The sequence below is a fragment of the Neolewinella maritima genome, assembly GCF_923081025.1.
Lineage (GTDB): Bacteria > Bacteroidota > Bacteroidia > Chitinophagales > Saprospiraceae > Neolewinella > Neolewinella maritima.
In genome coordinates, this window is the sequence record NZ_CAKLPZ010000007.1 from 1 (window position 1) to 53,060 (window position 53,060).

Genomic DNA, 53,060 nt, shown 5'->3' on the forward strand with positions numbered 1-53,060 from the left:
ATCCGCTCATTACCCGGTCGCTTTCACTTAGTGAAGGTGGCCGGGTTTTTAGTTTGGTGCAACTCCCTGACAGTTCGGGGATTAGGCCCAATGCGGCGTTCAAACTCGTGGTACGAAAGGTACGGTTTTTTCGGTCAAAAACTAACCCATCCGGGAAGGCCATGCGCGTAAAGTGCGATAGCTGTATCCGATTCACGCCCTGCTTGAAGATCATACCTACCCGTTGCAGGGATTGGAGTACGTTCTCCAGGATGCGCCCGTGTGCTTCGAGCATTGCTTCAGCGGCGCGTAGTTCGGCAGCTACTCCGGCCTTGCGTCCTTCCAGTAGCTTGAATTGGGCGGCACTGATTGTTCCATCGGCTAGGAGGAACAGCGCATTGGTTTCGGCTCCCTGCTGTTTTTTGAGTTCACCCCTTAGCCGCTTTACGTCGGCCTCCGCTCCGGCACGGTCGCGCTCTGATCGCTCCACGGCACGTTTACCGGCTAGGCGGGCTACGTCAGCCTGGAGGGTTAGCTCGGCCAGCATTTCATCAAAGGGCTGGTGAACCTCGGCAATGGGGATGCGGTAGTGCCGGGGCTGGGAATGGAAACAGGTGTAGTAGGGGTTGCGTCCTGACTTAGCCGGGTCACTGGTGAGCACCTTACCACACTTGGGGCAAAGTAGAGAAGGTTTCAGGTAGAACTTATGCAGCGTCTTCCCGGCACGGCTGACCGGCTTACGGCGGGCGAGTTCGCGTTGTAGGGCGTGGTAGGTGGCCTCATCGAGCACAAAAGGAACAGCTACCACTTGGCCCCGGTATCGCCCCATGATAATTTCGTTGGTCAGCAGTTCGCGGAAGCTGTCTTCGCTACCCAGCACGTCACGTCCTCCCCGGTCCTCCCAGGCAGCCTTCACCCCTACCCCACCCAGAATAAGGGCTACGGCTTGTTGAAACACGGGGAGTCGGTCAGTGGGGTCGATGACGTAGACCTTAGGTAGTCGGGTGATCCATCGGCGGCGGAAGATGCCCGGAACACGGGCAGCGCAGTAGGTGCCGTCCTTAACGTGGTAGGCGTAGCGGGTCTTACTACGCTGGCTAATGTCGTTGCTGGCCTGTTCTGCCTGTGCTAGTTCATCGCCTAGCCTCCGCTTCGAGTAGGGGTCATCAAAGTCTATCCACCGGGTCGCACAGTTGACCTCTACACCGATCTTTTGGAACTTACGGATATAGAACCACCCGGCCTCCACATTGCGGAAGTAGCGGTCCCAGGTGTCCACCATGACTAGCGTTAGGGGTTCTACTGCACCGCGATTAGAACGGGCTAACTTCGTGTGTAGCTCATCCAGTACGGCGGGATCTCTTTCGCGTCCGCTCTGAATACGGACTACGCTGTTCATGACCTTACCCGTAGGAACAGCGGCGCGGTAGACGTTTACGATGTTGTTGTCCTGGCATTCGTTGCTCCCTTGGTCCTGCTTCTTCGAGCTGACCCGGACAAGGGGCATCATGCGGTGGTGGTCGGTAATCTTGCTCACTTGGCGTTGTGTTGTTCGTCAGTCAAGGTAGCGAGTTCTTCAGCTATGGCCTTGTCGTAGGCAGCGTCTAAGATGAGATCCACCAAGCGGCTAACGTCGGGATTGACCGCTGCGGTAAGGGCTGGAGCAGGAAGGTGGCGGGCTAGGTTATCCACGTGGGTCGTATAGGGGGGCTGAGGGTAATGCTCTTGGGTAGTCCAAACAGGTGCTCTAGCATGGGCTGACAGAACATGGGTCCACCTTCGTGCATAATGAGCCGGATCGCCTCGCGGTCTTTGCGGCATAGGGGTGGGCGGCATAGTTCTGCCAGGGGCTTGTCGGGGTAGATTTGCAAGGCAGAGGCTGTGCGGCGTTCTTTAGCAGTGTTGTAGTGGGTCATAGGAGCTGCATTTGGATACCCTTAGCCATGCGCGCTTGAGCAGCAGCGTAGTAGTCGGGGTCTAGTTCGTAGCCTACGTAGTTGAAGCCCATGGATTCGGCAGCGCGAAGTGATGCGGCGGACCCTGCGAAAGGGTCAACGACAACAGGGACACCGGCAGAGAACGAGCGGTACAGGGCCTTATAAAGCAACTCTGGTTTCTCGTTCGGATGTATCATTTCGGGGCCGCTGACCCGCATGGCCTTTATAATCGACGTAGGGCGTTTGCCTTCAAACTCATAGCGTCCCTTCGTGCAATACAGGAACATTTCGTGCTTAGGTGCTGGACAGGCTTTAAGGTCGCCTAGCCCATGATTGCCTTTATCCCAGACCATTTCGTACACCACAGTGAATCCGGCCTCCTGCGCTGCGTCCTGAAACGCTTTAGCCACATCCCATCGGTAGAAAATGAATAGCCTACCCCCTGGCTTTAGTACACGGTAGGCTTCCTTTAGCCACACGGTGAAGGGTGTCTTGTCGTTAGCTATCTTTTTGAACCGTTGACTTTCAGTCCGCCAGGCGGACTGAAAGTCAATTCCGTATGGCGGATCTACCGGCATGATGTCCACGCTGTCTGACGGGAGACTAGGCAGCCCCACCTCCGGGTCCATGCAGTCAGCGTTGAGGAATAGATTGCTCATAACTCCGCTTTTAACCGCTCCAGCGTAGCACGAATAGCGGCGACCTCGGCAGCACTCATATCCTGCCGCAGCACGTTCAATTCCTTACGCACCTTGTCCAGGCTACGGCGCTTCTTTTCCAGTTCGTAGGCTGCCTGGATGCTGCACCGCTCCGTCACGTCCTGAATGGCGTACAGCAGGGAACCACCGGTAGCTTCTCGGGAGGCCACGTAGCCAATCTCTTTGAGTTCGGTGACGCGACCCGACACGGTGCCGGGGATCTCGCCTAGTAGCTCCGCGATTTGCTTGTTCGTCTTTCCGGGGTTGCGCAGGATGGTGCGGTAGACCTTGCGGCGGCTCTCAGAGCGGGGTAGCAGGCTGGCTTGTAGTTGGGCGGTGGTGCTCATGGCCGGTAGATTATTAGCATAGAGGGGAAGGGGGCGCTATTCTTAGCATCGCCAAACTTTAAGCGCCCCTTGATGAATCGTATCTCCGAGGCTACACCCAATACATGCTCGTGGAACCAGCGAACGTCCGTCCGAGAGGGAATAAGGAAGACCGTAGTTCCGCCTTCAGCAGCGGTTAGGCGGGCCTTAGCCAACCATTCGCTTATCCGGTTGCCATAGGGCGGGTTGCACCAATTGGTGGTACTCCAGGGCATCAGTAGTCCGTCGTCTTCTGCGGTGTAGTAGCGTTCACACTTGGCATTGTCGGGGCTTGCACAAACGTCCAGGTCAAACCCGAACTCTGCGTATAGCTCATCGAATAGGGCCTGTGGTGTAGCCCACATGCAGGTTTGCGAGCTAAAGACGGTGCTGTGTGGGTCAATCATAGCGCAGCGGGTTTTAGCCCCAATCGCTTACGCAGATTACGCTCCCGGCTAGCCCACCCTTTGCGACCGGCGCGGCGTTGCACTGCCTTGGGTACACGAGCAACCGCGCGGGCAGTGTGTTCGGAAAGGGACAGGATTTTAAGGTTGGCTAACTCGCAGTTCATTCGGTCACCATCGCGGAAAACGACACGGTAGCCATCTGCCACTGCACCGTAGGCTTCATGCCAGTTGTAGAGGCGCAGTTTGCACCATGCGCCCCGGTTTCCGTACAGGGGGTGGTCGGGGGATAGCTTGATGAACTTATGCTTCACGCCGTGGGCGATCCGCAAAGTGATCGTACCGACAGCAATCCCATCCCCGCGCTTCATATGGTAGAACAGCCCCAGCTTATTGGCCTTGGCAACTACACTTTTTCGCGGGCGATTCCACTGCAACGCGCAGTGCTCCGGCCCCTTGTCCGCATAGTGCTCCTTCAGGTAAGCGATCTCCTTAGCCGTGAACTTGACCGGGCGCTTCCTTCCGCCCTTGGTGGGGCCGCTGCGGCGTAAGCCCATTCGTATAGCATACGCCTTCACCGAAGAGCGACTGCGGCCTAGTGCCTCAGCGCAAGCCGTAGCGCCTTGTTCTACATAGTCGCGTTGCAATAGCTGCCGCTCCTTCAGGGACCAGGGGGTATAGGCTCTCATGCTCCCGCACTTGCACCCCACACCTTCTTACGGCGGTCATAGGGCAGTTCCTTCATCAGTTCAGCCAGCGCATTAGAGGTCACTTCCTTCTTCGTATTGGTGACCGCGCCGGGGAGGTGCCTATTGATCGCAGCAGCAGACAGGGGGCCGTGCAGGGCGATCAGATCGAGAATAGCGGTCTTGCGCTGGGCGACCTGGGCAGATTGGAGGGAGGACATAGCGTAGGCATCTGCTACTTGGAATAGTGCGCTCATTGTACTGGTGTTTTTGGTAGGCTCCACTTCGCAGACTTGAAGTGAAATACCACGAGATCGTACTTCAGCAGGTGGTTATGGAGCGCCTTGAGCACGTCACGCACCGGCAGACTGACCGCTTGGGCAATGTCTTCGGCCTTCGTGGGGCGGCGATTGATGAGGTATCCCGTGATGACCCTGGCGTACTTGGCGAGGGTTTCGGGGCTGGTTGGGGGAGCGGGGGCGTAGGTGGGCATTATGCAGGTTGGAGGTTAGTCACCCCCTTCGTGCGGGCTACGTCGTTGAGTTGGTTCTTGGGGGCTTCGATGCCGTGGATGTCGGTCAGTACGTCGATGACGGCGCAGAGGCTGTTGTACTGTTCTTCAGAGGCGTACTGAGCGTACTTCCGGGACATCTCGAAGACATTTTCGATTCGCATCAGCTCTTCTACGGTGTAGCCAGTGGCGCGCATCATAACTACTCCGGGGTGAGAATCCCCGACGCTAGGATCTAGCACTAAAGGGCCATCGCAGTCAACAACTTCAACCACTTCTATCCATGTAGATTCCCGCCCACACAGGTTACCAACTGCGCACTTGCAACTGGTCCCATGCTTCAACTCCCCATCCTCCCACGCACTAATAAGCGTAGTCAGGGTCTTTTCAAACAATTCTTTTCTATTTGGCATCTCGTGTAGTTTGATCTACGCCAAAAGTACACTATGAAGTCCGCCCCTGCAAACTTTAGCGTGTATAGTTTAAAAAAGAAGCTCCACCGGGTAGGTGAGGCTTGTAAGGGGGGTGAATGAGGCAGTTAGACCAACTCCCGGCCAGTAATAGCATGGTAGACCCGGCGTAGATCCTCCATGTCTTTCAGGTCTTTAATGAAGTTCAAATCACCGTCTACTTCATTAAATAGGTATAGGCTCCATTTACGCCGGGCGGTCATAATAATGGAGAACTGCCAGCGGTCGCAGTACTCCCCGCCGCGCTCCCTGCCAAACGTCTTTAGTGCATCGAGGGCATAGGGCGTTATTGGGGTGGTGGGGTAGTTGTGGGGATTCTCTACGATGACCAGCTCGTTGTCGAAAGCTAGTTGGCAGCCTATGTGAAAGTAGTCCCTGAACTCATCCACGAATGACCATAGCTGAAACTTGGTGTAGCCGTCTTCATCCGCCTTAGAGCGATAGTATTCAGCGTCCCGCTGCTTCCATCTGGTAATGACGTTCGCGTAAGCATTATGAACCTTCGCACGGTGCTCATAGCCTTCATCATTTAGCTTGACCTTGATGTAATCGTTTACGCTGACTTTTTTCATTGGTGGTTTATTTAAGGTGAATAACCCGACCGGCTACACGTTTGCGACCGATCGGGCTCGAATCACTTAGGTCTTGTGCTAAAATGGAAGGGGCGTGTCGTCATCCTCCGCTACCAGCTCCTCCGGTGCTTGCTTGGTCGCTTTCTTCGCCGGATCTGCCCCCACAGCCTCTACCCGCCAGGCGTTGAGGTTGGTGAAGTACTTGTCCTGCCACTGCCGCCCGCGTAGGTCGAAGTGGACCTTGACCTGCTGGCCTTCCGTGTAGTCGTCGAGGATAGCGGTGCGGTCCTGGCTGGTTTGGAACTTGACGAAGTTGTCGTACTTCCCGTTGTCGTCGGCCTTGATAACAAAGTCCCGCACCTTGAAGGATTCTCCCTTGGTTTCGGTTTCGTACTTCTTGACTAGCGTTCCGGTAATTTCAAATGACATAATGCGCTTATTTGTGGGCGTTGCCCGGTTAGTGTTTAGTTGGCACAGACGGTACAGGTTGAGCTTTCGCCGGCCGTTGATTCGTCCTTTCGCCCCCAGTAGCCTCCCATACGTTCGGCGAGCTGCATGGCGCGTTCATAATACCCAGGGTAGAATATGCGGAGCATGAAGAGCTCCCACTGGTGCATGTTTTTACAGGGCAAACAGTTGTTGTGCTTGAATACCCGAGTGCTTCCATCGTAGCCGTAGCCCCGCCGTGCGTAGCGTTCAATGATACTGGCCTGTTGATCGCTTAGGTCGGCGCGGTACTGCGCTACATAGGGCAGGATGCGGGGGTCATTCCATTTCAGGTGATAGATGTCGGGATACCAGCCGATCTCATCGGCTACCAGGGAAAAGCAATCCTCATTGGTCAGGTGAGAAATAAGGTATTCCTTATTCTCTACCCCGCGCTCAATCTGACGCTGTATCCGGGCATATTCCCCCCGGACATAGCCCACTAGATCAATGGCAATGTCGTGGCGGCGCATGAACTCCACCATGGGAGCAATCTTCAGCATCCGGGTACAGCCGCTAAACTTGGGGGAGTAAATAATCTTCTGCTCCTCAAAATGCGCTAGTAGGCTTATGTCGTCCTGCTCGTAGTGGACGTCAGGGAACTTGCGGCGGGCATAGTCCACACAGGCGTCCACGAAGGCTAAGGTGTCCGGGCTATGCTCGATAAAGTTAGCGTGGTAGAGGTAGAGCTTGTCCGGCTGGTATTCGATAAATTTAGACAGGTAGGCTAGTACAGCCGCGCTGTTGATACCACCTGACAGGCCAATCATGATAGCCTTCCCCTTGTAGTTGGGTAGTTGATCGTCGATAACATCTATTAGGGAAAGTTGCATGTTAGTATAGTTTGAGGAGGGGGCGTTGCCCGGTTAGTGTTGAGGGTCAGGTTCAAGGGCTTCCTGCATGGCTGCTACGGCGCGTTGTCCGTGCTCCAATAGGTGCCACTTAGTGTCTTCGTGGTCGATCAGTCCGGCCATCTCCAGGCAGCGCAGGGCGTCCCCGGTAGCCTCTGCCGTGCGGTTGCACTGTGCGCGCAATTGGGCAGCAGTTACAGGGCCGGATTCAGCTAAGTGGTAGAGCAGGTCGCGCATAAGGCTAGAAGGGATCTCCATCGTTGTATTCTATTTTTGGCATTACTGCCCCTCCGTAGGGCTGTTTAGGAAAGGGGCTGACCTCAAAGGCGTCTGGGTCGTAGGATTCCCACAGGGTAAGCGTCTTGTTGAAGCGGCAAATCACGTTACCGATCTCGCCCTCTGTGTTCTTCAGGACCATCATTTTGCCCATGCCCGCAGAGTCAACCGTGTTGCCGGGGCTTATCTCCATTTCGCTGTGTCCGTGGTACTCTGGGCGGGTCAGCATCACTACATGGGTAGAACTGTCGCCGATCTCAGAAGTACCGCGTAGGTCGGCAATCTCCGGTTCGTGGTTGGGCCGACTTTCGTACGACTTGCGTAACTGACAGGCCATGACGATGATGACGTCCAACTCACCGGCCAGCACCCGTAGCGACTGCATGAGCATGGCCCGCCCGGTTTCTACGTCCCGACTCAGTTCGCTCACATTGATGAGTTCCAGTCGGTCGAAGAGGAACACGCGCATAGCTTGCGTCGCCTTCAGGTAGTGGATTTTGCTAATGGCCTGGGCAGCAGTCAGCCCCCCGCCCTCGATGACAATGCCACTGTCGGCGATTACGTAGGTGGCCTCTGCTACCTTCGCCACGAGGTCTTCGTGCTCCAGGTAGCGCCCCTTCTTCAGGTCGCGCGCATCAATGCCGGTACGCGACGCCATGAGCCGGTTAATCTGCACCCTGGGCGGGTTCTCCCCACTCCACGAGTAAGCGCCCTCAGAGGCATTTACCCGGGCGTTCAGGATCGTGTTGTAGGCACTGGACTTACCCGAACCCGTAGAACCGGACACAACCACCAGGGAGCCGCCCAGCACGTCGGCTAGGTCGTCTACTGCCTCAATGCCAAACAGGGGAAAACTTGCGTCGTCTCCCATCGCGGCTTGCTTAGCGGCAAAGTCGATGAACTGCTCCACTTGGTCGAGCGTCGTGGGGGCGGTAGCCGCACTGACGTAGTTGGCCACCGCGTCGAGCTGCGTGGCTACGTAGGCGAACGTTTCCGAGGTAGGCATCTCCACCGTACCGCTTTCGTCCTGAAGGATCTGCCCGATGCGCTGGCCTTCGCGACGCTGCCAACGTTCCAGGATGGACAGCTCACACGCTTTGAGGTCACAGCGTAGGGTGGTACGGCGTAACTTGTCCAGCATCTCCATCCCCCCGGCTTCCTTCATCTCCCCTTGCGCCCGTAACTCGTTAGCCACAGTCAGAATATTAACCGGCTTGCGATCCAACGACAGGCTACGCATTGCGGCATAGGTGGCCGCGAAGCGCACATCGTAGAAGTGAAGGGGCCGCAGGTGAGTGAGGTCGTGAATGCGGGTGGGATCTCCCAGCAGGGCGGCGGTTAAGGCCCACTCACTGTCCCGGTCATTGGGCGGAGTGGTCGAGGGCGCAGGTAAGGCGTTGTAGGCCGTGACGTTTGATGGGTTGGTGCTCATTGTGCTGCGGAAGCGTTTGCGCGCTGGCGACGGGTGCCAGTGTAGGTTTTGCGAATAGGGGAAGTGGAGGGGGTGGTGTAGCTCCGAGCATCAGTCGTAGCGGGGGGCAGAGCTAAGCAGAACGATTGCAGGTCTTTGACCTTGGCTTGCTTGTGCGCCGGTAGGTCTAGCCAGTGATCGAGGTAGCGGGGGAAATTGGATGCGCGAAAGCAGGTCGTAGGGTTGAGCGAATCCTTCATCTCTTGATTGTGCAGCCAACAAAGTGCTCTGTCCGCGATTACTGACACACAATCTAACCAGGTTGCGCCACCGTTGATTCGTGCTCTTATTTCTTGGCGATGTGTTTTCCCGGTTAACGGTCTACGCCCTGCTCTGATGGTAGAATTCCAGTAGTCCAGGACGCACTGTGCCTTTTCATCCAGGCTCTTCGGCTTAGTAGCGGGTGCAGCAGGCGCGGCGGAACCCTCCGGGCTTACATCGGGACTTTGACTTCCTTGATTAGGAAAAGAAACGTCGAGCGATAGCTCGACATGTTCTTCCTTTATATTCTTTTTATCTTCTTCTTTACATTCTTCTATATGGCGTTCACTTATTGAACGAATAGCGTTCACTTTGGAAACTTTTGCGTTCACTTTGGAAACGCCCAGTTGGGGTGCGTTCACTTTGGAAACGTCTTCATAGGCCATGGTATACCATTCCTCAGTTGTCCTTTTCTGCTTAGAATTTGCCGGGTTAACCTCCATGAGGCCAAGGTCAACGAACCGAGTCACCATCTTAAAAACCGCCCCTTTACTAAACCCGAGAAAGGCCCCAATCTGTTTGTAGGAGTTTTCTGACCACCCATCTACAGAGTACTTTGGGCTGGTTTGGCTTTGATAGTATATATCTAGTACGCAGTATTCGTTGGGAGTAACACCCAGCGATAGACGCGGCCCATGTAGTATGTTAGTGAACTTCCAAGTCATTACGCTCTATTGTTGGATGGTTTCGCAATAAGTGCGTACCGAGCACACTTCATCTTCAGTCAAATCAAACCATTCGCCACGCACACGCTTATGGGCATAGATTGCGTGTAGCCGCATCTCGTCGGCATTGGTCCCCGGCCAGTAGCCTATCATTTCAATGTCCGGCTTCTCAGACTGTAGAGTGCGTTCGCGCACAGTGGGCCGCTTAGACCGCCCAATCTTCGTGGCCCCGGAATGGTGGTCCCGCATCATGTAGATGAAGGTTTGTTTGGGCTTTAGAGTAGGAAAGGATTCTACTTTCTGATCGACTGAAATCCAGTTGGCTATCACCCGGATTTCGTGGTGTCGGTTGCATGGTTTTTTTAGGCACAACTCGTCGCTGCTATTGGCGCTCATAGAATTATCATCAAATTCGTCTGAGTAACTTGGTAGGTCTAGTCCGACGAATTCTATATAGTCCATGCTATGCCATTCACATAGAAGCTGCGCCCATTTATCGCCTAACTGAAAGCATCCGTCACTAATGTGGCCTACGGTAGGCCAACCCCCGTACCTGTGATGGTCGTACACTATTTTGACTAGAATCCCTATCTCTTTGGCAGTGATGAAAGTCTCTTTGCACAAGTCTAATGAGACAATGTTTTCGTCATTAGTAAGGCCCCTAATATGGCGGAAGTAGCAATCGTGCGTAGGAAAGGTGTACGATAGAGCAGCACCAATTTTGGACCTACTGCTAGGATCAAAACGAACCATACCCGACAGCTTTTCGGATGCAGCGTTCGGGGGGCTTCCCTGGTGGGCAAATTCACGGCAGGTGTCTAGTATCTCAGCGTATGGTACAGTCATAGCAAATCGGTTAATCTTCCCACACCACCAGGGGGTCTTCCAGCAGCTCCACTACCCTACCGGCGAACTTCGACGAAGCAGTCAGGTCATCGAGCATCCACTGTTTGAGGTGGTGTGCCTGTCCTTTAGCATTCATAGCCTGGGTGAGGGCATAGAAGTTGGTCGTCGCAGCGTCGATTTCGAAAAACGTCTGAGCAGCTTCTAGCTGGGCGTTCACGGCGTCGTACACTTTGCGGTAGGGATTCATGGGTGAGTTAGAAAGGTGTGACAAATAAGAAAGCCCCGACCGTCTTGCGACAGTAGGGGCATTTCTATGGCTTGTGTGAGACTTGCCGACCAGATATGAATATCAAAAGTTAGGTCGGGCTAACCGACCAGTATCTGTGTATATAAGATCAGCGGTGTCTCACGACCGCCACAGGGAGCATCCCCGTTTCCACAAATATACACCCTAAAGTTGACATGGGCGAACTATAAGGGGCAAACAGTTCAAAAAATAACGCACTGTGGGCAAGTTTGGGCTGCCTGACGCACGATGGCCGCGTTTTTCCTGGCCTCCTGAAGCTGCCGGTCCAGGGCCACCAACTGCGAAAGGGGCGCAAATCGCTTAAGTTGTTGGAGATCGCGCACCCTGGCGTCTAGGATCTCGGCGGCTGCTGCGTAGTCTTTTGGAGTGGAACTGTTGGTTAAGATCATGCGGCGGTTTTGTTTGAAATGACTTCCTCGATGTGATCGACCGTCCCCCGCAGGATCTCGTAGGTGGTGATGAGGTGGTCCGGTTCTTCCTCCGCTGCGATCTCGGCCAGGCAGTAGCGCTCAACCAGGATCTCCCAGGGCCGCGTCACACTGCGCTCATAGGGGCGCATATCGGACGCTACAACGTCCTGGGAGCCGCCCCGGAAGCGGATACGGTGCGTATGGAAGGAACCGCCCGTGTATTCCTCCACAATGCCTAGCGTCGGCTCCTGTACGTCGTGCTTCGAGTTTACGCGGGGCAGGAAGAACACGCGCTGCTTAGGGGTATACTGGTCCTGGTAGTGGGGCAGGTCCGTAAAGTCGGGCGCGTTCATTTGGCGGGCTTTGTGCGGGTTATGGGGCAGTGGGGGTAGCCTATGTTGGTATGCTTGTTTCCATCCAGGGTGATCCATCCCTCGTGCGAGAAAGAGGAGCTGACTACGAACAGCGTCTTGTCTATGGCGTCGTGCTCAATACAGATCACCGGGTTGCCCTCACTATCCCATCCGAACGGTTCGGCTACATCCTCCGGCCCGAACGGGCGTTGGGTGCGGGGGGCGTGACGGATGTGGAGATTTTCGTAGGAGCCGTTGACTACACCGTCCGAAGCTGCTGCCCATTCAAATTTGTCACCGTCTATCTTAAACTTAATTCGGCCGAGTGATGGAAACACCTGCGTAATTCTTCCCACCCGTATCCCCCCGCAACTCGAAGCGGCATTGTCGGCACGAGTCCCGTGAAACTCCACCCGATCCCCCACCTTAAAGGGCCGTTGTTCCGGCTGCTCTGCTTTCTCTTCCTCCACCTGACTGCCCAGCAGTTCTTCCGCATCGCTTAGGGGGCGGATGTGCTTCAGTTCGCGGTGAATGGGGTCGTGGCCCTTACCCCGGCCAAGAATGTACGTCATACCGCCATTTAACAGCGGCGGGTGCGTCTCGCCGGTGTAGCGCGCAATAGTCCAGCCGTAGGTCAGGGACTTCAGCAGGACTATTTCGTCCTTCTCTGGGGTCCATGCGCGCCGGGTTACGGCACGTTCGGTCCAGGGGGTGTGGGATAAGATGGGGCGCTCACTGGCGGAGCCGTAACAGCCCTCAGACGTGTAACAGTCTGTATTACCATCCTCCCATTCTGCCGTGATAGGATAATCACTATAGGCGCGATGTGATACTTCCACCACCTTCCCCGCGCCCTCAAACCGGGGGTCGTAAACAGTATCTCCTATTTTAAACATAGTTCCATCTTTTGCGCCCACGAGGGCAGTGAATGGAAGCAAAAGCCCCGCAACGCTACTGAAGCGAAGAGGGGCTTTACGTGCTCCCGATGGGAACAAAAATACACTTTATAGTTCAACTATGCAAACTATGCGCACCATTAGTTGGCTTTTTTGGCGGCATCTGCAACGAATTTATCCATCTTTTCAGCAATCGCCAGGATGCGGTCAGCCTTTTCGGTTACGTTGCGGGCAGCTTGGGTGGTATTGGGGGTGAGGACGCTAGGGTTCATAAGGGGTTGAAGGGTTTATGCCCCTAAAGATAGACCAAACCAAACATTTAGTTGGCCCTACCGCAGAATCTCAACTATGTCATCAATGCTGTCACGTAGCAATTTCAACCCTTCTTCGCGGTTTGCCCCCTTTTTTAAGTGTCCGATGGACCGGGAAAGATTTTCGGCCGATGTGCGAAGTTTTTCCATAGCGAGGTTTAACCGCTGGTTTTCGGTATCTGTCCGCAGCTTATCAAGGCGGGTCATTTCGGCGTTGATAGCATTCTGATAGTTCTGACTTTCCACTGCTTCGAGTTCGGGAATGAGTGCCTTCAGCTTCTCGGATAGCATACCCGGCTGCACGACATAGCTATCAATGCGGCGGTGCGCTACGGCAGCGGTTTCAGTCTTTGCCCTCGTGGGTTCTTCCTTCACGAGTTCCAGGCTGAGCAGGTTAGAGTAGGGTGCGCCCATGTCACGTACTGCCTGACGCACATGACGCATGGGTACGTCGTGGTTGTGCTGCAACATCACGGCAATGACCTTAGCGGTATCTACGGCGCGAATGAGCGAATCACTTTCCAGCAGCCCCTCCCCGCTCAGGATGCGTTCGCCTACTGCCTTACCGCGCGAGATCGCCACCTTCGTATTTAGGGTGTAGTGTTTGGTCACCAGCTTAGTCAGCCTAGTGTAGAACGGGCGCTTCCCCTGTGCGGCGTAGTCCTTAATGAGCGCATGATACAGCAGCGCCATATTTTTAGTGCCCTCTTCGCTGTCTAGCTCCAGGAAGGGTTCGAGATTGGGGGTCATATGTGTGGATTTCTAAAGTCGATTTGTTGAATGTAGTACGAATTTAGGAAAAAAATCAACTATAAACGTTAGGGAAGTCAAAAAATGGCCTATCTTTACACCCGACAGGACCGCCGTCATAGACAAACGGCACCATGGATTCGACGAATAACGTTTACCGCTCCGGCACTGGCCTGGGCTTTGAAGTGTACCGGGGCGAACGCCGGGTACTCGCTTCCCACCTACGCTGGGAGCGCATCGCGCTACTGCTTACTACCCTGGCCTTATGTGCTATGTATTACACCTACCCGGTGCAGGACGCAGAGCCACGTACTAACGCAGTAGAGGCAGCAGCGCTTCCCCTTCCCCCTTTACGTACTGATCGCGTGGTAGAGACGCCCGTAGCCGCTCCTAAGTGGAACAATGACGCAGAGCGCGCCTACGTGAAGCGGTTTCAGGCCACAGCGATTAAAGAGATGGAGCTATTCGGCATTCCCGCCAGCATCTCCATGGCGCAGGGACTGCTGGAGAGTGGTGCAGGAACGAGCACCCTGGCGCGGAAGTCCAGGAACAACTTTGGCATCAAGTGCTTCTCCAAAACGTGCGGGAAGGGCCACTGCACCAATCACAATGACGACCACCACAAGGACTTCTTCAGGATCTACGCCTCAGATTGGGAGAGCTGGCGCGATCACTCCAAGTGCCTAGCCGAGAAAGACCGTTACCGCTCCCTGTTCAAGCTGGACCCCAACGATTATGAACGATGGGCTAAGGGACTGAGTAAGGCGGGCTACGCTACTGACCCTAACTACCCCACGAAGCTTATTCGGTTGATCGAGCGGCTGCGGTTGTTTGAGCTGGATGAGGGAAGGGAGGTGGTGTAGGGCTAATGGACAACGAACCACGCAGCCGGGCGTGTCAAGAACTTTAACCCTGCTAATGGCTCTACTTCGCCCGGTTGTCGTGGTTGAGTTATTATGCGCAGTTTTATTTAATATGGCAAAGTCAAAACAAGATCATCTCAACGATTTAGCTTTAGTAGCTTTTGAAATGGATGAGAAGTGTCAAGAGATAGACAAAAGGACATCTCAACTAAAAAGGATGGCACAACTTGCTCGTGCGGGCAAAAAGGAAACGGAAGAGTACAAAAACATAGAGTGGGAGAGTAAGCAGCCCGCCGTCTTTGATTTTGGCGACAAAATGGAAGACTTGCGCAAGATCGTTAAGCGCCTTAGAAAATACAGCTTTTCTTAGTTGCGCCCAATGTGAGTGCCGGCGACGTGCGCAGCATGTACGCTGGCGCGGTATTGGGCGAGGTAATTTTTATCTTTTTTCTCTTTTGGCTTGCATATGTGAACACAAGGAGCGTATATTTGTATTATAAGGGAACGGGCGATGTTGCCCACCTTAAATAATCCAACCATGCAGACCGCTACTTTCCTCTCCGCCCCCATTACCGCCCCCATTACCGCCGCCAACGCTAACGGCCGCACCTTCACCGCCACCGCTTTCGATATGCAGGAACTAGGTTGGGACTTCGAGAATGACGGGTACACCAACGTTGCCGACGACACCCCCGTTACCATCTACGTGCACGAAGACGGCAGCACCTACATCGAGCTGCACAACGTGAAGCGCGAAACCGGCGACGATGCTCAGACCATCGCCGATCTTGAAACCCTGCGCGGCGCTCACCAACTTGAAGAAGCCTAATGAAATTCATCATTCGCGTGACGGACCTCGCCAGCCCCGGTGAGGTCCGTCACTACTCCAATCTGAAGTTGGCCGTGGTAGACATCGAAAGTCCCTACGACCAGACCTACCGCTCCGCTATGAAGGCGAAAAAGGCGGCAGCGAAGAAAGAGCACCCGCAGGATCACCTACTGGAGGGCTACAAGAAAGGCTACCCCTTCGTCTCTGGCGGATGTCGCTTCGACGCCATTCCTGTGTACGAAACCTCGGACTGCTTCGAGCGGGACGAAGATTGGTCGGACGACGGCACTACCGTATCGGACGGCCTTGGAACCGTTGCGCCTGCCAATTGCCCATTGTGCGGGGCAGAGATGCAAGTCATTCGACCCGGCGACATTCGCTGTTCTGCGGAGTGTCAGGGTTGATTGCCCCCCAATACCCAGCTACCCGCAGCCCTAAAGTTGCCGGGTAGCGTCTATTGGGCTTCCAACAAACACCATCCCACATTTCACCACTGCCTTTCACATTAAATAAGATGTGGTGGCTAAATCACAGACATGAGCCACACCAAAGTTAAAACACAATATGCCAGCGAGGGGCCGCATGCAATTACAGAAGACCTCACCCTATACTGTCACCATAACCACACCTGCGACTGCACCGTCTTCTACGATGCGGATGGTAAGGCTACGCAGATGGTATTCAATGAATGGGAGTCCGGCAATGATTTATGGGATGCCATGTTGAGGCTCATGCATCCGTACAAAGATGAATGGGGCGGTGAATTGAAGGAAGGGGTGGAACACTATAAGGAAGTCGGCGATTAGCTAATCTACACACCCTCCCCTACCCCGCTCCTCCCCAGGCAGCGGGGTATTTTTTTGCAGAGACAGTGTATAAAGTTTGCAGGTGCGAACTATGGAGTGTAACTTTGGTGAACATCAAACAACCCACTATGTCCCTGCTGACCTACCTCGCACTTGTTCCCCTGGCCTGTTTAGGCATGTGGAGCTTGTTCCTCTTAGTACAGCCTAGCAGCGGACGGCAACGGCAATAACCTATACTATCATTCATTCACAGGCGGTCCTGTCAAACTCCGCTTAGGGGCTGGCTATGTCGGTCAGCCCCGCTAAACATCAAACAATTATGCAGAAGAATTACACGCCCGGGCCTTGGATGGTCGAGGGAACACACAAGTCCAGTATCAATGCAGGGGAGCACGGGCATCTTGCCGAAGCGATCGTGCCAACACTAGTTGGCACCCGCTTTTCTGAGGCGGTTGAGGTACGCACTGCTAATGCTAAACTCATGGCTGCTGCGCCTGACTTGGTGGAAGCTATCATCGACATGGCTGAAAGCGAAGCCTACAATATGCACTACCGGAAAGGGGCAGATCACTACGAAGAGTTTGACGCTGACTTTCATAAGGAGTGCCGGCAATTCGCTGAAGACCACTGGGAATCGCGTCTGGCGTCTATTCCCCGTGCCGCCCTCACCAAGGCCGGAGTGCTCACCACCATCACAACCGATTAAATCAAACGAGCTATGTCACAAGCACTAACTACCCACACGGCTGCCCTTCCCGTTATTGAGGGGGGCGCAATGGAGAACTTTTACCAGCTACTCAACCGGCAACCCCCGGCGGACGCGATCAACATCAACAAGCTGGCCGGAGGCGCGAAGTACCTGCCCATCCCCTTCCTGGAAATGAAGCTGGATGAACTGTACTATGGCCTGTGGACCTCCGAGACGACCGACACTAAAGTGGTAGGCAATGAGTACGTCGTCACCGTCCAAGTCGCCGTATACCACCCCGTAGCGCGGCAGTGGATCACCCGCACCGGCATCGGCTCTGTCCCCATTCAGCAAAAGAAGGGGGCCAGCATTACGGACCTGGATGCGAAGTACACCAACGCTCTACAAAAGAACGCTCCGGCAGCTAAAGCCTTTGCGTTCAAGAACGCGGTGAAGGGTTTTGGCACCATCTTTGGGCGTGACCTCAACCGGGCGGAAGACGACATCCCCGACTACGTGCCAGGATCTACGCAGGTGGCGGTAGAAGAAAGCAAGGCCGAAAAAGCCATGGCAGCAATCGCTGAGGCAGATTCTACGACGCTGGGTAAGCTCTACCTAAAGCACAAGTCCCTTCCCGGCATCCCTGCTGCAATCATGGCCCGCCGCAAGGAGCTATCAAGCCAGTCCGCCTAATGGTACGCACGACCTACGAACACGCCGACGAACTGATCGCAGCGATTGAGCGCCGGGAGATCACGCTGAGTTATTCGAGCATCAAGAAGTTCATGGAAAGCCCGCGGCACTTCGTGGACTACAAGCTGGAAAAGCACGAACCCACCCCCGCCATGCAGGAAGGAAAGTTGGTAGACTACCTACTGACGGAGCCGGAGCGCGTACCCCTGGAGTTCGCCGTACTGCCCCCGGACTGCTCGTTAGGCTCTAAGGTGGGGGTAGAAGCCTACGCCGAGTTTCTGGGCATTGACGTTCCTGCATGGAAGGACCGGTCGGAGGTAGTGAACGCTGCCCTAGAGATGGACACACGCACCTTCATGACTACGGAGGCCATGGACCGATGCAAGGTCATCGCCGAGGCAGTACACACCAACCCGGCTAGTCGCTGGATTGTAGAGGCGGAAGGGATCAACCAGCATCGGCTATCCTTCGAGGCGTTCGGCTGGACGTGGCGGGGTGCGCGCGATAAGTACGTACCCGAAATGTTCATCGCGGACTACAAGAAGACGTCTGATGCTACCCCGCGTAGGTTCCACCGGCAGATGTTGGCCCTGCGCTACCCCCTTCAGGCAGCACTCTACACCATTGGTCCGGGCGAAAACTTACCCTACTTCCTGGTGGCTTACGATAACGACGCACACGTAAGCGTCACCGAGCTAACGGAGGTAACCATGCGCCAAGCCTGGGACGGCCTAGAGCGCACCATGGACGCCTTCGAGCGGTGCATTGCGTTGGGGGAGTGGAACAAGTCGTATGACTTTTGGCCCTCGGAGGACTTTGGCATTTACACGTATTAACGAACCGGCCAAATAACCACCAATGGACGCCACAATCACCCCACCATTCCCGCAAACGGACAAGCAACGAGCTAACAGTGTCACGGTCAGAAAGCTACTTACAGCGAAGCACGACAGCCTAGGGCTATGCCTTGTCCCCACAGCGTTCGGCCTGTCATTGGACGCCAATTGTGCGGCATGTCAGTACATCCACCGCCTGACCGGCTGGCCTATGACGCAGGGCATGGAGGAAAAGGTGTGCATGGAGTGCGGGAGTAACCGGAATATGAACGGGGAAGGCTGGCGGTGTGATAACTGCGAGTTTCCCGAGACGGATGAATATTAACAAACCAGCGGCTACGGCTGCTTAAAACTAGAATGATGAAACACTACATTGAAATAATCCGCTATGAAGACGACCAAGTTGTTAAGCGTGTAGACGTTAGCAACCGGACGGAAACTGCCCGCGACAGGGTAGAGAATGGTATGAACATCAACCTTAACCACGCCCAGTATTATACCAGCGGCCGAGAATCGGAGGTTGAGCTTCCCTTGAACGGAGATGCGAAGGCAACTACTACCTAACCCATGCCCACCACCCTAACCTATACCGGAAAGGTCACCAACGGACTGATCGACCTACCCAAGCGGCTACGCAAGGAGGTTCACGCCAACTTTGAGGGTAAGCGGATCTGCGTCACCTTCAAGGCAGAAAAGCGCCAACGTAGCAGCCAGCAGAACCGCTACTATTGGTCGGTCGTCATTCCCTACGTGCTAGACGGGTTCATCGACCTGGGCAACGACCTACAATCCAGCAACGCAGAGCACCAGGAATGGGTACACCACGCTATGAAGCGACTTCACCTCAGTAACGGTATCGAGGTCGCCGACATGAACGGGGAGTTGGTCACACTTCCCCCTAGCACGAAGCGACTATCGACGGTGGAAATGATGGAGTACATCGACTGCATTGTACGCTGGGCAAAAGACTGCTTAGACGTGACCATACCGGAGGCCAACGAACAGGGTGCCTTCGCATTCCTAGAAGCATAGTATTGTTTGATGTCGGGGCTACGGCCCCCTATTTTCCGACCCTGCCCTAACCGGTGGGGTCTTTTTTTTGTAAATCATAGTGCGTAAAGTTTGCAGGGGCCAACTATGGAGTGTATATTTGTACTACATCAAACAACACACCATGAATATTCCCACTACCCTCGACTACTGCTTCTCTAACGGTATCGCTAAGACCAGCCTGGACAGCAAGACTTACACCCGCACTACTTCTGATGATCTCGCTGACTACCTGGAAGACAGCAAGGGCTACGACTTCGGGGATGACCTGGATGTAACTACGGTCTACGCAGAGGCCGGCGACGACAACGGTTACATCACTACCACCACCTTCGATGAAGTAGTAGAGGACATGACCGAAGCAGACTGGTACGGCTACTGTCTGTGGCTGGAACGCCGCGAAGTAGCTGCTGAAGCCCTACGCCAATCTGCTGCCCGCGATATGCAGCCTGCTAGCCAGCGTAGCCTCCCCACGATACTTCAACCGGTAGAAAGCTCCATGATGAGCCACATGGGTTACCTACGCGCTGCCTACACCCTGTTCGTGCAGTTTCACGACGGCAGCCTATACGCCTACTTCGGCGTCCAGCCCGAACAATGGGCAGCACTCCGCGCCACCAAAAGCAAGGGCCAGTATATGCGCCTGTACATCTTCGACATTCACGCAGCTTCCCGGGTATCTGACGGTTTCCCCGTAGCTGCTTAAGAGCATGGTTTTCAAGTAGAGAGACATTTTCCACCCCCGGCGTATGGTCGGGGGTGCTTTTAACCCCGTAGCTGTCCGCACGGGGTCGGGGTAGTAAAACGAACGACTATGAGCGAATTTAAGCAAGGTGATCGGGTGTTGGTGCGGGATCGCGACCACCAGGACTGGGTTACCGCAACGTATGAGCGATACCTTAGCCGCATGACGTGGCCGCACCGGGTAGCTAAATCAAACGGGCTAGAAGAGGGCTTCCGCTACTGCAAGCTAGACCCCGCCTACCAAACCAAGGCCCTCACCATGGCAGACCTGGAAGTGGGTATGCAGGTCCGGGTCCGGGGGGATTTGAAGGTAGGGCGGTACGGAGGCGACGTTTTTACCCCGAAGATGCGCCCCTTTCTGGGGCAGACCCTCACTGTCGAGTCTAAAAGAGATACCAAGGTCACGGTTATAGGTAGCCACTACAACTGGACCCCCGAAATGCTAGAGCGCATCACCCCCTCCGAAGCAACGCACACCGAAGCAACCCACACCCTAACCCCCGAACAACTCGCCGAAGGGCTACGGCTAGTCTGTAAAGGCTGGCAGGTGAAGATCCTAGGTTGGGCGTTTGCGGGCGACCACAACGCGCCTAGCTTCACGGCGGAGCAGGTCGCAGAGCTACGCGCTACGGCAGAGAGCGACGAACAGCGGGCCTTCCTTAACCGGGTGTTCGGTAAGGCTCCCCAGGTAGCGCAGAGCATCCCGGAGTTGGTGGCTGCTGCTGTGAATAAGTTGGGGGATAGTGATGCGTGGGGGAGCGGCGGATTCGCCTATGATTCCGGCTATGTGAAATCAACACAAGGTTATGCGAATGAAGAGTACACTCTAGGGGCCTACCTGCTATTGGCAGACGTAGACCGTCACAATACCGTTTCGACCTTCTACACTAACCCCAAACACAACGGCGCATGGTTCAACATCCGCGTCCATGACGAAGCAGCTTTTCGCACCTTCCTCCAAGAGATCATCGCCAACGACTAAGTTTATTCTGAGAGATTCCACCCCCGGTTGTGATTGGCTGGGGGTGCTTTTTAACATACCATGCAACAAACAGACCTACACCCCCAGCAGCGCATCCAGCCCATCGGAGGGGGCTGCATTCGCATCGTTTTAGCAGTGCGTGACATACGCCCCTTGGCTATTGGCTGGGGCATTGCCTGTCGCTACGAGAACGCGCCGAATAGCCGTAATTTCCTGACTTCGATTGAGTTGCAGGGCTATGAGGTATTGGATTAAGACACTATGACACACAAATACCACTTCAAAATCTTCTTTTTCACCGCCCTGTTCCTCTCCGCGCTCGTACTGGCTGCGGGGTGGGTGTGGGGGTTAACTGATCTGCTGTGAGCAACGGAGTAATAACTATGGCCGTTCCTGAAAGCTGTTGGCTGTATCCATACATCGACTACGAGGTGGAGTACGACGATCAAGTGATTAGGATAGACGGGCACGAGTACCCTAATGATAACTACCATGGAAGAGGCTACGTCCGAGGCGTCTCTGACTACGACAGCTTAATTCAACTCCAATAGCTATGAACCGCACAATCAAATTTCGAGGCAAGCGGGTGGACACCGGGGAGTGGGCGCACGGCGACTTGCTCTCCCAGCACACTTGGCAAATCCTATCCGAAGACAGCTATTTTCACGTAGTAGACTCTGCTACTGTGCAACGCGGCACGGGAATCGAGACAGAGAAGGGGCGGGAGATATTTGAAGGCGACGACGTTTACTACTACTTCTTCTACGATTGCGAAGGAGAGTGTGAACTCGAGGTCGGCGGAACAGTCGTGTACATAGATAGGCAGGAGTCCACAGGCAAACTGGTGGGGTGCTTTGCTCTACTATTCGACACATTGCATGACTGGCAACGCGTCACGGGCGAGACTGACATTGACTATGAAGACATGCGATTAATTCCGATCCCTTTCGCGCAGTTGCTTGGGCACGAGCTGTCCTTCACTCTGAAATCGGAACGTCACGTCACCGGCAACATCCACGACAACCCCATCCCCTAACCACCGCACCCAACGCCACCGTGCGGGGTGTTTACGCTACAATAGATTGATATGAATGATGAGAAGATGAAGAGTAGCCAGCCTGACGCGGATATTGACGATGCCACTTTATTGGGTGCTGTTTATTTTAACGGCGTCATGATATTTGATAGCGAAGGCAACGCTATTGATGGCGTCGAATACTTTGACGAAGAAGGGGATTTGAAGCCGGAACTGTATTTGACCATGGACGAAAATTACACTAAGTTTCCAGTAGATAGCGACATCGTACTTATTCAGCACGCAGAGTTATTTGCTGGCGAAACTCATGGAAATTACGGTGCCAAAACTCTTTACAGAAGGGCGAAATAGCGACCCAATGCCGGTGGCTGCGAAGTTGCCGCCGTCAAAAAACATCAAATCACTAATTAACCTTATGCGGCAATTTGCGCAGCCACAGTATTATGGCTAGGCGTTGTCGGGGTTGCAGATCATTCAGATTATGAAGCTTTCAAGAATTAAACCAGACACAGTTACTACGAGCCCGCCGTTAGATGCCGCTGGTGTACTCCTAAACAAGGTGCTATTCGACATCGAAAAGGCAAAGGCTAACGCTCTCCGGGATGCGATAGATAAGCTAGAAATTCCATTTACTGAAGCTGTGAAACGCGTCACTGTCCGAAAGTTTACCGGCCGGTCGTACCAGGAATTTGTTTTAGACGATGGTCTTGACACTGAAATGATCATCATGAAATTTAACATCAGCTCACAACCTGGACAGGTCGGGAAGATTGTCATCGAATCTATCTGATCTGCAACCCCGCAGCGCTTAGACATAATGTTTGCAGCAACGCAGGCTGCCCACCGTCACACAACAATTCACTAACCAGCCCTACGGGCAGCTTGACGGTGCTGCTTTATTGGGCGCTTTACATCTACTTATGAGCACCGAAGATCGGCTCGAGATAGCAAACAAATTCATAAAAGCGATTGCGTCTCACGGACGTAGATTTTTCTACAATAAAAAGGATGACTTCACGGGTCACTTCATCATGAAGGGGTGGCGCATCTACTTCGTAGACGATTACACCAAGCGCGAAATATATCTGCATGACCCCTATTGGAATCGGGGGTTTACAAATGGAGGCACGTGTCGAGCGATAGTCAACTCACTCAAAGAATATATTCAGGGGCGGCAAGATTTACCGCTAGGCCACTTAGGTCCGTGGCCCCAATGGGTAAACCATGGAGACCTATGGGGGTACGGGGCAGAGGAAATGGATAAGGTCCGGGCTGAATGCAGCAACCTTGTTCCTGACCTTATGGGTAGACGCCGTGCGTAGCATGGACGACTAGCTAGTATTGGGCGCAGTATCAGACCATCAGTGGGAACTACCCCCTGCCCGCAATAGGCTGAGCATGAAAAAGGTCAACGTTCATGTATAATCCAAGTGACCGCCTAAGATTTGCGGCTCGGGCTAAATTGCTAACGTGGTAGTCTTTGTCTGATATTGCGCCCAATACCCAGCTACCCGCAGCCCTAAGGTTGCCGGGTAGCGTCTATTGGGCCTACGCTGTATCCAAACTTACCACACAGCCTCTATCAACTTTAGATAACTTAACAATGAATCGTAAACAGCAAAAGCTAATAGTTGGAGGTGTGAAATCCACGCCCGGCTACCCTACCCAAATATTCGATGCAGCGCACAACCATATTGCAGACGTAGAGGTACGTTCCTGGGGCAGGCTTCAGTACATGGAGGAAGGGGACAAGATGCACGCTCAGTTGTCGGCCTTTATACAGGATGCTATTAATGAGAAGCTGGCGCGCATGGAATCGTTTGATCTAAGCGAGTACGTCAGTGAGCGAAGCAATCTAGCCTACGCTGCCGCATCCAAGTGATCTATCCCCCTACCCGACCGGCGAATGATGGTTAGCCCTGCTGTACTGTGCCGTCCAAGACTAGCAGAGTACGCCCCACCGGTCACTAGGGGTGGTACAGTGATTTTGCGAACGTTGCTCTCTTCCAGGCAGGTGGTATTCTCCTGAATGGCGTGACGGTAGCCCTTAACCGTCTTGCGGCTGTGGTTGTGGCCTTGTAGCAGGACGTTGTACAGGTGCTGACTACCATATTCTAGGGTCAGCGCCAACATATCTCGGCTACTCAATCCTTTATCCCCATGCGTCAGGATGTACTGCACCCCGTCAATAATAGGGTTAAGCAGCTTGTAGTCGAAGTGAACCGGAACGGCCACCGTCATATCCAGTAGGTCAGCTACCATCTTTGCGGCCTGCCCATCGGGGTCCAGGTCTTTCTTCATGGACGTACGGTCATGGTTACCGGCTACGAGGTAGACGGCCTTCACGTTGCGAATGCGCCCGATCAGTTCGGTGCGAATCAGTTCGGTTACGCCCCTGACTGCTTCCCAGCCGTATTCCGACAGGTGTTTCCATGTGTCAACATGATTAGTTCCTGAGAAGCTTTCAATGAAGTCGCCAAGTAAGCACACATGCACCTCCTCATACCCCATCACATTTACCCGATCAGCCACCCGGCGCACCGTATCGGTCAGGGTGTCCACGTTGAAGGGGTCGTTCTTATAGTCGCCCTTGTAATCCATGCCGAAGTGAAAGTCAGCTAGGGCCACTACACCCACTCCGCTCCCCTGTGCTGCCGGTCGGGGCGTTCGCTGTGCAGATAGGCGGTAGGCGTCCATGAGGCCCGCAAAAACGTCCTCTGCGGCTTGTTCGCGCTGTTTGAACCAGAGCTTAACTTGATACCTCCCCGCCCAATGATTCCACACCCACTTGTCTAGCTCCCATACGTCAAGGTCGGCCCGGGATTGAGTGAGTGCGTCTTCCAGGCAGGTGGGTGGGTTGTCTACCGTGAATACTTCCTTCGCCGTCCCCTTACCTATGTCTGTTTCCATCTGCCGGCCATCATCGCTGACGTGGTGGCCCTCGATCATACCGGATAGCTTACGATACCCTGCGACCTCCTTACGCGCTGTCTGAAGGCTTGTATACACCCCGGCTGCGACTAGCTCCTCGGCAACGCGCATGGTGAGGGTGTTGGAGGCCAGGAGGGCTTTGATTTGGGGCTGGGTCATGGGACAGGCATTAAAAGCCCCACCCGGCGCGAACCGAGCGGGGCCAACAATCAACTATGAACAAACACACTATGCACTTAGGCGGTGGGGGTATCGGTCTTGATGAGTTCGGCAATACCGTCCGACAGGGTAATCAGACCGGACAGGATCTTCTTGTACGTAGCGTTGTCGATGCGCTGACCGGCACGGGCCAGGATCTGCGCGTTCTCATCATCCGACCGGTCCATGAACTCATCATCCAGGTCAGCGGCCTTGCTGACTACGGTGGTGAGCGTACCCATGAGGGCAGGACCGGCAGTGAAGAGGATACCGGCATCGGTCACGTCTACTTTGCCGTCTGCGCTGACTTTCTTGTAGCCGTCGTAGAGAATGTTTGCCGTGTCGATCACAGCTAGGATGCCGTCAATACCGTAGGCTCCGTTGGGGGAAATCAATTCTTGCATTAGAATAGGGATTTAAGTGCTCCGGGAAACTGCCCGGTCAGATTAGATTTTTATAGCGGTGTTGCCACGCCCTTAATGCCGCGAAAGTTGCCGCGCACGTATACCGCCCATTTGGTGACGCGCCAGTACTGCTTCGAGCCGTCCGCTGCGATGGTGTAGAGTGAATCGTCTACGTAGGGCTTTCCTGACCGTTGGACCATTACATCAGTTTGCTCGTACTCCGCAGCAGCTCTTAGGGCTTGAGGGTGCTCCCGAAAAACCTCGGACCACGACTTGCCGATTGCATCTTCCCGCGTAATCCCGTAGGGCCGCAGGATGAGGTCCACGAACACGTCATTTACCTCATCAATGTGGAAGTACTTTGTGAGCCGCCAAATAGCCACAGGTGCTGACTTATCGCCCGCACTGGCTTCTTCGAGCTGTACGGTCAGCCGCGCGATCTGAAGGCTCTGTACGTCGGCGCGTGTTTCCAGGCGCACGACCTGCGCTTCTAGCTTTTCGTACTGCCGCTCTGCGAAGTCCATACGAACGATCCGGTCCTTTGCGTCCTGCTCCCGCGATTCGCGTATCCACGTCCGCGCTTCCGGGGCCAGGATATAGGCTAAAATGATGAGTACAAGCGCAATTAACCCGGCTAGTCCCCGGTTCGAGAAGATGTTTAATGCGCCGTCAATGATGGATTTGAATGGCATGATTTATATATGTGGCACCCATTCGCGGGTGCGTTGGTCAATTTCGTTAGCTAGTAGGCCCGCAGCAGTGTATACGATGGGGACTTCCGGGATGGGGCGGGCGACCGGCACGACAGTTTTCTTCGGGGCCAAGCGTTGCAGCATGGCGATGTACTCCGGTTGTGGGTGGCAGTCCGATTTGTCTGCCCGGTACGAGACGTGCGACCAGATACCGGCAACTCCGGCCAGGGCGCGGGGGGACACGTCCCACTGGTCCTCCATGTAGTTGGTGGGGATTTTGTGGGTGAAGCAGTGGTAGCGGAGGCGTTGCTCTGCGGACTGTATTTGGGCAGGGGTAAAGTTCTCGTAGTAGTGGAAGCCCCGAAAGCCGTCCGGGTAGTAGGTGACGCGACCGGCTGGTATGCGGATACGGTTCACCCACTTGCTTTGCTGGTAGGTGGGTACAGCCGTCCAAAACATACCGCCGCCCTCGGGGGCAGGCTCTAGGGGTCCGAGTCCGTCAATCTCAATGCCGATGCTGTGCTGGTTGAGCCACCGGTTGATATTGGGCAGGCCAAAACGCCGGAAGTCTGCTGCCCGCGCACCAATATGATGCGCCCAAAACGCAGGGGGGAAGCCCTGGAAGATGTCGCCATTGCCACCGATTAGGTCCGCCGTACCGAGATTATATCCCTTGGCCTTTCGCGTAGCTATCCAGTGACCGAAGTCACCGCTCACCCCGTCATCGTCCCGGTGCTCGCTTGATGGCGACACGGTGAAGTGCGTAATAGCTTGCACCTTGGCGTACACGGTTTCGTAGTGCGGGCCTTCATAGGTGGTTATGACGGGCGGTGACTGCATTACTCTACTTTGGATTTAGGGGCGTCCGGTGCTACGCGCCATACGGCTCCGTCCTGTAATTCGTCCTTCCACTGTTGATAGGTGGCCTGGTCGATCTCGCCGTCGCGTAGCATATCGAGGTATTCCTTATGGGCATCCTCAATGTTCTTACGAAAGCGTTTATCCGCCTTACGTGCGCGGCGTACCTCCCGGCGTTTCTCCCGGCGTGCTCTGCGCTTTGCTCGACGTTCCAATACTTCGGGCGTCGGGTCCACTTGGTTCATAATGGCGTCTACCACCCTGGGAGCAAGCAGGGCGATCACTTTCCAGGTGTCGAAGCCGAGATCTGGTAGGGGGAGTTCTGTGCGTTGGTATGCCATAGTTATTTCTTGGGAATGATTTTGGCAGGCCAGCACCCATTCCGGGGCACCCGGAATAGTAGCGTGTCGCCGAAGCTATTTAGGGTGGTGTCATACCCTATGAAATTCGTCTGCTGGAGCTTCGGCGGGTTGATTTGAATTGGGGCATCTCCGCCCTGACGATTCATCGTAATCACGCGCCCCCGTTTTTCGCTGGGCACTTCTGACAAATCAATCCCGTATATCTTCACCACCCGTGGGTCACCTTTCAGCACCTCCGCGTGGGCCAACATTTTTGCTTCAGTGGCAAAGCTTGCGGAAAGGTGCTTTTCTTCTTTTCGCACACAAGCTATTGATTTCGTGTACGTAGGCTCTACCACCTCCTGCGTTACGGGGTCGATGTACGGTTTTGGTGTTGGGCATCCTCCCATTACTGTGTACTCCACGTCCCATTCAATAGTGTACTGCGCGGGCAGTGTGAAGGGTAGAGCGAATAAGGCGATTAGTAGGTATTTCATAGTTCGTTTTTTATTCTTTATCAAATAGCCCCTTAAAGACAGGCGGGGTAAGCATCAGCAGGATGAAGGCGATGAGTAGGTAGGCCATCAGTTGTCTTTTGCGTTATCCAGGTCTTCTACTTCCACGTCGTATTCCGCCTGAGTGATCTTGCCGCGCTTCAGCTTTTCGGCCAACCGGCGAAGGCGTTTAATGCGCTTGCGCTCAAAGTGCTTTTCTAGCTTATCGGCTCCGGGGAATGCGTCGTGTACGTTGCCTAGCATTAGTGGGTGGATTGAATGGAGTACAGCACCCCGGTATTGGGGCTATTTTGGTTACCACCAAACCAGGGGCCGATCGGTAGCTGGAAGGGCTGGGGGTCGAAGTCGAGCACGACGGCAGCTTCTGCAATGACGTAGCGGGCTGTCCCCTGGTGGAAGTGGCAGTCAATAGTGACCTCTTCCCCGCTCTGGAAGGTGCCTAGGCGTTCGGCCTCAAAGCCGCCCTGTTCATCGTTCACGTAGGCGGCGATTTCCCACGTTCCTACGACCTCACCGGGGCGAAAGACTACCAGGGCAGCACAGTGGTTATTGAGCCACGTAGACGGCTTCCAGATGCTTAGGGTGGTAATCCCTCCGGCCTTGTTCCAGTCCTTTCCGTCCTTTGCTAGGGGGCCGCGCACGGTGGGGTCGAACCAACTCCCTGCGTCGAACGATAGGGTCAGCGTGAAGCCCTTCCCCGTGCGACAGAACCGTTTTGCATAGCCGGGGCGGTAGTTGTGGCTGCCTTGTTTGACGGTGCGCTTTACCATTGGAGGAAGGCTAGGTAGGCGAGGCCGAGAGCAAGGACAGTGAGGCCGACGACCGGAGCCATATTGTCGGGCTTATTGAACGTGGTGTACAGCGTCCGCACGATGTAAATAATGGCGATCACGCAGACGGCGATCAGTACGTAGTTATAGGGGGTAGGTAGCATTATTCAGGATTGATGGGTGAAAGGATGGGGCGGCGGTCAGTACGCAGCAGGGATACCTTAGGCAGGGTGACGGGAATGGTATCTACCTGCTCCTCCCACTGCACCACGTCCGGCGTTAGCCACTCCCGGCCTTCGGGCATGATGTGGGTGGTCACCTTGGGCAAATCCCCGTCCTCCAAAAAGAAGGCCCCTTGCGCCACCATAGGCAGCGAAAGGATATACAGCAGGGTGATTAGTGCGTATTTCATAGGTGGTGGATTTATGAATTATTCAAGCCGCCAGAGAATGACGGTATCCGGCTGGGTTTGCAGGGGTTCGGAAACCACTTGCCGGCAGCGTTGACAGGTGCCAATTCGCGTATTGGGATTTTGATATACTTGCAGGGTTACGGTATCATTTTCAATTAGCGTTGGCTGGTAGTCCAGGAGCGTGACTTGTGCGTTGACCAAAAGGTGACCGCGCTCCTGGCATACGACCTGCTTCTCTGCTACCTGCGTGACTGTAAGAGTATCGAGCAGGGGAGATTCTACAGTTACGTCTACTACTTGCGCCAGTAGGGGCGTGGAGGTAAGTAGGGCTAGGTATAGGAGGTATTTCATTATTTTTAGTTTATTCTTTTAATAGTCATATAGCTATTCTCAAGAAGGGTCGCGCTAGTACCATTGGTTTTAATGTATACCGCCATATTGGTAGGAGTAGTGACTTCAAAGACGCCTATGATCGGCCCATTCAACGCTTCGTCATAATCAAAAGGATTGTAAAGCCCGGTATACCCTGTAACGTCGCCGTTCAAGTTCGTTCGAGCGTAGCGAAGTGCAGTTGCATAGTTTATTTGATTATTGGTCGAGCCGGCATTACTGTCTATTATAAATTCGGCACTGGTTCCCCCATTGAAATATAGGCCTACCTCTATGGTGTATAGCCCGACAGGTAAGGGGGTAATCATAATCTCCTGGTTACCCGTGATACTTCCGCTAAAAGATTTATCTGCGGCAGTGTGCGTTCCGAAAACGCGCCGGTTCGCTTCGATTAAATCCAATACTTGCTGCTCCTTTTGATAGCCCCGGGCTTGGGCTATGTTATCTACTTCCGTTTGAGACAGCACCTTATCCGTCCACGTAGCCGTCCGGCTCACCCCGTTACTCTGCTGGATGGTTGCTGTCTTGGTTGCATTACCTGTGACGTCAAAGTCGGTGACAGTGGTATTACCATCTGCTGTTCCACCACTCCCGCTAGCGTTAATGGTGATCGTGCTACCTGACTTATCCAGCGTGACGTTTGTCCCGCCGCGTAGGCTCACCTTGGAGGTAGAGCCATTTATGCCGATGTCTGGCACAGCAGAAGCGCCACTTACCGTCAGGTCTTGATTATCGTTATCGGTAAACGTGCTGGTGACTACGCCGCCGCCCCCGGAGAAGCTATTGGTAATAGTCTTGGTAGCTGTTCCCGTCACTGACTGCCCGGTGAGGTAACGATCGCTAATAGTGGCAGACAGTTTGGAAAGGCCACTACGCGTAATTTCCACAGTCTTGGTTGCTCCGAAATCGCCGGTAATACTCAGCCCCGTCGAATAGTTATTGCCATCTGAGGTAGTGCTTCCCGAGCTAGGCAGCACTACGGTCAGGTCACTCATGCCGTTACGCCCCAGGATGAGGGTATTGCCCGACATGGTAGCAGAGTTTACCACGTAGTCTAAGAAGGTAGCCGTGGCGGTCCCCCCGCCACCGCTGAAGCCTCCGGTAAAGGTCTTGGTGGTGGTGCCCGAAAAAGCTACTGAGTTGATGTATCGGTCATTAATGGTAGCGGTAAGTTTGGCCAGCCCCGAGCGCGTCATTTCCAGCGTCTTGGTCGCGCCGTATCCGCCAAGGACTGAAAGTCCTGTGGGGAAGTTGTTTCCATCCGCTGCGCCTTCGCCAGACGGCAGCGCGATGGACAGGTTCGTCGTACCGTTGCGGGTCAAAATCAATTCTCCATTGGATACCACCCCACCGGTCACCGCTACGTCTACCAGGGGGACTACGACCGTGCCACCGCCCTCCATGGCAAGCGTAATATCTTTGTCCAGCACGCCGGTTACCGCACCAGACTTTACGTAGCGCGCCGGGGCCGTGGGGATGGGAATAGATACATTGGGCAGACTGTGCCGGGTAAGGCGTAGTTCCCCGTCCTCAAACAGGCCACCGGTAACGACTGCATCATTCCAGTTCATGTCAAAGGTGCCGCCGCCCGTGTTGTAGCTGAAGGTGGCTGTCTTACCCGTCGTGCCGGTCACGGTGCCGGAATTGACGTAGCGCGAGGTCGTCTGGGTAAGGGGAATGCTGATGTTCGGCAGCCCGTAGCGTTGCAGTTGCAGTTCGTTATTGGCGTACAGGCCACCGGTTACCACGTGGTCCTTCCAGATCGTTTCGTAGTTATTAGTGCCCTCCACGGACACCACCATCTTCTTATCCGTCGTGCCGGTTACTAGGGCAGCAGTGGGGTAGAAGTTGGGCGTAGCCAGCGGGATGCTAATGTTGGGTAGTCCGTTGCGCTGTACCTGAAGCTCTTCGGTCGCATCATCATAGAGCGCCCCGGTAATCACATGGTCGGTGAAGGTCGTTTCGATGTTGGGCACCGCCGTTTGGGTTACAATGAGCTTTTTGGTCAGTGTGCCCGAACTCGAAATACTAGATACTTCGTTTGATCCCGCGTCTTCAATCTTAGCCAAGTTCTCCGGGCTAAGTAGTCCGGCTTTCGTAGAATCTGCCAGGAACAGAATTGCTCCACCACCGCGCGCAATGTTGAGAAATACCCGATCCGTGCGGTGGTCGGCGAATAGGGATTGATTATCCGCCGAGGGGGGCGCAAACTGACGTATCAGTTCGGCCACGTTGACCTTTATGTTCTCCTGAAGGCTCAGGGTAAGTAGGCTGTCCTGCTGTAGCAGAATGCGCTGTAATTCGTTGGAGTTGGACCGATCGTTGTCCGCCGCTTCATTTGCCGCAATTTCGTCGCGTAGGGGTTGGTCATTGTACGATCCGTCCGGGTTAGCAGCAGTAGCACAGATGTCGCCAATACAGAACACTTCATCGGTGGCCTGCGTCACCCACGTACCGTTGATGTATTCGCGCGGCTTGTCAATATGGAAGCGCATGTAATCGCCACTAGACAGTGACCCCTCGTAATTCAGGTTATTATCCAGAATGCCCCAGCCGGTAAGGCGTAGGTCGATCTGCACGTCATAGCTAGGTTCTCCTGCGTTACCGGCAGATACTAGTCCGCCCTCTGTTCCTGCATTAGCGTAGGCATTGGCCGGTTCGGTGTCCGAGGCCCACTGCCGCACGATCCGGTTGGACTGATCGGCAACTAGGGCGCGGGGTGCGCGGTCGAAGATCTGCCACGCATCGACGTAGAATTGATTGTCCGACATGAGCAAGGGACCACCGTAGGAAGGCGCGCTAATGGCTCCCCGGTCTACCCCCGAAAGGGCCAGCGGGTCACCGGGCCGGGGCGCACCACCCAACTGACCGAACAGGCCGCGCGTCTGCCCGATAAAGGTGTTGCCGGTGATCTTGGAGCCGCTGCCCTGGTGGCTCATCATATTGGTGATCCCGGTGAACAGGACCGTATTGTTGCGGAAGTCCATGCCGCGTCCCGGCGTCGTGTTCCAGTTGCCAATCCCGGCATCTGACATGAACGTGTTCACGAAGCCACCACCAATGACTGCGAAGGTGGACCCCTCGAAGATGTGGTTGCCGGTTGACCCCCCGATTTGCAGCAGCGACTTTAGGCTAGGGTAGTAAGGCTTGGTGTTCTGTGAGCCGTCCAGCACCCACGTACCGTTCGTGTAGCGAAAGCCGTCCGATAGCTCGATGATCTCGATACCGATGTTGGAGAAGTCCACATTGTCCACCCAGAAGTTGCGGGTTCCCCGGGCGATCTGTGCGCCCTCGATTTGCCCCACGCCGGTGGTCAGTAGACCGTTGCGCCACAGGAAGTCGCGCCCGCCGTCGATGGATAGCGAAAGGCCGTCCCGGTAGGTTACGTTCTGCTGCCGGTGAGCGAGGTGAAAGTTGAGCGCCTTGTTGCCGATCTGGTTGCCCATGCGGAAGCCGTCGCGCCGTCCAACGACCGTCATATCGCGCACGACGAAGTTCTGTACCAGCCGGGTGGCCGGAACGATGGCGCGGAACTTCAGCAGGTCCGTACCGGCTGGGATGGTTGTTCCGGGGGCAGAGTTACCCTGTCCGGCGAGGTTGCGGATGACGTAGCCATTCGTGCCGATAGCGACGCGCTCAAAGATGTCACCGGCGAGGTTGAAGATTTTATCCTGAATGGCTCCGGGGCGGCTCTCATCGTCTTCGTTGGGTAGGTCGAATACCGCCTCTACCGTTGCTCCCTCGGCGGGCATAACGAAGCTCTGCGCTAGTTTACCGTAGGTGTTGGCGTTTTTCAGGCTGTAATCGCGCGTTAGGGGCGCGTCAATGAATACACCCGCGCTCGATAGCTTGGTAATGATGCGGTACGACCCCACCGGCACATCGAACTTGTGTGCGCCATTCGTTAGCACGATAGGTTCTCCCACCGAGAACCGGCCGGAAAAGTCGTTGCCCTTGAAGGGGATAAAGGTGCTACCGACGGGCAGGTCCAGAGCAAAAGCGGCTACACGGTCGGGTTCGTCTTCCCACCCTGCTTCGCCGTATTCGCCGTATTCGACCGCTCCTTCCTGCGACTTAGCATCTCCCAGGGGGGTGGTCTTACCAGTTACCTCGTAGTCGTGGGCTTTGTAGGCGTCGCGATCCGCGACATTGTAGTACTCGTTGGGGAGGGCGATAACCGTACTCTCCCAATCGCCGGAAATGCCGCCCCGGATCGTACCGTTGGAGCCAATGAAGGCAATGGTGCCGGTGGGGCTATCCATCTTCAGGATCGCCTTAATAGCTGACTTCGATTCTTTAAAGACGTAGCGGGGGTCCGTCGAATTATATAGGTTCTGCGCTAACCCCTGGCGCGTTGACTCGTCCACGTCGCCCATGACGTAGGCCGTACCCGGCACCGTAGCATCGAATCGCACGGTGAAGGGGTCATTGCTCAAGCCCCGCTCCGTAACTGCTAGGACGGCGCGCCGGTAGGCGTTGTACGACTTCGTGTAGTTGTCATTCAGTACGTCGAACTCTGCGTTCACGAGGCCGTCTGCCGTAGCGCCAAACCAGTTCGCATAGACGTCCCGCTGACGAAGGTTAACCAGCATGGTAGCGTCAGGGAATAGGTTCTGCCAGGGTTCGGCCTTGACGAATCCAGTGTAGGTCCACTCCCGCCCTGCCCCGGTAATCTGACCGGCAGGGCCAAACTCTACAATGGCGTAGGGGGCGGTGGTGGTAATGTCCCTGGTCAATTCTACCGTGTTGTTCACGTAGACGTACTGTGGTCCGCTCAACCCCTCCAGGCTGTCCTGTGTGACCGGCAGGCCGGTGCTTGCGCCTGCCCCTCCGCCGCCGCCACTGTTGATCAGGGTGCGGAAGTAGCTAAAGTCCACGCCACCGAAGGGGCCATAGGTCAGTACATCGGTCTGCTCATCCAGCGCAAGTCGGTAACCCTCCAGGGCAGCGGCACGGGCTGAATTACCGTCAATATCCGAGCGCGCTGCATTGAGGTCCGTTTCTGCGTCCGTGACCCGGTTGCGCAGTTCGCTGTCGTCATACGTCTCACCCCCGGTAGGCCGGTTCAGCAGGTCGTTTACGTCCGTACGCAGGGCCCTGGTCGTGTCCTGTAGTCCAAGTAGCGCAGCGGTGTTGTTGTCGATTTTTACGCCATTAGCCAGCAGGTTATCGCGCATAGCTTGCAGCGAATCGGGAAGCTCTGCCCGCGTCAGGTAGGCCGATAGGTCGGGGGCTTCATGGTTGAGCGCGCGCAGGCTATCAATGGAGGTCAGGTTACGCTCAATGGCTGCACGTACCTCCGTATCGTCGTAGGCCGCGCCGCCGCCGCCGGAACTGCCGCCGGTCATGCGCTCGATGTAGACGTAATTACCATATCCGGTTATCGCCCGAACGTTCGCCCCTGAGTTCTGAAACTGCTCCAGCTCTACAAAGTCCGTCGTACCGTTCAGGTAGACCGGAACAGAGCCGGAAATGATGAGCACGCCACTGCTGCCGGTCGCAAAGGCGGGGCGTTGGTAGGCCATCAGCTTGTGTAGCCCGCCATTCTTGAACACGCCCCAGGTGAGGACCATTTCGTTGATCGCATCCTCCACGCCATACGCACCAGCTAGCTTGTACCACCCAGCTATCGTAGGCTGAAACCGGCTGCCGTTCCAGACTTCCTCTGGGTCGTATTCCTCCTCGTTGTAGCTCAGGACTTTGTAGGAACCACTGGAGTAGTTCGGCCTACTGGTCGAGGTTGCCGCCACGACCAACTGCCCGCCGCCGGTGGTCACTCCGCCGCCGCCTCCTCCGCCGCCCGCCGCGATGAGCGCCTGAAGGTCACTGCGTAGCACTACGGTAGTGTCTGAGAGGCGCGAAACCAGGGCAGTAAGCGCGCTGTCGTTGTAGGTTGGCTTGGCATCAATGCGCGCGATCTCAGTAGTGTTGTCGTCTACCTGAGCCTGAAGCGCAGTGGGGTCAAACCGCGTAGCAATAACCGAATCAATGCGCTCCTGTAGTGCGCTATCATCGTAGGAGCCGGAGCCACCGGCCTCATCGTTTGCGTCTGCATAGTCTTTGGCCTCCTGAAGACTGATGGCAAGCTGGGCCAGTACGTAGTTGCGTGTGGCTAGGCCGGTGGTGTCGAAGGAACTAGTGAGCGTCACCCAGCCCAGGCCCGGTTCCTTGCGCAGGCGTTCCCCGGTGGCAGTAACCGTAGTAATGAAGTAATTGGGCGTAAATCCTGCATTGAGCACTGCCGTATCTGCCTTGGTAGTAATGCGCTGCCGCACGTCCAGAAAGTCGGCAATCTGGGGGTTGAAATTGGTCTGAATGCGGATCTGCGCCACACCAAGCAGGGGCAGCAGCAAAAACACGAAGGCCAGCGCCTTAGCGGAAAATCGAGTAGACTGCATTATCTGCCTGGGTTAGGTTCTTGAGCTTATAGCCCGTGTAGGTGGTGGTGGTATTATTGGTCAGGTTATTGGTGGTGACCGTGACCTGAAACTTGTCGAAGGAGGCGGTGACATCGAAGCCGTTGCCGTCCTCAATGCGGCTTAAATCCTTATCTGCCCAGGTATTAGGCAGCAGGAAGTAGATGAAGCCGGAGCCGTTGACCGTAAGGCTCTTATCGCCCTCTGTAGCAATGAGCTTTTGCAGGGCGGTATAGGGGCTTCCTTCCGTGCGTAGGTCCGTGGGGCTAATGCCGAAGAGGATGGCGTAGACTGCTGTCAGCTTACGCTCTGAGCTGCTGGCTGTGCCGGTTTCCTGTCCGCTGTAATCCTGCTTTGCGCGTAGGGCGTAGGTGGACGCATTAAACCCACTAGGGCCATTGGGTCGAAAGTCAAAGACTAGGGAGCCGGTGGTCGTGCCGCCAAACGTTGCCTGCGGTGCGCCATTTACCTCGATGCGGCCATTCGTTAGGGTAGCCGAAGAGGGGTTAGCAGCCGTTGCAGTGAAGGTGTAGCGCGTGTAGCTCCCCCGTTCCACCACGGCCGTGCTAGGCGACTGCGCTAGGCTCATCGTAGGCGGCGCGTAGTACATCCATTCCAGCACGTCGCGTACGGTAGACCCTCCAATGGTCAGCCCCACGGTAAAGAGCCTGCGAATGGGTCGGGTAGAATCGAAGGGCAGGCTAGTCACTCCTCCGCTCTGTTCCAGGGTATCAATGCGCGCTTCGTGGTCGTCCACAATGGCGCGTAGTTCGGTATCATCGTAGCCCGTTCCGCCCGACCCGCCGGTGGTTATCGCGGTCTGAATCCGCAGCAGGTTATGGGCGTGGAGTTTAGCGAGGGCTTCGCTATTGAGGTAGTTGGAACCGTCCTGCGTAGGAAGTACTAATCCGGCTGCTGTGGTGGCCGTAACCTGCCCGCGCGATCCCTGGGGGCTGCGCTCCGTGCTACCGTTGCCCACGAGGTAGCGCACGTCCAGTTCGGCTAGTCCAGCGTCTAGCGTGACGGTCAGCACCTCATAGAGGGCCGTAGCATCGTACAGCACATGGCCGGCAGCAATGTCTGCCACGCCGTACTGCCCACTGCCCACGGTGGCGACCTTTCCCCGGTAGTTGCCGGAGGTTCCCGTTGGGCTGAAGTTGCCCAGCAGAACCGATAGCCGCACGTCCGTGGTCAGCCCCACCATTAGCAGTTGGGGTTGATCGTGACTAAAATGTTGCTTATCCCGTCAAGGGTTAGGGTGTTGCCGGTGGGGGCGGTGAAGTAGCCCAGCACCTTAGCGCGCTCATTAAACCAACTGCCCTGAAGAGTAAGGGCTTCATCCGCTCCGGCTTCGATCTCCTCACACCACTGCTGGCCCAGCCAATCGTAGCGGAACACGTAGGTGCCCGCATCGCTGCTGCGAAAGAGGGTTTGCTCCTCCCCACACTGGGGAACACGGTAATGAAGGGAAAATTGGTTACAGTACACCAGGTAAGCCGGTTGGCTTCGCCCCCTGGGGTATGTCTAAAGTTTGGCGAACGCGCCAATACAGGGATGGACCGCTACTAAGTAGACAATGGCCCATCCGCCGTGTAAATATACGAGAAAAAGAAAGACTAGGAGGGTTACCCAGCCTCCAATCCAGATGGATAGGCAGAATGGGCAGATATAGCGTTTAAAGGCCGGGGCAATACGCCCTACTTCGTTATAGGCTTGCTCCATAACCGCTCCCTTTTCAGCGAGGGGGGAATGTTGAGCCAGCCGTAGCGCACCACGTAGGTAGTCAGCTACCGGGGATTGCTGTTCCCCCACCAGAATGGTACGATCGCGCCCGTAAATATTGGCGAGGTGGTAGCGTACCTTCCATAGGGGGCTAGGGTAATCCAGCGCAATGTCGAGCACCCGAACGCCGTAATGCACGATAAAGGCGGTCAGTAGCGCGTAGCCGAATAGTTCAAGTACTAGCATACGATTCGCCGGGGTTCAAAGTGAATGGTAAATGCTACGGCCACACAGCATACTTCGCGCGTCGGCTTCGTGCCGGTTTCCTGGGCATAGATCGCCTCACTTCTCCGGCTTGCCTCAGTCACCTTAGCGCCCGTGGACCGGATGCGGCTCATGAGGTGATTCAGCAGGGTAAAGGAATTGATACCGGGGCGGTTATCCACTGCTATGGCGACGTAACTTGCCTGCCACGTTCCGTTCTCCCCCGCCCCATACTCATACACCCCGTCACCGGTGGCAGCGGGGCGCAGGTAGCAATACCGCGTCAGGTCGTCAAAGCCCTCCTTGGCGCGCTCCACCAGCTTTACGTCCGGGTAGTCTTCGCCTAGGAGTTCCAGTAGGTCAGTCAGTAGTGATTCGTCCATTAGTTCGTGCGTCTGTATTCACGCAGGAAAGCCCTACGCGCCTTAGCTATTTCGTTTTCGTTGAGGCCGAAGATGTCTTTTCCTGTTTGCCGTTCCGTTTCTTGGTATTCCGCTATTCTGCGACTGTGTACGCTGGTAAAGCCGATCACGGCCCCGTCGTCCCGCGCGCCCACCTGGATACTTCGCCGCAGGTCGCCCTCAAATTCGAGATCCTTATAGTCTACCTGCCGGCCGGCCTTCTGCCGCTTCTTGCGGTACGACCGGCTGCGGTATCGCCCAATGCGACCCTCCTCTGCTTCGCCCTCATTGAAGATGCGCCGCTTCATACTACCCAAGGCGGTACTAGCCGCTGCCAGGGAAGCGTTAGCCGCACGTTTTTTCAGGTTTAGGCGGTTAGAGGGCATGGGCTACTTTTTAGCCGGGACGATGGAATAGACCTTCTTACCCCCCACGGTGACGGTCTTACCGTCCTGCGTGGAATAGGTCTTGGAGGTCGTAGAGGGGCGGCTGGATTTTTTGGAGCCGCAGGAGGAACAGGCCATTACTAGGGAGTTGATTCGATAATGCGCTGTCCGGTACAGCTGACGCAGGGACCGGATAGCTTGGCCCGGGCCACTGCCATAGACAGTTCGCGGTAGTATTTAGAGTCGTGCTTGAGGTCGGTCACCGGGTCGCGCGTCCCCATGATGCTGGCGTAGATCCGGCCCGCACTTTCCTTGCCGTTCCGCGCCAGGGGGTTGTCCCGGTCGGAGTATTCGAGTTCCTGCATGAGCAGGGCAGCGGTCATAAATCGGGTGGCTCTACCCAGCGACTGAGCGAAGGCGCACACGATCTGATCGCACAGGGCCACGTAGTGAAGCTGCGCTGCCCCGTAGGTCGCGCCGGTGCTCTTTGCCGTTGTTCCGCGCAGCCCGTAGGAGGTTGTACGGGCTAGTTGCAGCCCGTCTACGCCCACCAGGGAGCCGGTAATGGTATCGGCCGTTACATCGGTTTCAATGTCGTTGTAGCCCTGCTGAAGCAGCACCGTAGTTTCTACCCCATTGAGGGTCAGGGTAGCATTGCCCAGCCGGTCAGCATACACCGTCAGCTTGTCGAGCCGTAGCCGCAGCATGGGCGCGTAACGTTCCAGCTTGAACGCGCCTTCGGGGACTAGCTTATTGGTATCGAGATCCCCCAACGTTCGCCGCTCGGCCACCTCTTCCACCTCGTACTTCTCCCCCAGCCGGTGCAGGAAGTCGGCTGCTACCTGTTCTGCTGCTAACCGGCGCAGGCGTAGGAACAGTTCACGCGCCGTCTTATCTTCTTCGGTAGCTGTATGGGCAAAGGTGCGTAGGGCCACACCGGGTAGGTCATTGACCAGGTAAGCGCCGGGAATGTCCTCACACAGGCCCTTCAGCCCCACGTAGGGTTCCAGGCAGGCGGTATATTGGGCTACTTCGGTCACTAGAATTTGATTATGTTAATCCCTAGCTCCCCACTCAGTCCGGTGATGCGTTTACGCACCGTGCCGGGGGTTGTGATGGGTAGGTCGAAGTAGTCCACCCCATCAGCGGAGGTGTCCGGGAGTTGTTCGTAGGGGTCGCTTTGGCTTAGCCGTGTCCGCTTTTGCAGCTTCACGTAGGGCCATTTCCCCGATGTATCGTCCTGGTTGACCGTAGCGCGATCTGCACCCCCGGAGGAGGCGAGTTCAAAGACCCCATCGTTCCAATCCGCCGCCGTTCCGGCAAACAGACCGGACAGGCCCAGTTGACCGTCCCGCCACGCCACGGACAGCGATCCGGGGGATAGATTGACCTGGGGTAGTTCGTCCCGGTTGACGTCGGCAAAGACCAGGGTAAGCCGTGCTGAGGCGATGTACTCAGAGCGTATGACCATGCCGGAAGTATTGTTCGTGGTTCCACTAAAGCCACCCCCTACGACGAACGTGCCCACACTGACCGGCTGTAACGCCTGATCGGTATAGAACGAGCGAATGAAGCCCGACCCGTCGCCTACGAACTTGCTTTCGTTCTTAGGGTATTGGGTAGAGGTTGGAGGAATGGGGTTCCCGTGGGCATCAATAAGGATATGATACACCGCTGGCACCGGAGCCTCCGCATCCGTTACGTCCCAGCCGTAGATCGACTGGGTGAAGGAGCAGAGTTTGGATAGTGTTGCTTTGCCAGCCATAGGGGAATAAAAAACGGGGATGGGACTAGCCCATCCCCGCCGGGTTGGGGGCGAAAAGTGAAAAAATTAGGTCTTAGGCAGCAGGCTCAGGAGCAGGCTCACCCACTACGTCGATGCAGTTGTACGCCTCACAGACCGCATCCCAGAGTTGGATGTAATTCCAGGTGGTGCCTTCACAGAAAGCGTCCTGGGGAATGGTCCAGATGTCGAACTCCTTACGCATCTTGTAGGAGATGGTGTTGGTACATTCGTCGTAGCGCACTTGCATGTCTACGATGAAGGGGCGACCGATGACGGGCGTACCGATGTCTACCTTCTGGCGTAGCATGGTGCCACTGCCCCGGATGGGTTCGGGAAGCCATACGACGCGGCCTCCGTCAACGATGCGGTGGCTAGGGTTGTCGAAGCGGTAGAACTCCACCAGCTCCACCGCACCGGGCAGGAAGGAGATGATGGGGTTGAGGGCGGGACTTCCGGCCAGGGTCGTAGGCAGGGAGTAGTCCATGTAGGCACCCGACAGGTTGTTGCGGAAGTCGTTCACGTCCAGGCCGTCCACGTTGCCGTCGTACAGGCCGGAGGTGGCAGAGAACGCACCGATGGCCTTGGTGGAACCGATCAGTACGGGCTGCTGACCTCCCATGGGGTTCATCCGCATGTAGTCGTAGGACAGGTCGTACAGGCCGGTGGGCTGGGGAACACTGGAACCGTCAGCCAGGGGCTTGAACAGCTTCAGTTTAGCGGGGGTAACGCTCGTGGCATCCGTTCCGGCGAAGGTCGATCCAGCACGGGCTACCAGCTTGGCCGCTACCTTGCGGTTGAACTTGGTAATCATGCTCTCGGCCTTGGTCGCCAGGATGCGGGCCAGGGCCTGCGAAGGATCTTCACAGTTGAGGTCGTAGTCGTCTGCCGACAGGCTAAACTCTTCGGCTACGTAGTCGTCGAAGTAGAACTCGTTGTAGCCGAACTCTTCGAGGGCCTTAGCCGGGGTTTCACAGTCGAAGGATACGTCGTCAGTAGCCGATTCGCCACAGACGGGCTTGCGGTACTTTACGTCGTACTTGACGCCATTGGTAGCAGTGGGGCTGGCCTTGCGGACGTTCATGACGTCATTGATGCTGCGGCCAGCGTTATCCAGCACGGCGGCGGCAGACCCAAAGGTGCGGCCGTTGCGTTGGAGGTTAGTGTACAGACCACCGGCAATACTTGCCAGGGTAACTTCAGTTTTGAGGCAGCATTGTTCTGCTGCGGTTGCGCGTTGTGCCAATTTTACGATGGGTTAGATCGCTCCCTATTCCTTAATCGAGGTTTGGGTAGGCACCTATAAGCCCTATGGCACGTATTGATTGGTATGCCCCGCCGGGCTAGACGCTCTTCGCATCTGTACAACAAATATACAACAAGTTTTACAATTACAGTTGGAAAACTTCAAACAAAAAAACCCACCCTACTAAAAGTGGGGTGGGTAAAAAGACGCCATGAATATGAGGGGGACGTTATTTTATGTGCTAATAGCCTCGCCGAGGATTGATACGCGTGCACCTGTTTCAGAAGAATTGATAGACAGGCCTTGTCGGTCTACGGGGGTGGCAAAGAAAGATCCATCTATGTCAGCCTTTTGAAAGACTGCAAGGAAAGGCTCTGCGGGATTATTCTCGCGGATGTACCCCTCGCCTGCAATATTGCCGGGAGTCCGGCTCCGGCAGTACGCTATCATCGCTTCGTTAGCAATTACCTTATCCCCGATAGTAAGGGCAGGCGCGGTTACAGTGCCTGAATACGCTACGTACTCTACGTCAACTATTGTAACGCTACCTCCTTTGTCGTTCGTTGTGCTTGGCATGTCGGGGGTTACTGCGCAGCGAGTGCTTCACTGAGGAAGGACGCACCACCGGTATTGATTTTCTTGCCGCCAATGACGCGCTCGTTGGGGTTGGGGTCGTCACCACGTCCGCCGTTGTGCTCCGGGAACATCTTCTTAGCGCGGGCGATAGCAAGTAGGCCGTCGGCGGGGTTTTCAATCTTGTGCTTACCATCTAGGGTCAGGGCGGTCGTGCCGTCTGCTGACAGCATCTTTACTACGGGCTTATCAGGATTCGCCCGATCGACTGCCAACTTGTAGCCTAGCCGGTCCATGTACACTTTGAGCACGTCGGACGGGTCGCCAATGTCCTTCGCGTCCTTAAACTTGTCAGAAGACACAAACCCCATGAGGTACTTGTCAATCTCGCGGGCATCGTCGCGTTCGGCATAGCTCTTTTCGAGTTCGGCCTTCTTCGCGGGCAGCTCTGCTTCCATGGTGGAAATGCGCTCCTCTGCCCCTACGTACTTGTCCTTGTACTCCTGAAGCTGGGCGCGTAGTTCGGCGTCCGTGGCGCTGGTAGCCTTGCTTACTGCCTCTTCCTGCTTAGAAGCAGCCAGGGCGATCACGTCCTTAATGTCCTTACCTTCGACCTCCGCCTTGTCGAGGTTGAACGCCTTGGTCAGCTTGTTGACCAGGGGCGTGACGGTAGCGGCGTACCGCTTGCCCTTCTCGCTTTCTTCGTAGGCGTCCTGAATGGCCTTGGTGTGCTTTTCGACCGTGAACGCCTCGCGTTCCTTAGCAAACTGCTTGATCTCTGCGGTGGCATCGAAGCCTTCGGGCTTGTCCTCTGCCGTCAGCTTGGCGATGAAGTCGGGGGTGGCTCCTAGTTCAAGGGCCAGTTTTTCTAGTTCTTTCATTATTCGCTTTTAGTGGTTTTAGTGCGGTTCGGACGCCGCCCGCGCTTCTTGGGGGCGGGCTTGTCTTCCGGGGCGTCTTGGGTGTCGGCTGGGGTGGGTTCAGGGTCTGCCGGAGGATCTTCTTTGGTGGCTTTCTTGGTGGCGGCCTGCTTGGGCTTCTCCTCCTCTGCGAGTTGGTAGCGGGCGGGGTTAGCGCGCGCCAGCATCTGCATGTAGGATTCGGTTAGTCCTTCAATGGCCTTACCGCTTTGTTCGTCGAGTAGTAACATAAAACAAATTTACACTTTTTCACACTAATAGTTGGTAGGGGCCAACTTATTGACTATCTGCGCGGATCTTGTCGATCATACGGTGGAAGTCAAAGGGTTCGGGCGCGTTGACAATGGCTAGGCTATTTTCGATGCAGTCGCGTACCCAGCCGGTGAGGTGCTCCTTCGCGTCAGGGGTGGCAGCTAGGTAGTCAGCAGCTAGGGCAGCGGCCGCCTGTACTTGGCCCGGCGTAGCATCGGGGTCTACGCGCAATTCATACAGGCCACGTACCCCGCGCCCCTGATAGGCAGATGTATTGCCGGGAAGTGTACCCACCATGAGGCGTAAGGGTTTTGTAGCGCGGTCGCAGGTATGGGAGGAAGATCGGGCGTGGAGCATATCAAAAATGTGATTTAACCCACTCGTAGAGCACAGCGAACACGATATAGGTCCACACCAGGACCACGTAGTGCCATTTGGTCTGCTTGTCCGGGGAGGTGTAGTAGCGTTGGATGAGCAGCGATACCAGTAGGCCGATGACGTAGCCGGTTATCATTTACCCTGCTGTTTCATCGCCCCTACCTTTAGATCATGTTGCGCGTCCAGCACCTTGCCTACTACCCAGCTCACCATATAGGCTAGCGTTTCGTCGTTGTTGTGATCTGCCTTCACCCCTACATGGTCCAGGATATTGTTGGCAACGTGTACCGCTTCGTGTGCGATAATCGGGATACTAAATTCGTCAAGGCCAAAACCTACGTAATAGTCCCCCTCCCAAACCCATACCCCGGCGGCGTGGTCCTTGTATGCTCCGTTTAGGTTCTCTTCCTTGGCTATTTTGGCAAACGACTTACCAAACAGCACGTAAAGCCTACCAGCAGGGAACAGGGGAATCTTGTAGGAACGCTTCTTAGTCTTTGGCATCAGTCAGTAGCTTTTATAAGTTTTTCGGTCCCTACCTCATCATCCAGGCGCACGTAGTACGTTTCGTGACGGCAACCATACCCGCCCCGGAACTGGGCAAAGGTTTCGGCGGTACAGGCTTCGTTCCATCCGCTCCGCCCTTTGGCGCGATCTACGATCTTGGGAATATCCTTCACGCGGAATAGCCCCGGCTTAATGGCTAGGTCAGCAAACCGGCCGGACCCGCGCACTAGCTCTTCGCAGTTGTCGCGGCTCGTCTTGATGAGGCTACCCACGTAGTACATGCCGTCCAGTTCCAGGTCATCCCGGATACGGTCATTAATAGCCCCGTCAAACTGACTTATAGCGTCCTGGGTGATTTGGCGGGTGTAGCGCAGTAGCCGGGAGGAAGACCCGGCCTGGGTCACTAGTTCGTCACGTAGGTTAGCCTGTACCGTCTTGATGGGCTGACGAAAGGTGATTCCGGCGTACAGCACCTTGCGAATGGGGTTCACTAGATTGATGCGTAGGGCGGCACGTTCGGTCACGCCCTGGGTTACGCTATCAACCAGGAAGGTGCGTTCGGGGGTAAAGGCCATACGGCTAATGCGTAGGGCATCTTCTGCGGGCAGGTAGCCGGAGTAGATCGCCCGGTTGAGCCGTTCGACCTCATCGAAGTTTTGCAGGTAGTCCGGCAGCGCAGACCCGATACCGTCCCGACCGGCTAGGAAATTAAGCAGGGGGCTTTCCAGCCGGTTGAGCTGCGCTAGGTTGACCGGGCCGGAAACAAGCCGGCCACTCTCCCTGGGCAGCGTGTCGAGGAAGTCCCGCACGTAGCCATACACGAAGCGTTCGGCGCGCTGAATGGCCGACAGGAATACATCGGTCGCTGCATTGACCAGCTTAAACTTTCGGGTGGTGTCGTCTTTAAGCGGCATTGGCAGCGGGTAGTGGCACTGCTGAGGTTAACAGGCCCATGTTGTTGAGGTAGTCAGTCACGGCCTTACGTGCCTCTTCCTCTCCCAGCTTCTCCATGTTCACCTTTTCACGTAGTAGGCGTTCCAGTACTGCAATGGAGTAGTCGCGTCGCAGGATGTCTTCGCGGGTCAGTGATCCGGCAGCTAACCGGTTTTGGATCTCCTCTTCGTTGAGCAGGATGGCCGGGGCAATGGATAACGCCAACTCATACAGGCTAATACGCTGCTGCTGCCCCCGGTACTTGTGCTCGTAGTAGGCCATGCGGGCCGCGTATCGGTCCTCAAACAGGGCTTCTTCGGCGTACTCCTTTAGCTCACTTGCTTCCAGGATGCGGTAGCTAGGGGGCTGGTGGGCCGTCATTTCGCTGCGCTGTCCGGGGTCACGCTGCCGCAACGCTTCGAGCTGTTCACAGAGCTGTACTGCACACACGCCTACACTCATACCGATCTTGGTCAGCAGGTCGTGCAGGTCTTCCAGGCGAAGGTCTTTGGCCCGTCCGCTCTCTACGCCGGTGCCGTCCAGTAGGTCCAGACCGATCGTTTGACGGGCTTCCTTCAGCAGCGTTCGCCACGTCGTTTCCGATAGCTGGAGAATGCCAATGTCGGGGCTGTGGTAGTCGAGGGCAGATTGCCCGGCTGACTTGTCCTCCATGCCCTGCTTCTTGGGCTTAACTATCGTTCCGTAAGGGCTGGGCAGCAATACCTTATTCGTGCCGTGACAGACACCACAGGTGGTCTTCTTACCGTCTACCTTTACGTGGCCATGGTTGCACGACGCATTATAGCAGGGAGCCTCGGCAATGGATACAATGGGGTGGTGAAAGCGCACCCGCACCGCTTGGTTGTCCGAGAACGCGCCAATCACTTCGTCAGCCAGCGTATAGTAGGGCAGCAGGAACGATTCGCGGTATTTGCCCTTGTCCGTGGTCTTGCTCTGCCCCGGCAGGTAGTTAACCGGGCTTTTACCCAAGTCCCAGCGATACCACACCTTAGCCGTGTAGACTAGCTCGCGCCCTCCGGCCTCATCCTTAATGCGCCACGAAGGTTCGAGTGTATACCAGAACGTCGCATCGGCACAGAAGTAGTAGGTTTCGTACGTCTTCTGCTCTCCGACCATGATTTCCCGCTCCCCGCCCTCGAAGACGAACAGGTCGTCATCGCAGTAGGTGGGCCGGACCACGCGGGGGATAATGCCCAGCCGTTCATCCTCCGCTAACCCGCCGTCCACGACTGCGTTGTTGGGCGCAATCTCCGGGCGTAGGGGGTTATAGGGAAAGGCTACGGCAAGCAGGTTAGGATCTTCCCAGGCCATAGGAAGCAGCACGTCGTACAGGTAGCCCTCCAGGTCGTAGTAGTTGCCGGTATCGTAGAACGGCTTACCGTCCAGGTATTCCTGCAATTCCTCTGACCGCCCGTTAATGGTCAGGCCATTGGAAATAATGCGGCTCACTTTGGAGGAGAACTGTTCCACTCCCGCGCGGGTAATCTGCCGCTCATTGTCGGCCCGGTACTGCTTGATCTCCTCCGATTCGTGGGGGCGACGCTGCCGGATAAGGTCTACCACCTCGCCCGCTACCCGCCGCTGGGTATGGCGCATAGCCTGCGTACGCACCGCCTCCCGGTAGGGGGTTACGGGGTCCGTACGCAGGAACGTCTTATCGCGGATGAGTTGGGTGAGGGTCAATTATGCAGGGACTTCTTCGGTCTTAGCAGTCAGTTTGGCAAACAGGCCGGGCAGGTAGGCGTAGCGGATGATCTCGTTACCGCTGACCTTGATCTGGAAGGTAGTCTCCCAGCGTACCCGATCTCCTTCACCACGTACGGGGTGGGGAACGGTGGACACGGTGAACGCGAAGCCGGGGTTACCCGTAGGGGCAGCAGCCGTAGCGGGGTCTTTGATGAAGTCCACGTACTCGTCCGTTGCGTAGATGTACTCGTCACAGTCGAACCAAAACAGACGGTAATTGCGGTGCCGTGCCAGCAGGTCAGCGAAGTAGTCGGCGTCGGTATCTTCGCCCTGCACGTACTTCTTGGTCTGGTAGGTGGAGTAGGCCACTGAGTAGGTGTTGGACACGCTCACGTCCCCTACACAGTCGTCAATACGGACGGTGGTAGAAGTCGGAGCGGTAATGTCGATCTTACCCCGTGGGCTAAGGACAATGCTGCCATCGTCAACCAGAGCCTGTACAGCCACTAGGTCGGTAATGTCAGCGATATTGACGTTACAGTCGATGAGGGCGAAGTAGGGGTTACCATATTCGCGGAACGTATCACCGTCACAGAAGGCACGGTAGGATGGAATGGGTTTGCCGTCGGTGACGCCGCAAGCCGTTCCACAAAGAGCAGTAATCATAGGTGGGTGGGGTTAAGAGCATCGCCCCCGACGCTGTTCTTACTTTCCACTTTTCGCCTTGCTTTTCTTGGTGGGTGCCTTAGCCTCCTCTTGGGCTGCTTCGTCCGGGGCTGCTTCGGCTCCGGTGTGCTCGGTCACTTCAGCGGCGGTAGCCTGTGAGTAACCCAACGCCTCGTATTCGGAACGGGCGTTCTTCCAGGCCGCTTCGGTAATTTCGAGCGGACCCTTAGCGGACTTCAGTAATACAATGTTGCGCGGCATCCATAATGCTTGGCGCTCCCAACGTTGGTAAAGATACGGACTATTTTTTAGTTGTGCCGTACTAGCACCCTCCCCCACACTTACGCTCCAAGTCCACGCCAAACAGAAACATGGTGCCATCCTTCACTTCATTGTCCACTTTGAACTGATCCAGGTCGTATACCTCGCCATTAATGACCACTTCCGGGGCCGCTAGAAGCACCTTCAGTAGCAGGTTCTTAGCGAAGGGCGGGATGCGTTCGGCTAGTGACAGCCGGTAGTTCTCAATGGTCTTGGTGGCAAAGTAGCCGCCGTTCAGCCCTCCGGCGTCGAAGTTGCCGCCCGTATCGCGTACGGTGCCGTAGAAGCGCAGGGTGTTGTCGTATTCGATCAACTCCCCCACGTAGGCAGTCGGGGCAGTGTAGCAATTGCCGTAACAGTCCATGCCCTTACCCCTACCCCGTATAGTGAAGGTCTGACCGGCTTGTGTATCCGGTACGCGCTTAAACTGCTGCGTCTGAATGGTGCGCCGCTCCGTGCCGTCTGCGTTGTAGGCCGTCAGTTCAACTACCCAGCAGTCCAGGGTGACCGTACTAGTGTCCACGGCCAGGATCTGAAAGGACTTCCCGCACCCATAGGCGACCATACCGGTGGTGATCTCCTGTCGCACTACCCCATCGGTCACAAAGGCGCGCACGAACGAGCCAAAGCCGGACTGCGGGTCTTTAGGCTCTGCATTGTAACTGTCGAAGAACTGCGTTTGAACCTGAATGGTATCGCCGGACACGTAGGGAATAGCGTAGGGGCTATCTACCTGACAGGTGTTGCACCACGCCTCCCCTTGTTCCACCAGTAGCCCGGATAGTACAGCAGCGTCACATAGCAGACGCGGGGGCAGACAGAGCCGGTAGGCTACTCCGCCTAGGTCGGTACACCCCTGGGGGCTGATCGTGGCAGCGCGCGCACGTACGAAGCTGGCATCGCCGGTCTGGGCAACGCCGCCCCGCTGAAAGGTATCGAAGTCAGGCATAGGTTAGCAGGTTGAGCAAGGGGCAAAAGCTTCGCAGGGGCTGCCGGCCGGGGGGCTGGCCTGCTGACGTAGCTTATTATCGAAGTAGGTGGTTTGGGGTAGGCCGTCGGCAAAGCTGACCGCCGCGTAGCCGGTTGTTTCTCCGGCCTCATCGCAGTAGGCTACGAAGGGGTCAGCCGTATTGAGCTGCCCGGCCCCGGACTGTATGGGGGTGGTAATAGTGGGGCAGCCATCCCCGAAGCGCACAACAGCGTAGGCGCGAATGTCCTCTGATCCGGTGATCGTTACCGGCCCCGTGTAGTCTTCAAAGGTCTTCCCCCCGTTGAGGGAGTAGTAGGCCGTTTCGGTTACCGCTTGGCTGGAGTAGTCGCCTACCACCGTCAGGGTAAGGGCAGTATCGGTCTGCTCCAGTTCCAGGTCAGCCGTATTCAGGCAGTCGGCTTGCACCTCACACGCGGCTTGGTAGTCTAGCGCGATCGGTGGGCAGGCTTCGGTAAACGTGACGCGCCGCCGCACCCGTACCGGAGTAGAGTAGCTGGCCTGACACGCGCCCCACGTCTGCCCATTGAGGCTACACTCAATAACGTCCGTAGCTACGGTAGCGGAGAAGTCCTGCGTATGCTCAATGGTCAGTACCCCATCATCGGTACACGCATGGGTAATGCTTGCGAAGTTATCACACTCCGGCGGTGGGGGAGGCACGTCAGCACAGTCGCAGGTGGCCTCGCACAGCTTCAGGTTGGGTACATCATCTCCATTAGCCGGACTTAGGGTTTGTAGGGGGCTACGGAACACACAGCCGTCCTCTAGCGTCACGACCGCCGACAGGTACACGTCCTGGGGATCTCCGTAGCTGGCTCCCCGAATGGTGCCGGTGCCGGTAATACGCGCCTGTCCTGTGACGGTCTGCCCGCCGCCGTTGAGCGTCTTGATCTTGGACGCTAGCAGGTCGGGCCGGTTCACGCCTACGGTATAGGTGTAGGTCTGCCCGTCGCTATTGGGCTTTACCTGGAAGTAGACATTTACGCAGCCACAGTCGCAGGTACAGGGTTGGGCTGCCGGTACATTCTGTTCTACGCAAACCTCGTAGCAGCGCGACGTACCCAGGGGAATAGTCGTGGGGTCGATCTCGATAGCGGTTCCATCGGTGACCACACCCTGCCCGGCCTCGTACTGTCCGGCCCGGTCGTACTGCGTGACCACTACGCGCCCATCGGGCAGGGCGGCGGGTAGGTCAATACGTAGCGCCTCAGCCTGTTCGGCGCACACCTTGTCCGGGGCGATGAGCTGCCCGTAGTCCACCGCAGAGAGTTGCACCGGGCAGTACACCACCTGGGATTCAGTGGGCAGCTTGAACCGGAAGGCGAAGACCAGGAAGGTGGTTCCGGGGTCTACCTCGTGCTGTACCGTGGCGAAAGCTCCATTCACGTCAATGCCCTGGCTAACCAGCAGCGCAGGACCGGAGGGGAGGCCGGTAAAGGACGCCTGCCGGGTAACCGATACGCCCCGGAAGTAGTCGGTCATGTCGCCGTCTAGTCCGGCAGCGGTGAGCGCGGCCCGGTAGCTGGCCGCATCCATCCGAACCGTGACGGCAAACGACTTGCAGGGAGGGATGCTAGTTAGGCAGCCTTCGGTGTATTCCGTCGTGCCGTCATCGAGGGAGTAGCTAATGTCCCCGGCAATGACGGGCAGCTCCGGGGCGGGCTTGGCCTGACTGACGCAAGACTCCCAGCCTTCCCCATTGTTGTACACGACGTACACCCGGTAGTCCACCTCGGCATAGTCAGTATCCAGGTCAATGTAGATGAGCGATTTACCGCCGTCCGTCCCGCTGCTGGGGTCGTAGCGGAGTGCTTTAATGAACGCCGTTCGCGGTAGCCCGTCCACATCCTGCGGCGTCGAGCTGCCCGCCTTTGCGTAGTGTAGGTCAATGTCAGCTACCACGCCACGTCCTCCGGTAGCTCCCCGGGTGCGGTACACGCCGACGAACACATCGGAGTTTGCCTTGGGATTGATCTTGGCGGTAATGCGCTGCCTGCCCTCGGTCTTGCGCGTAGAAAAGACGAACTCCACATCCGACCCCCCGCAGAACGGGCGCAGCGCCACCGGCACGTAGGTGGTTAGTTCGTCGCTCCCGGCGCGTAGGTGTAGGCCCACGGCTGAATCAGTCGAAGCGTAGGGGGTAAACGGTTGGGCCGGATTGGGGGCCGTAGCACCGCCGATAAAGCCCGTTAGGGACGTAGCAATGAAGCCTAGCGTCAGGCGGAACGAGCGGGGGGATAGTACGGTGATCTCTACCCGATGGCGACCCCACACCGCAGGTCCGTCCAACTGCATGGGGTAGGTGCCGGGCGCGGTGGGGTAAACCAGGGAATACACGTCCGTCACCCCTGCCGGAGGGGACAGGGTGGAAAAGGTGGCCGGGTTGAGCCGGAGCACCTGCCCGGTCAGGTCACGGTCAGACTGCACCTGCAACGATACGGTGACGTACTGCCCGGCGGCAACTTGCAGGGGGGAAGGGGTGCCTACGCGGGTGAGCATCGTACGGTCAGGTTTTTAAGGGTAATGGTGCAGTCTTCTATCTCGATCTCTTCTACCTCCGCTACGCCTAATTCAGTAAGTACAGTGTACCCACCCTCAGCCTGTTTAATGGACGCCACCAACTCGCAGCTATACGGCAGGGTGGCTTCGTCGGCCGAATACATGGGGCGTCCTCCCCGGTCGGGGTGGTCGATGAAGTGGAAGTTTTGCCACAGCCCCTCCGGTTCGGATTCAGCAAAGTACATGGGGTAATTATAGGCGTAGAACGTCAGGCCGTCGCGCTGCCCGATTTGGCGGCGAATGGTGTAGGCATCCAGGGGGTTGTACTCCGGCTCTAGCACTAGTAGTTTGAGCTGGCTGGCCTGATCGTTGGACAGCAGCAGGTCGCGTTCCCTGCGGTCATCCCGGCAGCCAAACACATTGTAGCGGTTCGTCGTACGAAAGCGGTCAATGAAGTTGTCACCCAAGAACCCCTCCCGATCTCCACCGGGTACGTCGTCTGCCTTGTCGAAGCCCCGTTGGTCGAACTGAAACCTAGCGCGGCCAAACTTTACCGGCGTTTCACACTTACCGGTCTTCCACTCCGCGTTCTCCGGGTTGAACTCAATGACGTCATCGTAATTGGAGCGCAGGCGGTTACCCTGCCGGTCCATCTGGTCATCGGTGTAGGAGTAGTCCCCGAAGGCACACGGTTCGGTTTCGGCAAAGGTGAAGCACACGCCCTCTACCGCTCCCAGGCTAGTGCGGTAGGCGTCTAGTTTGTCCTTTCGGTCTACGATGAGCCTAGTGGGGGTAATGAGGTAGTCCAGGTTGAAGGCGGGGCGTAGCAGGTCCAGCAGTTGCAGGGTAGTCAGGTTGGCCCCGTTCGCATCCAGCCAGTTCACGGCTGGATCTCTGACCCCGCCCTCGTACTGCAACTGGAACAGCACGGTATTGGCGTAGGGTAGTTCGGTAAAGATGGGGCTAACGAGTTGTAACCCGGCCTTATCGGCGTGGAAGGTAAGAATGTCCAGTACCCGGGGGGAGGGGGCAAACTGGCCACAGCCGCCGATGTATTCGTAAATGGCGCATATATCAATGTCGCCAATGGGGCCAAGGTCACACTTTCCGGTTCCGAAGCTGACCACCTTGCAGATGGTACGCACCACCTTAGAGATCGAGGTAATGACCACCAACATGGGCAGCATGACCCGGAAGTAAATCATTAGGGCGTACTGGACAAAGCCCGGCTGGTTGCAGTAATACACCTTGGGATGGGTGTAGGCTTCGACAAAGCCGTTCTTCCAAAAGATGGTTTCCTTCAGGTAGCGGTAGGCGCGTAGTTCGTCGCTGTCTGTTTCCAGGTCGGCGGAAATGGTACACGCATCCGAGCAATAGGTTAGCCCTTTTTTGGACAGCACGAAGCTAAACCACTGCTTACACGATTCGAGGTAGACTTCTGCGGCAACCGTCTGCCGTTCGTCCTGACAGGAGCCGGTGAAGAACTTAGCGCGGAGCATATCGTAGCCCGCACCGGTGAATACTAGGCCCGCTGAAGTCGTCAAACCTACCG

71 protein-coding genes (1 of these 71 running past the window's edge) are annotated in these 53,060 nt (G+C 56.0%); 16 read left to right on the forward strand and 55 right to left on the reverse strand.

Going from position 1 to position 53,060, the window contains the following annotated elements:
• From MJQ68_RS17420 to MJQ68_RS17520, 22 genes are all read right to left on the reverse strand, one after another.
• On the reverse strand, positions 1-1,516 hold a 1,516-nt coding region (locus MJQ68_RS17420; protein ID WP_238752445.1), incomplete at its 3' end, for a recombinase family protein.
• Positions 1,513-1,671 (reverse strand): hypothetical protein, encoded by a 159-nt coding sequence (locus MJQ68_RS17425; RefSeq protein WP_238752446.1) that lies wholly within the window; start codon positions 1,669-1,671, stop codon positions 1,513-1,515. The genes MJQ68_RS17420 and MJQ68_RS17425, both read right to left, overlap by 4 nt.
• A 220-nt stretch (positions 1,672-1,891) precedes the next feature.
• Positions 1,892-2,575 (reverse strand): DNA-methyltransferase, encoded by a 684-nt coding sequence (locus MJQ68_RS17430; protein WP_238752447.1) that lies wholly within the window; start codon positions 2,573-2,575, stop codon positions 1,892-1,894.
• Positions 2,572-2,961 (reverse strand): winged helix-turn-helix domain-containing protein, encoded by a 390-nt coding sequence (locus tag MJQ68_RS17435; protein ID WP_238752448.1) that lies wholly within the window; start codon positions 2,959-2,961, stop codon positions 2,572-2,574. The genes MJQ68_RS17430 and MJQ68_RS17435 overlap by 4 nt, the downstream gene beginning before the upstream one ends.
• Positions 2,958-3,386, reverse strand: coding sequence for a phage N-6-adenine-methyltransferase (locus MJQ68_RS17440; protein WP_238752449.1), 429 nt, complete (start codon positions 3,384-3,386; stop codon positions 2,958-2,960). The genes MJQ68_RS17435 and MJQ68_RS17440 overlap by 4 nt, the downstream gene beginning before the upstream one ends.
• A complete protein-coding gene (locus MJQ68_RS17445) occupies positions 3,383-4,072 on the reverse strand; it encodes an HNH endonuclease family protein (RefSeq protein ID WP_238752450.1) in 690 nt (229 codons plus the stop codon). The genes MJQ68_RS17440 and MJQ68_RS17445 overlap by 4 nt, the downstream gene beginning before the upstream one ends.
• The gene (locus MJQ68_RS17450; protein ID WP_238752451.1) at positions 4,069-4,326 is read right to left on the reverse strand and encodes a hypothetical protein; all 258 of its coding nucleotides are present in this window, start codon (positions 4,324-4,326) and stop codon (positions 4,069-4,071) included. The genes MJQ68_RS17445 and MJQ68_RS17450 overlap by 4 nt, the downstream gene beginning before the upstream one ends.
• Positions 4,323-4,562, reverse strand: coding sequence for a hypothetical protein (locus tag MJQ68_RS17455; RefSeq protein ID WP_238752452.1), 240 nt, complete (start codon positions 4,560-4,562; stop codon positions 4,323-4,325). Before MJQ68_RS17455 ends, MJQ68_RS17450 begins: the two co-directional genes overlap by 4 nt.
• Positions 4,562-4,780, reverse strand: a complete 219-nt coding sequence (locus MJQ68_RS17460) for a hypothetical protein (RefSeq protein ID WP_238752453.1) — start codon at positions 4,778-4,780, stop codon at positions 4,562-4,564. The genes MJQ68_RS17455 and MJQ68_RS17460 overlap by 1 nt, the downstream gene beginning before the upstream one ends.
• A gap of 338 nt (positions 4,781-5,118) precedes the next feature.
• Positions 5,119-5,622: a hypothetical protein gene (locus MJQ68_RS17465; protein ID WP_238752454.1), complete on the reverse strand. Its 504-nt coding sequence runs from the start codon at positions 5,620-5,622 to the stop codon at positions 5,119-5,121.
• A 78-nt stretch (positions 5,623-5,700) separates the two neighbouring features.
• The gene (locus MJQ68_RS17470; RefSeq protein ID WP_238752455.1) at positions 5,701-6,051 is read right to left on the reverse strand and encodes a DUF3127 domain-containing protein; all 351 of its coding nucleotides are present in this window, start codon (positions 6,049-6,051) and stop codon (positions 5,701-5,703) included.
• 35 nt (positions 6,052-6,086) lie between these two features.
• Positions 6,087-6,941 (reverse strand): hypothetical protein, encoded by an 855-nt coding sequence (locus tag MJQ68_RS17475; protein ID WP_238752456.1) that lies wholly within the window; start codon positions 6,939-6,941, stop codon positions 6,087-6,089.
• Positions 6,942-6,974: 33 nt separating this feature from the next.
• Positions 6,975-7,196, reverse strand: a complete 222-nt coding sequence (locus MJQ68_RS17480) for a hypothetical protein (protein ID WP_238752457.1) — start codon at positions 7,194-7,196, stop codon at positions 6,975-6,977.
• 4 nt (positions 7,197-7,200) lie between these two features.
• Positions 7,201-8,667 carry a DnaB-like helicase C-terminal domain-containing protein gene (locus MJQ68_RS17485; RefSeq protein WP_238752458.1) on the reverse strand — a complete coding sequence of 489 codons (1,467 nt, stop codon included), beginning with the start codon at positions 8,665-8,667 and terminating at the stop codon, positions 7,201-7,203.
• Complete coding sequence (locus MJQ68_RS17490; RefSeq protein WP_238752459.1) at positions 8,664-9,353, reverse strand: conserved phage C-terminal domain-containing protein; 690 nt, start codon at positions 9,351-9,353, stop codon at positions 8,664-8,666. The genes MJQ68_RS17485 and MJQ68_RS17490 overlap by 4 nt, the downstream gene beginning before the upstream one ends.
• 285 nt (positions 9,354-9,638) lie before the next feature.
• Complete coding sequence (locus tag MJQ68_RS17495) at positions 9,639-10,094, reverse strand: GIY-YIG nuclease family protein (protein WP_238752460.1); 456 nt, start codon at positions 10,092-10,094, stop codon at positions 9,639-9,641.
• Between the two features lie 394 nt (positions 10,095-10,488).
• The gene (locus MJQ68_RS17500) at positions 10,489-10,725 is read right to left on the reverse strand and encodes a hypothetical protein (RefSeq protein WP_238752461.1); all 237 of its coding nucleotides are present in this window, start codon (positions 10,723-10,725) and stop codon (positions 10,489-10,491) included.
• 242 nt (positions 10,726-10,967) lie between these two features.
• Positions 10,968-11,174 (reverse strand): hypothetical protein, encoded by a 207-nt coding sequence (locus MJQ68_RS17505; protein WP_238752462.1) that lies wholly within the window; start codon positions 11,172-11,174, stop codon positions 10,968-10,970.
• Positions 11,171-11,548, reverse strand: coding sequence for a hypothetical protein (locus MJQ68_RS17510; protein WP_238752463.1), 378 nt, complete (start codon positions 11,546-11,548; stop codon positions 11,171-11,173). Before MJQ68_RS17510 ends, MJQ68_RS17505 begins: the two co-directional genes overlap by 4 nt.
• Positions 11,545-12,120 (reverse strand): hypothetical protein, encoded by a 576-nt coding sequence (locus MJQ68_RS17515; protein WP_238752464.1) that lies wholly within the window; start codon positions 12,118-12,120, stop codon positions 11,545-11,547. Before MJQ68_RS17515 ends, MJQ68_RS17510 begins: the two co-directional genes overlap by 4 nt.
• A gap of 464 nt (positions 12,121-12,584) precedes the next feature.
• Complete coding sequence (locus tag MJQ68_RS17955) at positions 12,585-12,716, reverse strand: hypothetical protein (RefSeq protein ID WP_264759019.1); 132 nt, start codon at positions 12,714-12,716, stop codon at positions 12,585-12,587.
• 57 nt (positions 12,717-12,773) lie between these two features.
• Positions 12,774-13,505, reverse strand: coding sequence for a hypothetical protein (locus MJQ68_RS17520; protein WP_238752465.1), 732 nt, complete (start codon positions 13,503-13,505; stop codon positions 12,774-12,776).
• Positions 13,506-13,639: 134 nt separating this feature from the next.
• On the opposite strand from MJQ68_RS17520, the gene MJQ68_RS17525 reads away from it, so the two are divergent.
• The 16 genes from MJQ68_RS17525 to MJQ68_RS17600 all read left to right on the forward strand — a co-directional run bounded on the left by MJQ68_RS17525 (position 13,640) and on the right by MJQ68_RS17600 (position 23,914).
• Complete coding sequence (locus tag MJQ68_RS17525) at positions 13,640-14,368, forward strand: glycoside hydrolase family 73 protein (RefSeq protein WP_238752466.1); 729 nt, start codon at positions 13,640-13,642, stop codon at positions 14,366-14,368.
• A gap of 55 nt (positions 14,369-14,423) precedes the next feature.
• Complete coding sequence (locus MJQ68_RS17530) at positions 14,424-14,738, forward strand: hypothetical protein (RefSeq protein ID WP_238752467.1); 315 nt, start codon at positions 14,424-14,426, stop codon at positions 14,736-14,738.
• Between the two features lie 168 nt (positions 14,739-14,906).
• On the forward strand, positions 14,907-15,197 hold the full coding sequence (locus tag MJQ68_RS17535; protein ID WP_238752468.1) for a hypothetical protein: 291 nt from the start codon (positions 14,907-14,909) through the stop codon (positions 15,195-15,197).
• Positions 15,197-15,601 carry a hypothetical protein gene (locus tag MJQ68_RS17540; protein ID WP_238752469.1) on the forward strand — a complete coding sequence of 135 codons (405 nt, stop codon included), beginning with the start codon at positions 15,197-15,199 and terminating at the stop codon, positions 15,599-15,601. The genes MJQ68_RS17535 and MJQ68_RS17540 overlap by 1 nt, the downstream gene beginning before the upstream one ends.
• A 132-nt stretch (positions 15,602-15,733) precedes the next feature.
• Entirely contained in the window at positions 15,734-16,003 is a 270-nt protein-coding gene (locus MJQ68_RS17545) for a hypothetical protein (protein ID WP_238752470.1), read from the forward strand.
• Positions 16,004-16,322: 319 nt separating this feature from the next.
• On the forward strand, positions 16,323-16,709 hold the full coding sequence (locus MJQ68_RS17550; protein ID WP_238752471.1) for a hypothetical protein: 387 nt from the start codon (positions 16,323-16,325) through the stop codon (positions 16,707-16,709).
• Positions 16,710-16,721: 12 nt separating this feature from the next.
• Positions 16,722-17,384, forward strand: a complete 663-nt coding sequence (locus tag MJQ68_RS17555; protein ID WP_238752472.1) for a hypothetical protein — start codon at positions 16,722-16,724, stop codon at positions 17,382-17,384.
• Complete coding sequence (locus MJQ68_RS17560; protein WP_238752473.1) at positions 17,384-18,220, forward strand: PD-(D/E)XK nuclease-like domain-containing protein; 837 nt, start codon at positions 17,384-17,386, stop codon at positions 18,218-18,220. The genes MJQ68_RS17555 and MJQ68_RS17560 overlap by 1 nt, the downstream gene beginning before the upstream one ends.
• 567 nt (positions 18,221-18,787) lie before the next feature.
• Positions 18,788-19,252 (forward strand): hypothetical protein, encoded by a 465-nt coding sequence (locus MJQ68_RS17565; protein WP_238752474.1) that lies wholly within the window; start codon positions 18,788-18,790, stop codon positions 19,250-19,252.
• 142 nt (positions 19,253-19,394) lie between these two features.
• Complete coding sequence (locus tag MJQ68_RS17570; protein ID WP_238752475.1) at positions 19,395-19,976, forward strand: KTSC domain-containing protein; 582 nt, start codon at positions 19,395-19,397, stop codon at positions 19,974-19,976.
• A gap of 201 nt (positions 19,977-20,177) precedes the next feature.
• Positions 20,178-20,996 (forward strand): hypothetical protein, encoded by an 819-nt coding sequence (locus MJQ68_RS17575; RefSeq protein ID WP_238752476.1) that lies wholly within the window; start codon positions 20,178-20,180, stop codon positions 20,994-20,996.
• Between the two features lie 60 nt (positions 20,997-21,056).
• The gene (locus MJQ68_RS17580; RefSeq protein ID WP_238752477.1) at positions 21,057-21,251 is read left to right on the forward strand and encodes a hypothetical protein; all 195 of its coding nucleotides are present in this window, start codon (positions 21,057-21,059) and stop codon (positions 21,249-21,251) included.
• Positions 21,252-21,549: 298 nt separating this feature from the next.
• Positions 21,550-22,032, forward strand: a complete 483-nt coding sequence (locus MJQ68_RS17585; RefSeq protein WP_238752478.1) for a YopX family protein — start codon at positions 21,550-21,552, stop codon at positions 22,030-22,032.
• 51 nt (positions 22,033-22,083) lie between these two features.
• On the forward strand, positions 22,084-22,383 hold the full coding sequence (locus MJQ68_RS17590) for a hypothetical protein (protein WP_238752479.1): 300 nt from the start codon (positions 22,084-22,086) through the stop codon (positions 22,381-22,383).
• Between the two features lie 130 nt (positions 22,384-22,513).
• Positions 22,514-22,822 carry a hypothetical protein gene (locus tag MJQ68_RS17595; protein ID WP_238752480.1) on the forward strand — a complete coding sequence of 103 codons (309 nt, stop codon included), beginning with the start codon at positions 22,514-22,516 and terminating at the stop codon, positions 22,820-22,822.
• An 849-nt stretch (positions 22,823-23,671) separates the two neighbouring features.
• On the forward strand, positions 23,672-23,914 hold the full coding sequence (locus tag MJQ68_RS17600; protein WP_238752481.1) for a hypothetical protein: 243 nt from the start codon (positions 23,672-23,674) through the stop codon (positions 23,912-23,914).
• Here MJQ68_RS17600 and MJQ68_RS17605 read toward each other — a convergent pair.
• From MJQ68_RS17605 to MJQ68_RS17760, 33 genes are all read right to left on the reverse strand, one after another.
• On the reverse strand, positions 23,893-25,122 hold the full coding sequence (locus MJQ68_RS17605; RefSeq protein WP_238752482.1) for a metallophosphoesterase: 1,230 nt from the start codon (positions 25,120-25,122) through the stop codon (positions 23,893-23,895). The two genes, MJQ68_RS17600 and MJQ68_RS17605, sit on opposite strands and share 22 nt — an antisense overlap.
• Before the next feature lie 77 nt (positions 25,123-25,199).
• The gene (locus MJQ68_RS17610; protein WP_238752483.1) at positions 25,200-25,565 is read right to left on the reverse strand and encodes a hypothetical protein; all 366 of its coding nucleotides are present in this window, start codon (positions 25,563-25,565) and stop codon (positions 25,200-25,202) included.
• Between the two features lie 50 nt (positions 25,566-25,615).
• Positions 25,616-26,257: a hypothetical protein gene (locus MJQ68_RS17615; protein ID WP_238752484.1), complete on the reverse strand. Its 642-nt coding sequence runs from the start codon at positions 26,255-26,257 to the stop codon at positions 25,616-25,618.
• 3 nt (positions 26,258-26,260) lie between these two features.
• Positions 26,261-27,097, reverse strand: a complete 837-nt coding sequence (locus MJQ68_RS17620) for a peptidoglycan recognition protein family protein (protein ID WP_238752485.1) — start codon at positions 27,095-27,097, stop codon at positions 26,261-26,263.
• The gene (locus tag MJQ68_RS17625) at positions 27,097-27,456 is read right to left on the reverse strand and encodes a hypothetical protein (RefSeq protein ID WP_238752486.1); all 360 of its coding nucleotides are present in this window, start codon (positions 27,454-27,456) and stop codon (positions 27,097-27,099) included. The genes MJQ68_RS17620 and MJQ68_RS17625 overlap by 1 nt, the downstream gene beginning before the upstream one ends.
• Positions 27,457-27,458: 2 nt before the next feature.
• Complete coding sequence (locus tag MJQ68_RS17630) at positions 27,459-27,953, reverse strand: hypothetical protein (protein ID WP_238752487.1); 495 nt, start codon at positions 27,951-27,953, stop codon at positions 27,459-27,461.
• A gap of 87 nt (positions 27,954-28,040) precedes the next feature.
• Complete coding sequence (locus MJQ68_RS17635; RefSeq protein ID WP_238752488.1) at positions 28,041-28,214, reverse strand: hypothetical protein; 174 nt, start codon at positions 28,212-28,214, stop codon at positions 28,041-28,043.
• Positions 28,214-28,741, reverse strand: coding sequence for a hypothetical protein (locus tag MJQ68_RS17640; RefSeq protein WP_238752489.1), 528 nt, complete (start codon positions 28,739-28,741; stop codon positions 28,214-28,216). Before MJQ68_RS17640 ends, MJQ68_RS17635 begins: the two co-directional genes overlap by 1 nt.
• Complete coding sequence (locus tag MJQ68_RS17645) at positions 28,735-28,905, reverse strand: hypothetical protein (protein WP_238752490.1); 171 nt, start codon at positions 28,903-28,905, stop codon at positions 28,735-28,737. Before MJQ68_RS17645 ends, MJQ68_RS17640 begins: the two co-directional genes overlap by 7 nt.
• Positions 28,905-29,153 (reverse strand): hypothetical protein, encoded by a 249-nt coding sequence (locus MJQ68_RS17650; RefSeq protein WP_238752491.1) that lies wholly within the window; start codon positions 29,151-29,153, stop codon positions 28,905-28,907. The genes MJQ68_RS17645 and MJQ68_RS17650 overlap by 1 nt, the downstream gene beginning before the upstream one ends.
• A gap of 18 nt (positions 29,154-29,171) precedes the next feature.
• Positions 29,172-29,504 (reverse strand): hypothetical protein, encoded by a 333-nt coding sequence (locus MJQ68_RS17655; RefSeq protein WP_238752492.1) that lies wholly within the window; start codon positions 29,502-29,504, stop codon positions 29,172-29,174.
• Positions 29,505-29,509: 5 nt separating this feature from the next.
• Positions 29,510-35,941 (reverse strand): autotransporter outer membrane beta-barrel domain-containing protein, encoded by a 6,432-nt coding sequence (locus MJQ68_RS17660; RefSeq protein ID WP_238752493.1) that lies wholly within the window; start codon positions 35,939-35,941, stop codon positions 29,510-29,512.
• Positions 35,916-37,163 (reverse strand): hypothetical protein, encoded by a 1,248-nt coding sequence (locus MJQ68_RS17665; RefSeq protein WP_238752494.1) that lies wholly within the window; start codon positions 37,161-37,163, stop codon positions 35,916-35,918. Before MJQ68_RS17665 ends, MJQ68_RS17660 begins: the two co-directional genes overlap by 26 nt.
• A complete protein-coding gene (locus tag MJQ68_RS17670; RefSeq protein ID WP_238752495.1) occupies positions 37,163-37,447 on the reverse strand; it encodes a hypothetical protein in 285 nt (94 codons plus the stop codon). The genes MJQ68_RS17665 and MJQ68_RS17670 overlap by 1 nt, the downstream gene beginning before the upstream one ends.
• 36 nt (positions 37,448-37,483) lie before the next feature.
• Positions 37,484-37,927 (reverse strand): hypothetical protein, encoded by a 444-nt coding sequence (locus tag MJQ68_RS17675; protein ID WP_238752496.1) that lies wholly within the window; start codon positions 37,925-37,927, stop codon positions 37,484-37,486.
• Positions 37,921-38,328, reverse strand: coding sequence for a hypothetical protein (locus MJQ68_RS17680; RefSeq protein ID WP_238752497.1), 408 nt, complete (start codon positions 38,326-38,328; stop codon positions 37,921-37,923). Before MJQ68_RS17680 ends, MJQ68_RS17675 begins: the two co-directional genes overlap by 7 nt.
• Positions 38,328-38,732 (reverse strand): hypothetical protein, encoded by a 405-nt coding sequence (locus MJQ68_RS17685; RefSeq protein WP_238752498.1) that lies wholly within the window; start codon positions 38,730-38,732, stop codon positions 38,328-38,330. The genes MJQ68_RS17680 and MJQ68_RS17685 overlap by 1 nt, the downstream gene beginning before the upstream one ends.
• 3 nt (positions 38,733-38,735) lie before the next feature.
• On the reverse strand, positions 38,736-38,870 hold the full coding sequence (locus tag MJQ68_RS17960; protein WP_264759020.1) for a hypothetical protein: 135 nt from the start codon (positions 38,868-38,870) through the stop codon (positions 38,736-38,738).
• Between the two features lie 2 nt (positions 38,871-38,872).
• The gene (locus MJQ68_RS17690; protein ID WP_238752499.1) at positions 38,873-39,772 is read right to left on the reverse strand and encodes a hypothetical protein; all 900 of its coding nucleotides are present in this window, start codon (positions 39,770-39,772) and stop codon (positions 38,873-38,875) included.
• Positions 39,772-40,497, reverse strand: coding sequence for a hypothetical protein (locus MJQ68_RS17695; RefSeq protein WP_238752500.1), 726 nt, complete (start codon positions 40,495-40,497; stop codon positions 39,772-39,774). The genes MJQ68_RS17690 and MJQ68_RS17695 overlap by 1 nt, the downstream gene beginning before the upstream one ends.
• Before the next feature lie 73 nt (positions 40,498-40,570).
• Entirely contained in the window at positions 40,571-41,761 is a 1,191-nt protein-coding gene (locus MJQ68_RS17700) for a hypothetical protein (protein WP_238752501.1), read from the reverse strand.
• A 584-nt stretch (positions 41,762-42,345) separates the two neighbouring features.
• Positions 42,346-43,215, reverse strand: a complete 870-nt coding sequence (locus MJQ68_RS17705; RefSeq protein WP_238752502.1) for a V-type ATP synthase subunit I domain-containing protein — start codon at positions 43,213-43,215, stop codon at positions 42,346-42,348.
• Positions 43,215-43,484 carry a hypothetical protein gene (locus MJQ68_RS17710; protein WP_238752503.1) on the reverse strand — a complete coding sequence of 90 codons (270 nt, stop codon included), beginning with the start codon at positions 43,482-43,484 and terminating at the stop codon, positions 43,215-43,217. The genes MJQ68_RS17705 and MJQ68_RS17710 overlap by 1 nt, the downstream gene beginning before the upstream one ends.
• Positions 43,485-43,530: 46 nt before the next feature.
• Positions 43,531-43,803: a hypothetical protein gene (locus tag MJQ68_RS17715; protein WP_238752504.1), complete on the reverse strand. Its 273-nt coding sequence runs from the start codon at positions 43,801-43,803 to the stop codon at positions 43,531-43,533.
• Positions 43,804-43,864: 61 nt separating this feature from the next.
• Positions 43,865-44,020: a hypothetical protein gene (locus tag MJQ68_RS17720; protein WP_238752505.1), complete on the reverse strand. Its 156-nt coding sequence runs from the start codon at positions 44,018-44,020 to the stop codon at positions 43,865-43,867.
• Positions 44,017-44,388 carry a hypothetical protein gene (locus tag MJQ68_RS17725; RefSeq protein ID WP_238752506.1) on the reverse strand — a complete coding sequence of 124 codons (372 nt, stop codon included), beginning with the start codon at positions 44,386-44,388 and terminating at the stop codon, positions 44,017-44,019. The genes MJQ68_RS17720 and MJQ68_RS17725 overlap by 4 nt, the downstream gene beginning before the upstream one ends.
• Positions 44,388-45,305: a hypothetical protein gene (locus MJQ68_RS17730; protein ID WP_238752507.1), complete on the reverse strand. Its 918-nt coding sequence runs from the start codon at positions 45,303-45,305 to the stop codon at positions 44,388-44,390. The genes MJQ68_RS17725 and MJQ68_RS17730 overlap by 1 nt, the downstream gene beginning before the upstream one ends.
• Complete coding sequence (locus MJQ68_RS17735; RefSeq protein WP_238752508.1) at positions 45,295-47,028, reverse strand: hypothetical protein; 1,734 nt, start codon at positions 47,026-47,028, stop codon at positions 45,295-45,297. Before MJQ68_RS17735 ends, MJQ68_RS17730 begins: the two co-directional genes overlap by 11 nt.
• Positions 47,029-47,697, reverse strand: a complete 669-nt coding sequence (locus MJQ68_RS17740) for a hypothetical protein (RefSeq protein WP_238752509.1) — start codon at positions 47,695-47,697, stop codon at positions 47,029-47,031.
• Positions 47,698-47,736: 39 nt separating this feature from the next.
• Positions 47,737-47,958, reverse strand: a complete 222-nt coding sequence (locus MJQ68_RS17745; protein ID WP_238752510.1) for a hypothetical protein — start codon at positions 47,956-47,958, stop codon at positions 47,737-47,739.
• 61 nt (positions 47,959-48,019) lie between these two features.
• Entirely contained in the window at positions 48,020-48,967 is a 948-nt protein-coding gene (locus MJQ68_RS17750) for a hypothetical protein (protein WP_238752511.1), read from the reverse strand.
• Between the two features lie 3 nt (positions 48,968-48,970).
• Positions 48,971-51,508 carry a hypothetical protein gene (locus tag MJQ68_RS17755; RefSeq protein ID WP_238752512.1) on the reverse strand — a complete coding sequence of 846 codons (2,538 nt, stop codon included), beginning with the start codon at positions 51,506-51,508 and terminating at the stop codon, positions 48,971-48,973.
• Positions 51,493-53,060, reverse strand: partial view of a hypothetical protein gene (locus tag MJQ68_RS17760; protein ID WP_238752513.1) — the 3' portion only. 19 nt of this gene lie beyond the right edge of the window; 1,568 of the gene's 1,587 nt are visible here — the last part of the coding sequence; its start codon lies beyond the right edge, outside the window; it ends in the stop codon at positions 51,493-51,495. The genes MJQ68_RS17755 and MJQ68_RS17760 overlap by 16 nt, the downstream gene beginning before the upstream one ends.

Excerpts from the sequence above, each read along its gene's own strand:
- MJQ68_RS17430 (WP_238752447.1), bottom strand. The coding sequence starts at position 2,575 with ATGAGCAATCTATTCCTCAACGCTGACTGCATGGACCCGGAGGTGGGG.
- MJQ68_RS17435 (WP_238752448.1), bottom strand. The coding sequence starts at position 2,961 with ATGAGCACCACCGCCCAACTACAAGCCAGCCTGCTACCCCGCTCTGAG.
- MJQ68_RS17440 (WP_238752449.1), bottom strand. The coding sequence starts at position 3,386 with ATGATTGACCCACACAGCACCGTCTTTAGCTCGCAAACCTGCATGTGG.
- MJQ68_RS17445 (WP_238752450.1), bottom strand. The coding sequence starts at position 4,072 with ATGAGAGCCTATACCCCCTGGTCCCTGAAGGAGCGGCAGCTATTGCAA.
- MJQ68_RS17450 (WP_238752451.1), bottom strand. The coding sequence starts at position 4,326 with ATGAGCGCACTATTCCAAGTAGCAGATGCCTACGCTATGTCCTCCCTC.
- MJQ68_RS17455 (WP_238752452.1), bottom strand. The coding sequence starts at position 4,562 with ATGCCCACCTACGCCCCCGCTCCCCCAACCAGCCCCGAAACCCTCGCC.
- MJQ68_RS17460 (WP_238752453.1), bottom strand. The coding sequence starts at position 4,780 with ATGATGCGCGCCACTGGCTACACCGTAGAAGAGCTGATGCGAATCGAA.
- MJQ68_RS17465 (WP_238752454.1), bottom strand. The coding sequence starts at position 5,622 with ATGAAAAAAGTCAGCGTAAACGATTACATCAAGGTCAAGCTAAATGAT.
- MJQ68_RS17470 (WP_238752455.1), bottom strand. The coding sequence starts at position 6,051 with ATGTCATTTGAAATTACCGGAACGCTAGTCAAGAAGTACGAAACCGAA.
- MJQ68_RS17475 (WP_238752456.1), bottom strand. The coding sequence starts at position 6,941 with ATGCAACTTTCCCTAATAGATGTTATCGACGATCAACTACCCAACTAC.
- MJQ68_RS17480 (WP_238752457.1), bottom strand. The coding sequence starts at position 7,196 with ATGCGCGACCTGCTCTACCACTTAGCTGAATCCGGCCCTGTAACTGCT.
- MJQ68_RS17485 (WP_238752458.1), bottom strand. The coding sequence starts at position 8,667 with ATGAGCACCAACCCATCAAACGTCACGGCCTACAACGCCTTACCTGCG.
- MJQ68_RS17490 (WP_238752459.1), bottom strand. The coding sequence starts at position 9,353 with ATGGCCTATGAAGACGTTTCCAAAGTGAACGCACCCCAACTGGGCGTT.
- MJQ68_RS17495 (WP_238752460.1), bottom strand. The coding sequence starts at position 10,094 with ATGGACTATATAGAATTCGTCGGACTAGACCTACCAAGTTACTCAGAC.
- MJQ68_RS17500 (WP_238752461.1), bottom strand. The coding sequence starts at position 10,725 with ATGAATCCCTACCGCAAAGTGTACGACGCCGTGAACGCCCAGCTAGAA.
- MJQ68_RS17505 (WP_238752462.1), bottom strand. The coding sequence starts at position 11,174 with ATGATCTTAACCAACAGTTCCACTCCAAAAGACTACGCAGCAGCCGCC.
- MJQ68_RS17510 (WP_238752463.1), bottom strand. The coding sequence starts at position 11,548 with ATGAACGCGCCCGACTTTACGGACCTGCCCCACTACCAGGACCAGTAT.
- MJQ68_RS17515 (WP_238752464.1), bottom strand. The coding sequence starts at position 12,120 with ATGACGTACATTCTTGGCCGGGGTAAGGGCCACGACCCCATTCACCGC.
- MJQ68_RS17955 (WP_264759019.1), bottom strand. The coding sequence starts at position 12,716 with ATGAACCCTAGCGTCCTCACCCCCAATACCACCCAAGCTGCCCGCAAC.
- MJQ68_RS17520 (WP_238752465.1), bottom strand. The coding sequence starts at position 13,505 with ATGACCCCCAATCTCGAACCCTTCCTGGAGCTAGACAGCGAAGAGGGC.
- MJQ68_RS17525 (WP_238752466.1), top strand. The coding sequence starts at position 13,640 with ATGGATTCGACGAATAACGTTTACCGCTCCGGCACTGGCCTGGGCTTT.
- MJQ68_RS17530 (WP_238752467.1), top strand. The coding sequence starts at position 14,424 with ATGGCTCTACTTCGCCCGGTTGTCGTGGTTGAGTTATTATGCGCAGTT.
- MJQ68_RS17535 (WP_238752468.1), top strand. The coding sequence starts at position 14,907 with ATGCAGACCGCTACTTTCCTCTCCGCCCCCATTACCGCCCCCATTACC.
- MJQ68_RS17540 (WP_238752469.1), top strand. The coding sequence starts at position 15,197 with ATGAAATTCATCATTCGCGTGACGGACCTCGCCAGCCCCGGTGAGGTC.
- MJQ68_RS17545 (WP_238752470.1), top strand. The coding sequence starts at position 15,734 with ATGAGCCACACCAAAGTTAAAACACAATATGCCAGCGAGGGGCCGCAT.
- MJQ68_RS17550 (WP_238752471.1), top strand. The coding sequence starts at position 16,323 with ATGCAGAAGAATTACACGCCCGGGCCTTGGATGGTCGAGGGAACACAC.
- MJQ68_RS17555 (WP_238752472.1), top strand. The coding sequence starts at position 16,722 with ATGTCACAAGCACTAACTACCCACACGGCTGCCCTTCCCGTTATTGAG.
- MJQ68_RS17560 (WP_238752473.1), top strand. The coding sequence starts at position 17,384 with ATGGTACGCACGACCTACGAACACGCCGACGAACTGATCGCAGCGATT.
- MJQ68_RS17565 (WP_238752474.1), top strand. The coding sequence starts at position 18,788 with ATGCCCACCACCCTAACCTATACCGGAAAGGTCACCAACGGACTGATC.
- MJQ68_RS17570 (WP_238752475.1), top strand. The coding sequence starts at position 19,395 with ATGAATATTCCCACTACCCTCGACTACTGCTTCTCTAACGGTATCGCT.
- MJQ68_RS17575 (WP_238752476.1), top strand. The coding sequence starts at position 20,178 with ATGACGTGGCCGCACCGGGTAGCTAAATCAAACGGGCTAGAAGAGGGC.
- MJQ68_RS17580 (WP_238752477.1), top strand. The coding sequence starts at position 21,057 with ATGCAACAAACAGACCTACACCCCCAGCAGCGCATCCAGCCCATCGGA.
- MJQ68_RS17585 (WP_238752478.1), top strand. The coding sequence starts at position 21,550 with ATGAACCGCACAATCAAATTTCGAGGCAAGCGGGTGGACACCGGGGAG.
- MJQ68_RS17590 (WP_238752479.1), top strand. The coding sequence starts at position 22,084 with ATGAATGATGAGAAGATGAAGAGTAGCCAGCCTGACGCGGATATTGAC.
- MJQ68_RS17595 (WP_238752480.1), top strand. The coding sequence starts at position 22,514 with ATGAAGCTTTCAAGAATTAAACCAGACACAGTTACTACGAGCCCGCCG.
- MJQ68_RS17605 (WP_238752482.1), bottom strand. The coding sequence starts at position 25,122 with ATGACCCAGCCCCAAATCAAAGCCCTCCTGGCCTCCAACACCCTCACC.
- MJQ68_RS17610 (WP_238752483.1), bottom strand. The coding sequence starts at position 25,565 with ATGCAAGAATTGATTTCCCCCAACGGAGCCTACGGTATTGACGGCATC.
- MJQ68_RS17615 (WP_238752484.1), bottom strand. The coding sequence starts at position 26,257 with ATGCCATTCAAATCCATCATTGACGGCGCATTAAACATCTTCTCGAAC.
- MJQ68_RS17620 (WP_238752485.1), bottom strand. The coding sequence starts at position 27,097 with ATGCAGTCACCGCCCGTCATAACCACCTATGAAGGCCCGCACTACGAA.
- MJQ68_RS17625 (WP_238752486.1), bottom strand. The coding sequence starts at position 27,456 with ATGGCATACCAACGCACAGAACTCCCCCTACCAGATCTCGGCTTCGAC.
- MJQ68_RS17630 (WP_238752487.1), bottom strand. The coding sequence starts at position 27,953 with ATGAAATACCTACTAATCGCCTTATTCGCTCTACCCTTCACACTGCCC.
- MJQ68_RS17635 (WP_238752488.1), bottom strand. The coding sequence starts at position 28,214 with ATGCTAGGCAACGTACACGACGCATTCCCCGGAGCCGATAAGCTAGAA.
- MJQ68_RS17640 (WP_238752489.1), bottom strand. The coding sequence starts at position 28,741 with ATGGTAAAGCGCACCGTCAAACAAGGCAGCCACAACTACCGCCCCGGC.
- MJQ68_RS17645 (WP_238752490.1), bottom strand. The coding sequence starts at position 28,905 with ATGCTACCTACCCCCTATAACTACGTACTGATCGCCGTCTGCGTGATC.
- MJQ68_RS17650 (WP_238752491.1), bottom strand. The coding sequence starts at position 29,153 with ATGAAATACGCACTAATCACCCTGCTGTATATCCTTTCGCTGCCTATG.
- MJQ68_RS17655 (WP_238752492.1), bottom strand. The coding sequence starts at position 29,504 with ATGAAATACCTCCTATACCTAGCCCTACTTACCTCCACGCCCCTACTG.
- MJQ68_RS17660 (WP_238752493.1), bottom strand. The coding sequence starts at position 35,941 with ATGCAGTCTACTCGATTTTCCGCTAAGGCGCTGGCCTTCGTGTTTTTG.
- MJQ68_RS17665 (WP_238752494.1), bottom strand. The coding sequence starts at position 37,163 with ATGGTGGGGCTGACCACGGACGTGCGGCTATCGGTTCTGCTGGGCAAC.
- MJQ68_RS17675 (WP_238752496.1), bottom strand. The coding sequence starts at position 37,927 with ATGCTAGTACTTGAACTATTCGGCTACGCGCTACTGACCGCCTTTATC.
- MJQ68_RS17680 (WP_238752497.1), bottom strand. The coding sequence starts at position 38,328 with ATGGACGAATCACTACTGACTGACCTACTGGAACTCCTAGGCGAAGAC.
- MJQ68_RS17685 (WP_238752498.1), bottom strand. The coding sequence starts at position 38,732 with ATGCCCTCTAACCGCCTAAACCTGAAAAAACGTGCGGCTAACGCTTCC.
- MJQ68_RS17960 (WP_264759020.1), bottom strand. The coding sequence starts at position 38,870 with ATGGCCTGTTCCTCCTGCGGCTCCAAAAAATCCAGCCGCCCCTCTACG.
- MJQ68_RS17695 (WP_238752500.1), bottom strand. The coding sequence starts at position 40,497 with ATGGCTGGCAAAGCAACACTATCCAAACTCTGCTCCTTCACCCAGTCG.
- MJQ68_RS17705 (WP_238752502.1), bottom strand. The coding sequence starts at position 43,215 with ATGAAAGAACTAGAAAAACTGGCCCTTGAACTAGGAGCCACCCCCGAC.
- MJQ68_RS17710 (WP_238752503.1), bottom strand. The coding sequence starts at position 43,484 with ATGTTACTACTCGACGAACAAAGCGGTAAGGCCATTGAAGGACTAACC.
- MJQ68_RS17715 (WP_238752504.1), bottom strand. The coding sequence starts at position 43,803 with ATGGTGGGTACACTTCCCGGCAATACATCTGCCTATCAGGGGCGCGGG.
- MJQ68_RS17720 (WP_238752505.1), bottom strand. The coding sequence starts at position 44,020 with ATGATAACCGGCTACGTCATCGGCCTACTGGTATCGCTGCTCATCCAA.
- MJQ68_RS17725 (WP_238752506.1), bottom strand. The coding sequence starts at position 44,388 with ATGCCAAAGACTAAGAAGCGTTCCTACAAGATTCCCCTGTTCCCTGCT.
- MJQ68_RS17730 (WP_238752507.1), bottom strand. The coding sequence starts at position 45,305 with ATGCCGCTTAAAGACGACACCACCCGAAAGTTTAAGCTGGTCAATGCA.
- MJQ68_RS17740 (WP_238752509.1), bottom strand. The coding sequence starts at position 47,697 with ATGATTACTGCTCTTTGTGGAACGGCTTGCGGCGTCACCGACGGCAAA.
- MJQ68_RS17745 (WP_238752510.1), bottom strand. The coding sequence starts at position 47,958 with ATGCCGCGCAACATTGTATTACTGAAGTCCGCTAAGGGTCCGCTCGAA.
- MJQ68_RS17750 (WP_238752511.1), bottom strand. The coding sequence starts at position 48,967 with ATGCCTGACTTCGATACCTTTCAGCGGGGCGGCGTTGCCCAGACCGGC.
- MJQ68_RS17755 (WP_238752512.1), bottom strand. The coding sequence starts at position 51,508 with ATGCTCACCCGCGTAGGCACCCCTTCCCCCCTGCAAGTTGCCGCCGGG.